We start from the raw sequence: 57,671 nt of genomic DNA on the forward strand, positions 1-57,671 counted from the left end.
GGAAGAACATGAGTCAACTCTACTTGCAGTAAATGAACCAATTGTATCTCTTGATGGACGAGCAGAGGTTTCTATTATTGGTGACTATGTTTACATGAAAGTCAGAATAGACAGTTCCCATAAAAGATTAAATGATGTAGAGTTTGCCTTAGTTGATGAAGAGGGCAATGTTATTTATCAAGAAACTCAGATGTTTGTTAAAGCTTATGAAGAGTACTTGGAGTTTGAACTGGTTAATGCAAAAAGATTAAAAAAAGTTAGGTATTTGTATCTTAGACCGCTCGTAAAAGGTAGTGTTTATCAGCCTGATGAGCAGTTTGCTAAGATTGATACAATATATGAACCTATCATGTTGTCTTATGACGGCAGTTTATTTAGGCGTACAGCCAATGAATATGCCGACAAGACACTATTCAGATGTTATGGCTATAACATTGCTGGCAAAACTTATACGGTTGATTTAGAGTACAACTTTAAACCTATAAGACAACTTACCAGTACGGCTGTTAAATCTGATGATGGTTTATTGGATTATGTAGAGTTTGAAGTGGATTTTGATAGTTTAGAAAAAGGAAACTATCATATACGCTTCGAAGAATTTGGTGGTTTTGGTACATTTAGAGTTGAATAGAAGGAGAGACTTATGAAAAGAGTTATAGCACTATTAGTAGCATTTATGTTAATTTTGCCTTCGATGGCCTTTGGACAAGATGTGACAGTAACAATTCCAGAGTTTGATGTAGAAATAGCAGGACAAAAGATTGATAACGAAAGAAATGTATATCCTTTGATTGTTTATAATGACATCACTTATTTTCCAATGACATGGAACTTCTCAAGAGCCTTGGGACTTGAGACAGATTGGCAATCTGAATCTGGACTTTCAATTGGTAAATCAACAGAAAGTGAAGAACTTGTTCAGGATTTGACTGCTAATAATGATTTGAGTAAGTCCTATACAGCTCAAATTGCCAAGTTTGATATTGGCTTAAATGGTCAAGCTTTAGACAACAGCAAAGAAGAATATCCGATACTTATTTTTAGAGATATTACCTACTTCCCGCTTACTTGGAAGTTTACAGTAGATGAATTTGGTTGGGAATCTGATTGGAATCAAGAAAAAGGTTTATCAATCAATAATACCAATGTGACTAACAACGTGAACATCAATAATAGTGATAACAATACAACAGATGTAAGCGATATTAACAACAGTACTGTTTCTATTACCAACAACAACATTGACAATTCTGTTAACAACAGTAACAACATTGTTAATGATTATTCTACAAATATTAATACTACGATTGATAATAGTATGAATGTGACTTCATCAGGTCAATCTACGGCTGAAATATTAGCAGAGATTGCAAAACTTAAGGAAATGGGTGTGACTCAAGGCAACTTAACAGTAACTTTTGTGGTTAAGGATGAAGAAACTGAAGAGGGGATTGCTAATGCGGTTGTTTATGTCAATGCTATGCCTGTTGGTGTAACAGATGAAGAAGGATCTGTAGAGATCTCAGTTTATCAACATGCGCAAAGTCAAATTGAAATCAAACATGAAAATTATGAGCCACTTTCATGGTTAGAAGGCTATACAGAAGCTCTAACGATTACAAAATCTCTTAAGAAGCTTGAAGAAGATCTTGTTGAAGAAACTGATATGAATAAACTTATCAGCAATGAAGGTATTAGTGAAATGGCATTTGATGATGTAGAGTTTACTGAACTTAAGGCTGAGCAAAATACACCAGGTATTATTAATGACCTTACAGCAACATACTATGAAGATGCATACTACATTAGAATTGATTTTACAGCAGAAGCAGAAGCTGATACTGTTGGTGTCTTAGATAAAGAGGGAGACAACATCGACTTTAACCAAGAAGAGGAAGCCTTGATTCAAGTAGGTGAGAATGTCCTAGTCTTCAGAATTGATGGCTTAACTGAGGAAATGGAAGAAATCTCATTCTTACTTGGTGAAGATGCAATTGTTGTACTAGTAAGTGACTTGTTATCACTTAATTAGGAGTAGCTTATGAAAAAGACACTTTTATATTTTCTAGTTTTCACACTCATCATGAGTGTAAACGTTTATGCAGAAGAAACCGTGGATGTAACCATCCCTGGTTTTCCTGTAGAGTTACAAGGTGAGACAATTAATAATGTTTATAATGATTATCCTATGATTGTCTATAATGGTATAACTTATTTACCGATGACATGGGATTTTTCTTCTACGCTTGGCTTAAAGACAAACTTTTATTCAGGCAAAGGACTATTCATTGAAAAGTCAGATCAGACAATGCCTTTAAAGCAGAGTACTAACTCACTAAATGATACTACAAAAACCTACAAAGCCGCACTTCCAAGCTTTAATGTCCACGTCAATGGCAAAATGCTTAACAATAGTGCAGAAGAGTATCCTATTTTAGTATTTAGAGATATTACTTATTTTCCACTGACATGGAGATGGACCGTTGAGGAATTTGGACTGCAGTCAGATTTTAATGCTGCTACAGGTCTTACAATAAAAAACAATGTTTCCATTGATAACAGCAGCAACAATACAACGATGGTATCTGATGTTAACAACAGTACAGTAGCAGTAACTAATAATAACATTGATAATAGTGTTAGTGACAGTAACAATACCTATATTGATAACTCTGTTACCATTATCAACCACATCGATAATAGCATCACTGTTACTGATCAAGATAACCTAAATGTTACAGGTGTTATTGTAGCTGATACAAGCAATGATGAAACAAAAGAGAATAGTAGTGCAAGTGTTAACGCGACTGATGATTCAAAAGAAAAGTATTCTGTAGATACGCTTGTTGGTGGTGTAGAAAGTGGCTATGTCAATGGACATGTCTCTGAGGCTAGGATCTCTTATGCTAGAAATCTAATGGTTGATGAGAATAATGATATTTATTTTACTAATCAGGATTCCGAAGTTGCGGGAACAAAATCATATGGACATTCACATGTAAGGAAATTGAATACGACCAAAAACGAAGTTTCTACAGTATTTACACAGGATTATGAAGACAAGCTAGGTAGAGAATTATTAGAGTCAGTATTAAGGAATGAGAACGATTTTCATATTGCCTACAATAATTATAATGATAAGTTTTATGTAGTATACAAGGAGAATAATAAGGATTTTCTAAAGTTATTTGAGATAGATGATCAAGTGAGGGAAATTGCTCATATTGACACACCTGTTTATAGTTATTATGATGTAGCATTATTTTTGAACTTTAATAATGAAGTAGTTTATTTTGGAGTTTCAGACAGAAGTCAATACTATGATAGTTGTATTTATAAATACAAGCTAGGTAATGAAAGTCCAACAGCCGTTTCGAAACGAACTACTGTGCATAAAAGCATAGTTGACATACTTTACTCTGATGAGATGGTCTATACATACTCATTTGGCTATTCGAGCTATGTTCATACAGCGGATGGCCTATATCAGATAAAGGAGTTTCCAAAAACAGAGGTTAAAGTTGAAGTTGATGATAGTTTTCTGGATAGGTCGGGCTCAATTACAACATATAATAACGCTTTCTATAGAACCTCAGGTGCAAACATATATAAGTTGGATTTGGATGGTGAATGGGAGTTGTATGTAGATGCTGATGATTTGATTTACAATGATGGGGAGGCAATTAAGTTTATTGGATCTATAGCGTTTGATACAAATGGAGATATCATTATATATGATAGAGATCATTTTTCTATTAGAAGAATCAACATGAATTAAATTTAATCGTCATCTTTGATGGCGATTTTTTAGAGTTGCTCAATACTAGAACAAGTGTTGAAACTCAGCTAATTAGTGAGTACAATATAAGTAAGAGGAGTTTCTTTTATGCTTCTAGATTGTTTAGTCAAAACATTTCTAATGGTACGAAGTATAGAGAAATTCCTATGGTGATTGCTATTAACATTCTTGACTTTAACCTCTTTTCTCATGATGAATGTCATCAGGTATTTAGATTGTCAAATGATAGAAACGATGATCTGTTTTATGATGTAATTGAGATTCATTTCTTAGAATTAAAGAAAGTTAATAGAGATATGAGTTTAAATAAGAATCTTATGGATTGGTTGAGCTTTCTAAGCAGTAATAATCCAGAAGAAATTCATACATTAGCTGAAGGGAATGATGAGATTATGACTGCTGCTAAGGAACTGGATCGTTTAAATAACGAAAGAGATGTAAGAATGGAAGCTGAAGCAATAGAAAAATATGAAAGAGATAAAATCTCAAGAGAATCCAATATTTTAGAGCGTGGTTTAATGCAAGGTGCTGTTAGGGAAAGAACTCGTATTGTAAGAAAGTTGCTATCCCTGAATTATACTGTTGCAGAAATAGCTGACTTTTTAGATGAATCTACTGATTATGTGAAAACTTTTATTAAAGAGCATTTAAAAACTGAGAAGTAATCATATACTGACTACTGTTTCAAATCATAACAGAACTGTTGAGAGGTCCCGAAGGACCTCTTTTAAAATTCTACATTTTCATCTATTGGATACATTGGTCTAACTATGGTGTCGTAACTAAACAAGTTAAGGTTTCTTGTAGAAAGTCCCATAGGATTTGCAGGAATGATCTTTTCTGAAAGCGCTTTATAAAATGCTTTAAAATGTTGAGATGATTTAAGTCCGATAACTTTCTTTTGAGAGATATCTATACCACCGACAACAAATGCCCTGTCATCATAAGTTTGGTTTTGCACTGATGCGACTACGAAGTCAACATTCTTGTATCTTAAACCAGCAGTAGGGCCAAATGAACCTGGAATATTCTTCATAAGAGGCGTCGTTGCAATAAAATTACCATCACTTAGAGTTCTAATCTGTACACCTGAAAGCTTAAGTGGCTTACCGTGTATTTCTTCTTCTTCAATCTTGCCACCCAGTTCAATGTCTATCAACTCACCAACACCTGCTTCATGTGCACGTCTTACGGTTTCAGGGTCGTAAAGATAGGCAAACGCAGAATCCTCAAGGTTGGCCTTGATCATAGATTCTATTAGGAAGGTACCGTCCCCAGGTGTACCTGCACCAGGATTGTCAGCCTCTTCATTAATGACACAAAGCCCACCATTTTCTTTAGTAAATTCAGATGCTTTTTCAACAGCTTCATTGGCGTCAAGGGCATCAATGTTTACAATCAATTCCCTATTATCCCAAACATAGCTTGCAACCTTTTTTACATGTGCTATTTGGTCGCCATCGCCTGTAACAAATACAGAAGCTTGTGTAATCGGTGTATCTGAGTATGGAAAACCAGGGAAGAAGGCAAGGTCTAAAAGATTGTTGTCTTTTTTGTACTTTTTAATAAACTCATTCACTTCATGGTAGTCCTTTGTTACCGTAATTGGTACAAGCATTGGCAGAGGCACCACATCTGTTTTAACAGTAATTTCGCCATTAATATGTCTTCTAAGGGCGTCCATGGCTTCATATCCAGTCGTCTCGTAGTCAACATGCGGATTTTCTTTGATACCGAATAAACCATTGGCATGTTTGCACATTCCTTTAGAAATATTACCATGTAAATCAAGTGTTACAGTGATAGGCATTTCCCAACCTACAATATCTCTTACTCTTTTTAAGACGTATGTCTCTAAGTCGTCATGACTTTCAGAAACACCTGCACCATGTAAACCTAAACATATACCATCGTATTCTCCTAAATGATCTTTAACATAAGATAAAAGAATATTCAGAGTTTTTTCGACGCAGGCATCTGATAGCTGAGGACCAGCATTTTCTACACCAAAGGTAGGGATGAGTTCAATATTGTTTTCATTGGCACATTTAATCATGCCACCTAAATAAGAAGGTGTTCCTGTAAAGACATCTATGATTTCTTTTTCATACCAACAACCTTGTGAAATCAACAAGTCAAAGTCTGTTTTTCTTCTTGAAAAGGTATTGGTCTCATGACCAAACCAGCCTATTAATACTTTCATTTTTTAACTCCTTTCAAATCCTTTAATTTCTGAAAATTAAAAAAAGTGCTTGTATCTTGCTTGAAATTATTATAATATAAAATCACAAAAGTTACAAGCTTGAGCAAATGTTATAACAAATAAATTTACTTTTGGGGAAAACGTTAACAAAAGCATAAGAAAGGGGGGAGTATATGTCTACACTAGATATTGGAGGTTTGATATTAGTTTTTGTCGCAATACTCTATATCGGTGTCAAGTCTACAAGTAAAGTAAAGAATTCGGATGATTATTTATTAGCAGGTAAAAGCCTTAATAAAGTCCAAGCAGGCTTTTCATTAGCTGCAACTGATTTAGGTGGTTCTGGTTTGATAGGAGCCTCTGCGTATTGTTATACAGTTGGTATTTCAGGTTCTTGGTGGAATCTGTGTGCTGTACCTGCATTTATTTTACTTGGTATATTTCTTATTAGAAGACTTAGACCACTGGCTATCGCAACAGGTCCTGAGTTTTTAGAAAAAAGATACGACAAGAAATCAAGAATAATTGCATCAGTCATGCAGATTTGTGCAATAGTAGCTGGCTTATCAGCACAATTTTTAGTTGGGGCGGTTGCATTAAATGTATTAATGGACGTGCCTATGCAAGTCGGACTTATTATCAGTGTTGCTGTTGTCATCCTATACACCATGGGTGGTGGATTAATAGCAGTTGTAAACACAGACATTTTTCAATTTATTATTTTGGTAGGTTCAGTCATTGTTGCAGTACCACTAGCACTTGTGAAAGCAGGAGGTTTAGACACCGTTGTAGCCTCATTACCAGCAGAGTACTTTTCAATGGGAGAATTGGGATTTTGGACACCTGTTTCATGGATCTGTTTATGCCTATTCTTATATACCACTCAGCAAACATACTTACAAAGAGTATTTGCAGCAAAAGATACATCTACAGCAGTATTCGCCTATGTATTTACAGGTGTTATCTATATTTTCTACGGTTTAGCAGTTGGCTTTATCGGTGTGATTATGGCTTCTATGATGCCTGGTATTGTTGATGCCAACACAGTCTATGCAGTCATGATAGAAAGTGTTATGCCACCAGGCCTTGCAGGTGTTGTACTTGGCGGTGTTTTTGCGGCCTCTATGTCTACTGCAGATTCCTATCTTATGGCAGGGACATCACTTTTTATAAACGATATCTATACACCACTATTTGGCAAAGACAAAGAAGACAAGCAGATGCTTTTACATTCTAGAATCCTAACAGTGGTTATATGCTTAGGGTCTTTGATACTTGCAAACTTTGTACAGAACCTTATAGATATGGTTTATTTAGCAGGCTTATTCTATTCAACGTCAGTTTTCTTCCCGATCATACTAGGTGTATTTTGGAAGAGAACCAATGCAACAGGTGCATTTTCAGGTATTATAGCAAGTTTAATTGTTGGCTTTTCAGTTGAGTATATCTTTGCTGATGTAACAACAGGTATTTTAAGCTTACCTTCAAACATCTTGTCAGCGCTTTCTGGTCTTATCGTTATGGTGCTTGTATCTTTAATGACCAAAAAACCTGCAGAGGAAAAGGTTAAGTTTTTAGAAGCAAGTTAGGAGAGAGTATGATAGTAAAAAATTGTAAGGTTTTAAAAGAGCTACTTGAAGCAGACTATCATGAACTGGTGGATATACACATTGAAGGTGATGAAATCATCAATGTGTATCCAGCAGGTTCTGATGTGAAAGATGAACACATTGTAGATGCAGGGGGCAAATATGTTTTACCAGGCTTTATTGATTTACACGTACACTTAACGCTTTCAGCGGGTGATACACTTGTAGATTCATTTAAGAGTCCAGTACAGATGACCATTGATGCTTATAGCTTTGCACTAGATTCATTAAAAAGAGGGTTTACCACCCTCCGAGATGTAGGAGCTTCAAGTGGTACTGTTATTGCAGTTAGAGACAGCATCAATGCCGGTAAACTTGTAGGACCAAATCTTATATGTTCTGGCAGAATCATTACTCCAACAGAGAATGGCAATGACTTCTTTAAGGGCATGTATTTAGAGGTGGACTCACCTGATGATATGGCACGAGGTGTTAGAACAGTTATGAAAGATGGTGCAGACTTCATTAAGTTAATGGGGACTGGAGCCATGATGAATCCTGGTGGTGAACCAGGTATGAGCATTTGCTTTAAAGAGGAGTTTGAAGCCATCGTCAAAGCAGCCGAACTTAAAGGGACTTATGTAGCCGTTCATTGTCATGGTACAAATGCCATTAAGACAGCTATTAAAGCAGGATGTAGATCAATCGAACATTCCTCTTTGATGGATGATGAAATCATTGAACTTTATAAGGCAGAAACAGCGTTTCCAGTGCCAACGCTTTCTGTTTGGATTGCACTCTTAAGAGATCTTCCTGAGTCATCTAAGTTTATGACAAAGAAAGTGGAAGCAGTACTGTCAGACAATATCAAGGGTGTTAAGAAGGCTTATAAAGCAGGTATCAAGTTTGGTTTCGGTACAGATCAAGGTGTTACAGGTCTATTCCATGGTGACAATGGTATGGAGTTTGAAGTTAGAAAAGAACACTATGAAATGGACAACATAGACTTAATTTTACAAGCAACAAAACACAGTGCTGAGATTATGAAAATGGACCATAAAATAGGCACAATCAAAGTTGGTAAACTAGCGGATTTAGTTATCGTAGATGGTGATCCGTTAGATGATATATCAGTGTTAAGAAACAACATTGAAACAGTTATTAAATCAGGGCAAGTGGTTTAAAAGGGGGAGAAAAATGGGAAAATTTCTTAAGAAAAACAATGATCCTAATAGTTTGTGGAACAACTTAGGTAAGCTGTTAATTCTAACAATGGCAGGATCATTTATCTACACGTTACCGTATTTTAGATTCTATTACTACGATACATTTATCGAGGCATTTGGTCTTAACAATACGCAAATGGGTATGATTGGTACAGTTTATGGTTTCTTCGGTGTTTTATCGTATTTAGTAGGTGGTATCTTAGCCAACAAATTTAAGACAAGAACACTCCTGACCTTCTCGTTTATTTCGACAGGTTTAACAGGTTTGATTCTATTAACTTATCCATCGTATCAAATCGTTGTAGCAATTCAGGCTTTCTGGGGCTTCTCAACATTGATGACATTCTGGCCTGCACTTGTTAAAGCCATTAACATGTTAGGTAATGAAAATGAAAAAGGTAAATCGTTTGGTTTCATGGAAGGTGGTAGAGGTGTTACCAACATGATCCATATGTCTCTTACTGTAGCTTTATTTGGTTTTATTGCAACTCAAATGGGTGATAAGATGGGTCTTTCATCTGTTATCTTATTCTACTCAGTAGCTGACTTACTAATAGGTGTAGGTATCTTCTATGCACTTAGAAATGAAGCAAGTCCAGCATCTGAAGAGGGGGCAAGTAAGTTAGATGTAACTATGATTGGTAGAGTACTTAAGAACAAGTACACATGGATGATTGTAACAATGATGTTCTGTTCTTACTCAATGAACATTGCCTATACTTACTTTACACCATATGCAACGTCACAGTTTGGTTCAAGTGTTGTATTCGCAGCTGCCTTAGCTGTAATGGCTCAATACGTTAGACCGCTTGCAGCAAGTGGTTCAGGCGCCTTAGGTGATAAGATTGGTTCATCAAAGACTTTCTCATTAGGTTTTGTATTATTAGCACTTGGTTTAGTTGGAGCCTTAGTTATACCTGGTTCAGCTTCTACAATTGGTTTTCTGATTGCAGCAGTTGCAGCTTGTTACATAGCTATGTACTCAATGCAAGCACTTCACTTTACACTATTAGAAGAGTGTGAGTACCCTAAAGAGTTATTAGGTGTTGGTATTGGTATCATCTGTACATTCGGTTACTTACCAGAGATGGTTATTCCAATGGTTGCAGGTAAACTATTAGATACGTATCCAGGCGCAGCTGGTTACAGATACTTGTTTATGATCTTATTAGGTCTTGCAGCTGTCGGTTTCACAACTGGTCTTGTATGGATGAGATTGACTAAAGACAGAAGAGCAGAACTTCTTAACAAGAATAAAGAAAAGAAAGTAGCTGCATAATTTCTATATATTGAGGGCAAATCGACAATGAGGGCTTAGGCCCTCATTTATTTTGTTTGAAAAATCTGAAAAATTACGCTAAAATAGATATGAGACAATGTTATGTGATTGAGATATTGTTTCGAGTGATGTAAAAACGATGTGATTATGATGGGGTAAGAAAATGAGTTTTGTGGATATTCTAACAACAGTAGGCTTTTTATTGGCAATTTTGATGATCGGTCTGATTGCAGCTAAACGTGTAAATACAAACAGTGATTATCTGATTGCTGGAAATAAAGTGGGCAAATGGCCGCTAGCTTTAAGTTTGGCTGCAACTGATATGGGAGGTGCCGGTATAATTGGTACCATGGCGCTGGCTTACTCAGTGGGGATTTCCGGTTCCTTTTGGGATATCTGTGCTGTACCTGGCCTTTTAATTTTGGCTTTTATTCTACCAAAGATATTTGCTGGTAGAAGAGAAATTACAGTTCCTGAATTGATGGGGAACCAATATGATGAAAAGACGCGTACAATCGTTGCCTTTTTACAACTCATAAGTGCTGCTATAGTTATAGCTGTTCAGAATATCGTAACCTCAATTGTTATTCAAACGCTGACAGGTGTCCCTTTTGAATATGCACTTCTAATATCAGCAGTGGTCTTTATCATCTATACAACTGCGGGTGGAATGATCTCAGTAATATGGACAGATATATTTGCTTTTTTAGTACTTTTTATTTCTATGATTGCAGCAGTTGTTATTATTACTTTAAATATGGGCGGCCTAGAAGCGGTTACCAACTCAGTACCAGCTCATTACTGGAACTTTGATGGCGTATCAGGCATGACGGTTGGTGGCTGGGTCATGATGAACATGTTCATCTATGCGACCAGTCAACCCTATATTCAAAGAGTCTTGGCAGCTAAGGAAAAGTCTTCTGTTAAGTTTGCTTATATATTTACAGGCTTAGCTTATATTGTGTTTGGTCTTTTAGTAGCTCTTTTAGGTATATTTGCCTTTAACATTGATCCATCTTTAAAAGATGCGGGGTATGGTTCTATTAGACTCATATTTATGAATTTGCCTCATGGTATCAGAAGCATGTTGATGGTTACATTTATGGCGGCAACCATGTCTACAGGTTCTTCATACTTAAATGGTTGTGCTTCTATATGCACCATCGATATATACAAACGTTTGATCAATAAAAATGCCTCAGATTTAGATTATTTAAGAGTTGCAAAATTATCAACTATTTTAATAGCTGTCATATCACTTGTGATATCTTACTTTATCAAAGATATCATTGAGTTTGTTGTTTATGCGAATATGATCTATGCAGCAACAATCTTCTTCCCATTGATGCTTTGTTACAAGATAAAGTGGTTAAGTGCCAATGGTGCTTTTTATGGTATATTAGGTGGTTTTCTATCCGGTGTTATCTATTCGACTTTCCTTCACGGAACAGAAGTAGGGATGATTCATCCAATATTTATTGCAGCTTTTTTCTCATTATTTATTCTGATGACAGTGTCTTATGTTGAGAGAAAAAGTCTTTTAAGTTAATCGTGATTAATTTGATATACAAAATTTCTAATTTTTAGTACAATAGATATTAGGTATAAGATATGGTGGGAATTATGGACAAAGATGAATTAAAACTAATAACAAAGATATGCTATCTTTACTATTATGAAGAAGAAGTACAGTCAAAAATTGCAAAGAGATTTAATCTGACAAGACAAATGGTGTCTAGGTTAATCCAAAAGGCTAAAGATGAAGGGATTCTTAAGATCATTATAGCGAGTCCTGTTCAGGAAGTCATAGGTTTAGAAGCTGATTTGGAATCTAAGTACGGCCTAAAAGAAGCCATTGTTGTTCAGAGCGATACACTGGATGATATAGAGCTTGTAAAGAAGGTTGGTAAAGCCTCAGGTGAGTACTTATCTAAGGTCTTGATGAACAAACTCAATGTAGGCATAGGTTTTGGCCTAGCCATTCAGTCTATGGCTGAATATATTCATGGTCAAAGCATTGACTATGATTTTAAAGATGTCAATTATGTACAGTTAACAGGTGGTATCAACTCATCGAGCAGTTTCGATAACAGTCAGTACATTATGAACTTACTCGCACAAAAGACCATGAGTCATGTGTCGTGTATGAACATACCTTCTATTATTGATGATGAGAAGATGAGAGATACAATATCAGAAAGCATGCATTATCAAAAGTTTATGGATGCTTATAACAACTTACATTACGCTTTTGTACAGATCAATCCAGCTGATAGGATTTACTATTCAGCAGATAAGTCTATCAATGAATCTGGTAAAACTTATTTGAATAGACTTGGGATATCTTATTTGAACGGCATTGATGCGGTTGGTGAAGTTTGCCTGAACTATTTTAACGATCGAGGCCATTTTGTAGAAACGCCGATTAACGATCAAATTATGGGTATTACTTCAAAAAAATTAAAATCAGTAAAGAACTTAGTAGGCATAGCTGCTGGAAAAGCATCTCATGATGCAGCACTTGGTGCTATAAGGGCAAAAGCCTTTGATATCCTCATTATTGATGAAGATACTGCTAGATATTTATTGGACAACTAATGACTTCGCAAGAGGTCATTTTTTAGTGATGAAATTATATTAGGTGTTAATATCATATACAAGTTAGGTATATTGTTGACGTATTAGCTAAAATGTAGTATGGTTATTTTAGGGAGGTGATGTTATGAGAGTACCAACAACTAAATTACAAAACTCATTTGGTAAGTACTTAAAATATGTATTAGACGGTAAAGAAGTGATCATCACTAAAAACAGCAAAGGTGTTGCAAAATTAGTAAGATACACAGATCCTAACTACGGTATGGTAAAAGAAGGTGCAGTGGATTATTCAAAATCTTATATTACTTATGACGAGTTTATAAAGATAACAGAAAACTCGGATAACAGGTATGAGTTGATTGATGGACAAATTTATCTAATGGCTTCACCAAGTCATGTCCACCAGAACATCATTAGAGAAATAAGTGGTCAAATGTACATATACTTTTCTGATAAACCATGTGATAACTTCACTTCGCCATATGACGTCAAGTTATTTAATGACTCAGAGTGTTTTAAAGATGATCCTAATGTTGTACAACCAGATATTCTTGTTATTTGTGACTTTGAAAATGTTGATGAAAATGATCGGTATCAGGGTATTCCAAGTCTTGTAGTAGAAGTACTTTCCAAATCAACTCGTTCAAAGGATATGGTTCTTAAATTACAGCTTTATATGAAAAGTGGTGTATCGGAGTATTGGATTGTAGATCCCTTCGAGAATTCAGTGAGAATCTATTACTTTAAAAATCGTTTAGTAGAGGAGACTGTTTTGTATAGAATGGGTGAAGATCTTAAATCATTTGTATTTAAAGACTTAGTAGTAAAAACAGATAAACTTATATGATAACGAAGACTTCTTAGGAGGTCTTTTTCTTTTGTATAATTAATCTTTCATTCACACATAGAAAGACTTAATGCCTCTGTGTGAACATTAGAAGATGAAGTCGAGTGAAATACAATATGTTTACTGTCAATTTTTATAATCAATCATGATTCTTTTTCCTGCATTACCCTGCTTTATTTCAAAAGTCAAGCTACATGGTGATTCTGTTGATGTTGAAACATACAAAAACAGAAAAACTCATCCCTCTAGCTGGAAAGATGAGTAACACCTGAGGGAGGTCGTTTATATAAACGGCTTCTCTTGCTTTTATTATATCTTACTTTTATCAATATTTCGAAACGAGTTCCTATTTTTACCAATACTATGAAAGTGATTCGTGTTAAAAACTCAAGTTGCAAATACTATTTTTTTATCAGAAAATCTATATATGACAAGTAGCTTATTTTTTATAGAATGGATTGCCAATAGAGTAGATGGTGTCGTCCGCATTATAAGTTTGACTAATAAAATTTGAAAAATTATTCCTTCTTGTATGTAGTTTATTCATAAAACTATTAAGTTGAGTTTGTGTTTTTAATCAACACAAACATGGTATAATATCCACATTAGGGGGAAATTATGAAGATAAACTTAGACAATGAAAAAAGACTCTCACGAATCAATAGAATCATGGTGATTGTCATGTGGGTCGTAACAATTCTACAGATTCTATTTACAATCTTTATCATCAATGATAAGGCAACAGTATTTAGAACTGTTATACCAACACTAGTAGTATCAACATTCCTAGTTACATTTCTACATGTAAAGAAGATCTGGTTATATAATATCAAATATATTATGGTTGTTATGCTGTCCATTATCAATCTTATATTTGTTGTTATATTTAAGGATACGAATGGATTGATAACTGTTTATGTTGCCATATCAGTTATTGCACTTTATCAGGATTACAAAGTGATTTTGGCTACATCACTATTGTGCTTAGGATCAGTATCATATGGTTACTTTTCTGGTAATGGCGCAGATATGTTTGGTGCCTTTACAGATATGACAGGATTTATCAACGTTATATTTACCTTAGGTATCATCACTTACATTACTATAATTAATGCCAATGCTTCATTTAAAATGCAACAATCTGCATTAGAAGGGAAGATTGAGAAGGAAGAAGTAGCAAACAATACTAAAAAAATATTAGATGTAATAAAAGAATCAGTTTCTTCTTTAACTGACATTGAAAAAAATCTATACACCAATATAAAAGAAACAGAATCAATCACAGACATGGTAAGTAACAACTTTGGTAGAATAGATGAGTTTACAAGAGTACAAGAAAATACTTTAATTAAAATCACTTCAGATGTACATAGTCAATTAGGAGAAATTCAAAAGGTTGTTGAGGAAAATGCTTTTGTCTCTGAGTTCACTCAAAGCACGGAACAAGTCACTAGTGAGGCTACACAGAAAGTAGGACAGCTGTCTGCTGATATGACAACTGTAACAGCTAAAACAAGTGAAGCAGTTACATCTATAGCTGAGTTTGTTGACTATGCTAATCATGTAAGCCAAGTATTAGAATCTGTCAATCAGATCAGTGAGCAAATCAATCTTCTAGCATTAAATGCTGCAATTGAAGCAGCAAGAGCTGGAGAACATGGTAAGGGTTTTGCTGTAGTGGCACAAGAAGTCGGAAAACTGGCTGAAGAGTCCAAGTCTTCTACAGTGCAGATTTCTGAAATCCTTGGACAAATTACCGGTAAGGCAGATGAACTATCTGGTCAAATTCATGTGATTAGTAAAAACATTGAACAAAGTTCAGAAATAACAGATGAAGTAGTTGATATCTTTACTTCATTAAAGGTAGGTGCTTCTAAAGCAGCTGAAAGTTCAAAACAAGCATCGCTCCAAGCTAAGGATGCTGAACTTCTTTCGATTGCATTTGTTGGGCAAGTAGAACATGCAATGACATCATCGAAGCAAACATCACAAACAGTTAACGAATCTTTGATACAAGTCAATGATCAAACAAGGGTCGTAGCTGAGATTGTAAGTAAAGGTGAAGCCTTAAATACTATTATTAGTGATTTAGAGCAGTATATATAACTCTAATCTATTAGGTTATGGCTCAAAGGTTATTGTAAAGATAGAATTGTGTTTAGAATAAAACGATGCCATTGAATTACTTCAAGTTGGTACGCACTAAGATGAACGTTAATTGATCTAGTATTAAGCATACGCTTTTAACTGTTTAAATATCAACAACTACCCCAGTATTCGATTTTGAATAACTGGGGTTTCTTGAAGTTAGCTGTAGAAATCAATCACAGTTGTTCTACGTAAATGTTCATATTATTCAAGGGTTTAGGGTTTTAGTATTTATCATATGAAAGCATTGTTGACATCAGATATTAGATTTATACTCAATATGACACTCATCGCATTCTTCTTAACCCTTTCGTTATACTATACCTATGGAAACTTAATTTTAGAGCCTAAAACGTGATATAATTTTGCACTAATTTGAAGTTATTTTTAACCATTTACTCATATATAAGCTTATGTGTAACTTGTATAAAAATGGTATATGTTGTATTTTTACTGTTTTATAAGATTACTTTTATGGTATGATATTACTAAGGCTGTAAAAAATATTTGGATAATATACATGATGATATGACAGTAATGAACTCTAACTTACTTTCCAGCAACTGCTTTCATATCATGTAAAGCCCGTAGTTATTAGTAATAAAGTGGTTCATAGAAAGGAGCATATATCGAGATTTTTTCGATATATAATAAGCAATGATAGCAGTTATAGGATCTAAATCAACTAACGAAATTGTAAAAAACATGCTGGGCTATTCTAAAAAGAATTATGATATTGAGTATTTAGATTATGTAGATACAAGTGAAATCAGAGGACTTGTAGATAATGAGAATATTGAAGGTATCTTATTCTGTGGATTGATTGGACTTAAAGTATACGAAGAGTTTGATGAAAGACTCAGTGTACCTTATGATATGATTGATTCTGATTTCTTTAATTTCATCATGAGTATTTTTACTATTATCCTTAAACACAAATCAATTGGTTTAAATGAGATGTACTTTGATCATTTACACTTCTTAAAAACCTATTCTCCTGAATTGTACGAGCTCTTTCCTAAAGACTTTATTGATTCTGTTCAGACATATGAGTTTGATTCTTTGGACAGATACAAAAGCGAATTTATTTATCAAGACATAAAGAAAAAATATGAAGCAGGTGAGATAAAGCTTGCTGTAATAACTGCTGCTAAGATATCAGAAAAATTAGACGATTTAGGCATCGTTCATTTTTCTAACACCTTGGTTTCTGAAGATGTTGTCTTATCAAGTTATAATAGATTGATTAGCGATGTTAATCAACATAACGAGCACATGAGTGACTTCTGTACAGTCGCAGTTGAAGCTAGTGATGAGGTACTAGACCAAATTGTTTCGAGTAAACTTCTTGAAAAAGAGTTTGTGAGAAAACATAAGAACAAATTAATCTTTAGACTCATGCCTAATGAAGTTGTTATTCACAACGACTTGGTCCATGTGAGTAAGCTCAATGGTATTTTAAAACTTGATGGTGTAAAAGTTGGCATTGGTATAGGGTCTACGGAACAAGGCAGTGAATACAATGCAAAAAATTCAATCAAATACAGCAGAACTTACAATGCTAACACAGCATTCTTACTAACTGAAGATAGACATATATACGGTCCTGTTAATGATGACAAGTGCTTGAAGATTAATGAATATGATATAGAGTCATCTTATGACTATGCAAGAAGCATAGGGGTAAAGACCTTTAACTATTTAAGAATCTTATCTCTTTATGAAAAACGAAAACTCCTTTCAACGGAAGAGGTATGCGACTATTTGAACATAGCCAGAAGAAGTGGCAATAGAATACTGATCATCCTTGAAGAACAAGGGGTATTAGAGCTCAGTGTGGAAGTTGGCAAGAATAAAGTCGGCAGACCTTCTAAAAAGTATAGGTTGGCTGAGTAATTGGTTTATATACTAAGGTTACAAAATGAATATCAATAAGTAGAAGTCATCCAAGTTCAAGTTATAGGATGACTTTTGTTTTAGGGCTGAAAGCTAGCATGAATCTGCAAGGATGATATTATGATTTCCAGTATAAAAAATGGAGTAATGACCATGGTATCAGGATTTCAAAAGAACTGATGAAGGCCTTGGGCATCGACGATTTGGATCAAAAGTTGAAGCTTGAAGTTGTTGGATGCAAGCTTATTGTCGAAAAAGCAGAGGATGTGATGACAATAGAAACTTTATTTGAAGGTTATAATGGAAACTACAAACCTTCACAAATAGATTGGGGTGAACCGGTAGGACGTGAGGAGTGGTAATCCTATAAGCTTAAGACCATCTACAAAAGAGTACAAATAGGACAGAAAGAAAGATGATGAACACATGTACTTTGTCTGAAAATGTATCTTTATAATAAACTAATTGGACCATCGCTTGCTGTGATGGTCTTTTTTAGTGCAAATGATATTTTGAGTTAAGCTTTCATTTATGAAACACCTCCATTTCACATGGATTTCACTTGAGAGAGATAGACTTGCTTTGAAAGAAGGAGGTCACATGAGAATTATAATACATAGTTTCTTAAGTTTGCTTAGGAAACCAACAAAGGCTCTAATGATACTGGTGATATTATTCGTTGTTTTTTCAATGGTCTTTACTGGAGTCATCATTCAAAATTCCATCAGTAAGTCTAAAGAATTTGTCAGACTGGAGATGGGGGCGGTCGTAGAATACAAATCAGACTTTATGAAAGCTTATGGCGATAATTTGCCACAAGATGAGTTTAGTCAGTTGCAACTTTCAAAATCTACAGCTGAGACTATGGGGAGTGACAGTAGAGTTGAAGCGACTTATATCAACTACACTGATTTTATGGAAAGCAGCAAATATGAAAGTGTTGAAGGAGAGTCTGGTGGTGGCATGTTCACTTTAAGTGCCGCAAGTGGCGGTGCAGCTACTTTTAACTTTAAGGCAACAGAGGGTGGTGTACCCATTGAGTTTGATACAAACAAGCTTGAGATCATAGAGGGGCGTAACATTGATGCATCAGATGAAAGTGCAAAAGATAACTCGATTGTTATTTCAGAGGAGTTTGCTAAGAAAAACCAACTGGCTATCAATGATGAAATGACCTTTAGGTCTTATACCAAGAACAAAGAACTGGATTTTGTTGTTGTAGGCATTTATAAGGTCAAGGACTCTAAGATGACAGGTAATGACATGTATGTCTCTTCGAATGCTTTAAGTATGGATGGATACAAATCCATTTCTAGTATTTACTTCAGGTTAAAAGATCCTTTACAAGTGGATGGTTTTATGGCCGACCAAAGTGTTCACTTACCATCTAAGTATACTGTCTTAGATGCAGGCAACTTGGAATATGAAACTTTAACAAGACCACTTGATTTGATGTCAATGATTGCATCTATTCTAATATGGGTCATCTTTATAGCAGGTGCTGCAATTATCGTTTCTTTGATTACCATATTTGTTCGAGATAGAAAGTTTGAAGTTGGTCTCTTACTTGCAAGTGGTGAAGCCAGACTTAAGATCATCGGCCAGTTCGTATTGGAAATCATAATGGTAGCACTTATAGCATTTGCCTGTTCAGTACTGCTATCTTTTCAAAGCTCGCAGATGGTCAGTGAATGGATTGTAGAAAATCACTTGGTAGAAGGTGAGAGGGCTTCCGGCAACACCATCGTATTTGGTGACAGCATCAATGATGTAAATGGAAAAGTAAGTATGGAAAATGTAGCAGATGATTTTAGTGTTGCCATCACTTTTGATGTCATGAGAAATCTCTTTATCATAAGTATTGGTATTGTTATTATTGCATCCTTAATACCTCTAGTGGTCATACTGAGTTATAACCCGAGACAGGCTTTGCAGGATTAGGAGGGGACATGAAAGATATCATATTTGAACTAAAAGACATCTCATATGGTTATGTTGATGGTGGTAAAAAGAGAAACATTTTAAATAAGCTGAGCTATAGCTTTGAAAGAGGTAAGTTTTACACCATACTGGGTCCATCGGGATCTGGTAAAACCACCTTATTAGCCTTAGCAAGCGCCCTTGATCATCCAGAACAAGGTCAGGTCTTGTTTGAAGGTGAAGACATTAGAAAAATAGGTCATACCAAGTTCAGAAGAAACAAGATGGCCATTATTTTTCAGAAGTACAACTTAACGGATTATTTAACAGGTGTTGAAAACGTTGAGTCCAATATGATGATTGTCGATAAAAAGATACCTGGTAACAAGAAGGAACTGGCTTATAAGATTTTAAATACCATGGGTATTGTCAAATCAAAGGCAGATAGAAATGTCAACAAATTATCTGGTGGAGAGCAGCAAAGAGTTGCTGTCGCCAGAGCTTTATCTAAAGATGTTCCTTTAATTTTAGGTGATGAACCGACAGGTGCTTTGGATACTGCAACTTCTAAAGAGGTCATCGCCTTGTTTAGAAAGCTTGTAAAAGACTATAATAAGACCATTATCTTGGTGACGCATTCAGATGATGTTGCCTACAACAGTGATGTTTCATTAAGACTTAAGAATGGTCTGTTAGAAGAGGTCAGGTGGGAATAAGATGGTAAAAGAAAAAAGTTTTTTTGAAGAGTTAAATCATGGGAAGCCAGAGTCTTTTGAAGAGGAAGTATTTGTAGCTACTAAGAGTAAAAAGCCTATTTACATAGGTCTTACTCTTTTCTTATGCTTAGTCCTTCTATTAGCATTTACGATCTTTAACAGGGTTGAGGTGCCAGACATGACAAGCTGGCAACTTTCTGAAGTTGGGTCGTGGGCTAAAAAGAATAAGATAACCTTAATAGGTAAACAATTGTATGATAAGGATATCGACCTAGATGGCGTTATAGAACAAAGTAAAGAAGCCGGGACTAAAGTAAGAAAGAACTCATCTGTGGAAGTGACTTTCTCCAAAGGTCCTAATCCAGATGAGCCCCTTGACTTTCCAAATGTGAAATCTATGAACCTAGAAGAAATCCAAAGATGGATCAAAGACAATAAGCTGTCAGGTATAAATATTTCTTATGAACATAGTGCAAGCATGGACAAGGGGACTGTCATCAGTCTTGAATTTATTGATGGTGACAAATCGTCATTTGTTAGAAAGAACAGGGTAAAAGTTGTTGTCTCAAAGGGGGTAGAAGCACTTACAGATACCCTAACTATGCCAGACCTTTATGGTAAGACCAAACGTGAGGTCCTTAAGTGGGCGCTTGATAATAAGATTGAACTAGATATAAAAGAAGATTACAGTGACTATGTAGAAAAGGACAGTGTCATCTCTCAAGACATACCAAAGGACAATAAGATCAACAGGACAGATAAAGTAACACTTGTCATCTCAAAGGGGCAGGCCATACCAGTACCTGATTTTATGAACTTAACAAGTAGTGAGGCAAGTGAGCTTGCCAAGCTCTATGACTTAAGATTATTTATCAAGTCTGTTCCTTCTAGCGGTCAAGAAGATCGAATCTTGTATCAAGATGTAAATCCGAATGACTTAGCTGGAAAAGATGATATCATCACCTTACATGTATCCAAGAGATCTTTAACCAACCCTATACCTGATTTAGTAGGTATGACAAAATCACAGGCATCTGAAATCATGTCTGTACATAAGATAAAGGTGGTCTTTAAGCTTGCCTATTCTACTGAAAAAGAAGATTTGGTCATTTCACAAAGCCATGCACCAGGTTCAGTGGTCCATGAAAATGATGTGGTAACTGTCTTGGTTTCAAGTGGTCAGATACAAATACCAGACTTTAAAGGCATGTCAAAACTTAAGGCTGAAGCTTTGGCTGAGGATCTTGGTTTAAGAGTCCTCTTTAATCCTGTTGTCAATGTTCACCAGAACAAGGACATCATTTTAAAACAAGATTATAAGTCTGGTGACATTGTTGATAAGGATACAAGAATCACATTAGATGTATCTGTTAACAAGGGAACAAAAGTCATTGATTTAACAAATATGACCAAGGAAGAAGCTGAGTTTTGGGCTGAGTCTAAAGGTTATAAACTAAGGGTCATCGATGTCTACAGCTCAAGTGTTGAAAGAAACAAACTATTTAATCAAAACTATAAAAACATCTACTTACCAGAAAACGAAGCAATTGTTGTTTATCACTCTTTAGGCAAAGTTCAGGTAGGCAATCATATTGGTGATACAAAAGAAAGTGTAGAAGACTGGGTAAAGTCCGTCAATGAAAAGGGTGCCAATATCACAGTAGACTTTAAGGCTTCTAAGTCCACCACTTATGCAAAAGGACAGATTACCAACCATACACCTAAGAATCAGGAGATTGATTTGGATGGAAAACTTATTTTCTATGTTTGTACATCAAAAATAGATAAAACTAGTGAAACATCAACTTTTGAAAGTATGAGTGAGTCAGATTTTGTTAAATGGTGTCACGATAATGACATCACCTATAAGATAATCGAAGTCTACATGAGTTCAGTTAAAGAGGGGTATATCTTTGGAGAAGGTCTAAAAAAGACTGTGACGGATGGAGAAATCCTAATCGTCAAAAAATCCTTAGGTCCTGTACCTGTTGAAAACTTCATTGGTAAGTCAAAAGCTGACTTTGAAAGATGGCTGTCAGAAGTCAATGACAAAGAAGCTGGCATCAAGGTAAGTTATGTAGCACAGGCTGGAGGTGTCAAAGATACCATTGCCATGCAATCTGTGACAAGTGGTCATATAGATACCGGTTCTTCAATTACAATTACCGTTTATACAGGCCTATAATAAAAAAGTACTTCCGAGCTTGGAAGTACTTTTTATGATTATAAGATTTAATTTAAAGGCATGTCGATGGTAAATGATATTGAAGTATCATCTACGATGCTTTTAATCTTGTAGTCATGTCCTTCAATGATTGACTTGACGATAGAAAGGCCTAAGCCATTACCTTCAATATCTCTTTGGTGGGATTCGTCTACTTTATAGAACCTAAGCCAAATGCTTTCGTTCTGGTCTTTTGTAAGAGGTTGACACTTGTTTTTAAAAGTAAGCATGAACGTCTCCTTTACTTGACCTTGTATCACAATTTTTGTATTTTCTATACCGTATTTAATAGCATTGCTGATCAGGTTGTTATAGACTTGATACATTTTCTCGGGATCAGCATCGATGGTTATGAAATCACCTATGACTTCTATGGTCATATGTTTATCTACAAGCATGTAATCGTAATGTTTAATAAGTGACTCTAGTGTAGCTTTTACATCAAATGGTCTAATATTATATACAGCATAACCAGAATCCAGCTTGGAAAGTTCTAGAAGTTCATTGAGCATTTGGTTCATGCGTTCAATTTCATCTACCATGACGTCGATATAGTAATCCTGTTTTTCTTTTTTTACAACATCTTTAACACCTTCGGCATAGGACTTGATGATGCCAAGAGGTGTTTTGATTTCATGAGACACATTAGCCACAAAATCACGTCTGATCTTCTCTTGTTTGATCTCATTCTCATAATCTTCTTTTAGCTTTTCATGCGCTTCAGTCAAGTCTTGCAAAGACTGGTTTAAAGAATTAGACAAGGTGTTGATTGATTTGGATAAGATGCCAAGCTCGTCTTGTCTGTCTTCAGGTAATGATTGATCAAAGTTTAAGTGAGACATGTTGTTGGCAACATGGGTGATTTCTACAATAGGTTTAGAGACCTGTTTAGAGTAAATAAAGGAAATCAATGCTGCTAAAACAATTGTTGTCACAAACAAAAGGGGAAGAAACTTCTGATAAATGGCCATGGACTCTTCAACAGACTGTAATGAAATGGTTGCCAGAAACATATGTGTTTCATCTTTGATTGTCTTTGGATAGAAGAAGTTTACTTGTCTTACAGACGTGTTTGGCATGTTTGTAATCGTGTAAGTGATTTCACCAATTTTTCCTTGTTTGAACTCAGGACTTGTCCCAAGATAATAGGGTTGGCCATTCAAGGCTATTGTCTGGCTTGCTGGCTTGTATATCTCGACAAGTTCTAATGTGTCTGCGTAGCTATCAGAATCTTCTGGTGGTGAACTTGAATTGATTTCTATGGCATTGATGGAAGTCGGATAAATGGTCATGGAGCTGTCGACATTACCTGAAATATAGATGCCTTGCTTTTCTGTCTTGTCTGGATCATTCATAATCTGTTCTAGTATTTCTTCTTCTAGCATAAAATCAAAGTAGGTATTTTCTGAGTTTATAGCAGATACAACCACTTTTCCTTGAAACAACGGTTCTAACTCTTCTATACTCGCTTCCGAAATAAGTTGAGATTCAGACAGCTTCATAACATCTAGATAAGCAGAGTTATGAAGATTGAACTTCTTTAGTTGAATCACTTGTTCTTCAAGACTCCAGTCCTCTTTGATATAATCAGAAACATACTTTTCTAAGTTATTGGCTGTTTCTTCTATCTTGCTTGATTCATAGAAGCTCTGATAGTAGACGTATTGAAAGATGCCGATACAAGAGAAGAGCAGAACAATGGATACAAAGATGAGTACGAACATTTTTATAGTTAAAGAAGCTTTCATTTTTTCACCTCGAATTTATAACCCACATTGATGACTGTTTGGATATAACTTGCATAGGGACTTATTTTCTTTCTTAGTGTCTTGATGTTGGTATCGATGATACGACCATCACCAAAGTAATCATAACCCCAGATGGTGCTGATTAAGGCTTCTCTTGAAAAGACCTTGCTTTCATTTGCTATCAGTTTTACAAAGAGGTCGAACTCCTTTGCTCGAAGGGCGATTTCTTTTCCGTCCACAGTGACCTTATAAGCATCCAGATCAACGGTGATGGGTCCCTTTTTAATGACCTGTGTTTGTGTATTGGTCATACGTTTAAAAATAGCATTGACCCTTGCCACTAAAACCTTAGGGCTAAAGGGTTTTGTAATGTACTCGTCTGCACCCAACTCATAACCCATGAGTTTGTCATCTTCATCAGATCTGGCACTGAGTATCAAGATGAAGGCATCTGAGGTCTGTCTGATTTTTCTACAAACAGACCAGCCGTCAAGCTTTGGCATCATAATATCTAAGATCACCAGGTCAATGGATTCTTTAGAAAAGAGTTCAAGACCTTCATGGCCATCAAAGGCGGTGAAGACCTTGTAACCTTGGGTATCAAAATAATCTGTGATGATTTCGTTCATACGTTTATCATCTTCTATAATCAATATGTTTTTCATGTTATTTATCCTTTCATAAGTATTATATCCCAATCATGTGTAAAACATGTGAAATAAGTGATATTTGTGTGTAGAGTTAATGACTTTAGATTTAGATAATGGTCACATAAGGATTTCTTTATATAAAATCTACAAGGGTGTATAAATGACTTAATTCTGAAAAAAGTCAATTATTCATTGAAAAGGATGAACTTATGATATAAAATAACTTTAAGTCAGAAAATTCTGCCTATTACATACATAGAAAGTATGTCTTATTTGTTTTAAACAAGTGTATCTATAAATGTTTGCTGTTAGGAGTTAAGATGAGTAACAAAGAAATAATGGATGGAATAATCAAAAGCAATCAAGAACATATCATAGCAATCAGAGAATTGATTCATGAACATCCTGAATTGTCTTTTAAAGAGTATAAGACCAGTGAACTGGTGAGAAAAGAGCTGACCAGGCTGGGTATCAAGTATGAAAACTCTACAGTTGAAAATGGCATTGTAGCAGAAATTGATTCTGGAAGGCCAGGTAAACTGTTACTCCTTCGTGCAGATATGGACGCGCTTCCTATACAAGAAGAAACATCATGTAAGTACAAATCAAAGGTTGACAATGTCATGCACGCCTGTGGTCATGACATACACACTGCCAATCTCTTAGGCGTCGGTCATGTCTTAAATGAAATGAAAGACCAGTGGCGGGGAAGAATAAAGCTTGTTTTTCAACCCGCTGAAGAAGCCGGTGGCGGTGGTGGTAAAATGATCAAGGCAGGTCTCATGGACCAAGTACCTGATGCCTGTTTTGCCCTTCATGTATCTGATGAAAAGCTTGGACATATCACAGCTGGTTCTAAGTATCTTACTTCTTATTCAGATAGGTTTCTAGTAAGCTTTAATGGTCAAGCAGCACATTCTTCCACACCTGAAAAAGGGATTGATGCCATTGAAATGGCCATATCAGCCATCTCATCACTCAAGAATGTGGTAACGAGTAATCTAAATCCTTTAGATGTATCTGCACTGAACATCGGTAAGATAAATGGTGGCACAGCACCTAATATTATCCCTAGTCAGGTAAGCATAGATATGATGATGAGAAATAAGACCCAGTCTTCTAGGGACAGACTGGCTGAAAGAATAGAAAAGATCTGCAAGTCTACAGCTGAAATGTATGAAGGGACCTGTGACTTTAAGAGGATTTATGGCTACGACGCTGTATACAATGATGAGGACTTAACGGACTTCATTGTTGATAAGATAAAATTAAATAAAGACTTATTATATGATAACCTATCTTCAGATCAAGTGGATGCTATGATTCAAACAGGTGACCAGTTTGATCTAAGAAGTGAAGACTTTGGTTATTATTCGCAAGTCGCTCCGTCTACTTTATTATGGGTGGGTTTAGGTGAAGGTGCAGAACTTCATAAGCCAAACTTTTATGTAGACAGCAAAAACATTGTTTTTGCTACCAAACTGATGTCTCTAGTTGCATTTGATTATCTAAGCCAATAGGTAATCAAGAACAGCTATAGCCTAAAGAAGGTTCTTCATTTATGTCATTTACCTGACATATCTTCCGTCCATCCTTAATCAGTGGACGGAGCCTTCTTTCCCCAAGTTGTATAAAAATAAAGTATACTGCATGGGTGTAGATAGATTGCAATCACTCGCTTTGAGAAGATATATCAAATTTTTTAATAGGTGCTACAATATTTATGAAAATGTTCCAGTAATCTTGTAATCGAAAAGTTTGTGATGTAAAATATATTTAAGTCTAAAATTAATAGTCTTGAATCAAGTAGTTTCTTAGCTGATGAATCGGTTGATACCATCAAGGGAGGTGAACTCGGGGGTAGGTATAAGAAATAACTACTATTAATCTGAATATTTAGAATTTTCACATATCGAAAAATTATATATTGAGTATGATTCTAGATAACAATATTAAGTAGGCTTGTAATATTGCATAAAATAAAAAAAAGAGTCTTAAATGTGTTTATTTACTAAGATTCAACTTAATTATATTTACTTATTTACTAATTAGTCTAAAGATTCAAAACTATAGGTTCATATAATTAAAGGGGCACGCAAAAAAAATTAAAATGAGGTGGATTATGAAAAAGAAAGTATTATTACTAGTGGTATTAATCTTGTCTCTATCATTAGCATTCATGGGATGTTCAGGTTCTGATGATAGCGGTAATACAGGTGGAGATACTGCAGCTGCAACAGACAATGTTAAAGCTGGTCCTGCAATCGATAAAGATACAGTTGTAATCGCAACAGCTGACGAAACACCATCTTTATCTGCAGCTGGTCACAACGCAGTTGCTGGTGACTATGTAAATCAATTAACTTACAATGGTTTATTCCGTTTAGATAATGATTTAAACCCTATTCCAGATTTAGTAGAAAGCTATGTAGTTGAAAAAGACGAAAATGGCGAAGACTCAATTTGGGTAATGACTTTACATGAAGGTATCAAGTTCCATGATGGTACTGATATGACATCTGATGACGTAGTTGCTACATTATTTGATGTTAAAGAGAAGCCAGAAGTTCGTACTTACACTAATTCAGTAGTTAACGTTGAGAAGGTTGATGATTTAACTTTCAAGATCTTTACTGATGGCGCTTCTTCAGCTTTACTATATGACTTATGTCACCATGGTAACTACATCAGACCTTCTGAATTAATCGAATCAGGTAATGATTTCAACGCTAACCCAATCGGTTCTGGTCCTTACAAATTTGTAGAGTGGACTAGAGGTGAGCAAATCACTTTTGAAGCATTCGCTGATTACTTTGACAAAGATAGAGCACCATCTATCAAGAACATCGTATGGAAGATCATCCCTGAGGGCGCTTCTAGAACAATCGCATTAGAGTCTGGCGAAATCGATTATATCATCGAATTAGATTCAACTTCTTTAGCAAGTCTTAAAGCTAACGAGAACGTAGCAGTAATGGAAATCCCATCTGTTTCTCACTCTTGGTTAACAGTTAACAACGAAGTGGTACCATTTGATAATGTAAATGTAAGAAAAGCTATTTCATCTGCTATCAACAGAGCTGACGTTATCACAGTTGCACTTAACGATGCTGGTATCGCTGCTACTGGTCAAACACCAGAAGGTTTATTAGGTTTCTCAGCTGAAGGTTTTGATAACTACGATTTAGAAGCTGCTAAAGCTTATATGGCTGAGTGGGGTGGAGATCCTTCTACAATCACACTTGAGATCATCTGTTCAAATGATACTAAGAGAAGAGCTGCAGAAGTTATTCAAGCTAACTTAAAAGAAATCGGTATTGAAACGACTTTAGCTACAATGGACTTAGCAACTTACTTATCTGAAACAGCAGCTGGTAACTTCACAGGCTTCATCGGTGGTTACACAACTAATGATATGGTTTCATTCTTAAAGGGTGTATATCACTCAGAGAACATCAATGCTTCTAACAAGACTAGAACTGCTAACGATGAGCTTGACGCTTTAATCGAAGAAGCTTCTAAGACTGTAGATCAAGAAGCTCGTAGAGCTATCTTAGAAAAAGCATCTAAAATCTTAAATGCTGAAGCTTACCAAATGCCTTTATACCAAAGTTACAGAGTATCTGCTCATAAAGCAAACTTAGAAAATACTTTTATAACTGCAGGTGGTTCATTCAGAGTTACAGAGTGGAGTTGGAAAGAGTAATAGAATTACAGTAAATGCTATTTCATCAATTCTTATTGGTGAAATAGCTTTTTTGAGATAGTTGAGTGACATCATGTGTTATAAGTTTCTTATAGACATTAGAGTGAGTTCTCGATCATGAGATATAAATGTTTATCATCTATATTTTATACTAAGAGAAGTTGTTATTTAACTGTAAAAACAACAGCAATGTTGGAAAATTAGGAGGATTTATGTGGAAATACATAATTAGACGTTTTATATCGCTTATTCCCGTTATTATCGGGGTTACTTTTATAGTTTTCATGATAATGAATATGGCACCTGGTGATCCTGCTAAGTCAATTCTCGGAGAACAAGCAAGTCCTGAAGCTATTGAAGAATTAAGAGAAGAACTAGGATTAAATGATCATGTTTTGATTCAGTATAAAAATTACTTCTTTAACTTGTTAAAAGGAGATATGGGGACTTCTTACAAGACTAAGGTAGGTGTTGGTGAAGAGATTGCATCTAGACTGCCAACGACAGTAAGATTGGCAATCATAGCAATTACAATTGCAGTAGTCTTCTCAATTCCATTAGGAATTTTAGCTGCTGTTAAGCAAAATACATTAATCGATAGTTTAACCATGTTTGTAGCCTTATTAGGTGTATCTATACCGGTATTCTGGCTAGGACTTATGTTCTTATTATTCTTCTCATTAAGATTAGGTTGGTTCCCGGTATCGGGTGCTGCAAGTTTAAAGTCATTCGTACTACCTGGTTTTACATTGGGATTCTTATCTATGGCGGCTATCGCAAGAGTTACACGTTCATCTATGCTTGAGGTAATCCGTCAAGATTACATAAGAACAGCTAGATCTAAGGGTGTGCCTTATAATACAATTATTAGAAAACATGCACTTAGAAATGCTTTGATACCGACAATCACAGTTGCTGGTCTTCAAATCGGTTCATTATTAGGTGGTTCTGTACTGACAGAGACAGTTTTTGGTCTTCCAGGCATTGGTAGATTAATGATTCAGTCTATTCAAGGTAGAGATATCCCTATGGTATTAGGATGTATTATCGTATTTACGATCATGTTCTCAATTGTAAACTTAATCGTAGATATTATTTATGCATTCGTTGACCCTAGAATTAGAAACCAGTATTCATAAGGAGGCTATCAATGAGTGATAATAAAAACACTGTAAAAGGTGTAGATCTTAAAAAGAAATATAAGAAGCAGGGACCCTCAAAAGAAATATGGGGTAGGCTTAGAAAAAATAAAGGTGCAGTAGTAGGTTTTGTCATTATTTCAGCCATCATTTTGATGTCGATATTATCTGGTTTTATTTATGATTATGAAACAGAAATCATCAATCAAAATATTCAAGAGAGACTTCAATCGCCATCTGCTGAGCACTGGTTTGGTACAGATGAGTTAGGTAGAGATATCTTCGCTAGAATCGTTTACGGTTCAAGAACATCTTTATCAATTGGTTTTGTTACAGTAGCCTTTGCCTTAGTGGTAGGTGGTACATTTGGTGCAATCGCAGGTTACTTTGGTGGTCGTATAGACAATATCATCATGAGACTGATGGATATTTTCTTAGCCATTCCAGGTACCTTATTTGCCATTACAATTGTAGCGGCTCTTGGTACATCAACCATTAACCTTGTTATTGCCTTATCTATATCTTCAGTACCTAGATTTGCAAGAATCCTTCGTTCTTCTGTAATGGTAGTTAGAGACGTAGAGTTTATTGAAGCGGCTAAGGCCATTGGTGCCAACAACTGGAGAATCATAACTCAACATGTTATCCCTAATTCTTTAGCACCAGTCATCGTTCAGACGACTTTAACTGTTGCAACGATTATCTTAACAATTGCAGGTCTTTCATTCTTAGGTCTTGGTGTATCAGCACCACAACCAGAGTGGGGCGCTATGTTATCATCTGCTAGAACCTATATGAGAGAGTATGCTTATATGACGCTATTCCCAGGTCTTGCAATCATGATAACAATCTTGTCATTGAATCTACTAGGTGATGGTCTAAGAGACGCACTAGATCCAAGACTGAAGTAAGGGAGGACACATGGAAAAGGATTTAATTTTAAGTATAGAAGATTTAAAAGTTGAATACCGAACTGATGACGGTGTGGTAAACGCTGTAAACGGTTTGGATTTAGTTATAGAAAAAGGTCAGACACATGGTCTTGTTGGAGAGACGGGTGCTGGTAAAACAACAACGGCACTTTCAGTTTTAGACCTTATTCAATCACCACCTGGGGTTATTGTTGGTGGTGAGATCAAGTTAGATGGTCAATCTATCAGGGGTCTTAAAGACAGAGACATGGAAAAAATCAGAGGTGGCGAAGTATCGATGATCTTCCAGGATCCGATGACTTCTTTAAACCCGGTAATGACCATTGAAGACCAGATAGCAGAGGTTATCAGATATCACCAACCAGGTGATTACAAAGATGCCATCGCAAAAACACATGAGATGTTAACAATGGTTGGTCTACCACCAAGAAGGGGTAAGGAATATCCTCACCAGTTCTCAGGTGGTATGAAGCAGAGAGTTGTTATCGCCATGGCGCTTGCATGTAGACCTAAGCTTTTATTAGCAGATGAGCCGACTACTGCTCTTGATGTAACCATTCAAGCCCAAGTACTTGAGCTTATGAAGGAACTTAAAGAAAAGTACGGTACATCTATGATGATGATCACACATGACTTAGGCGTTGTAGCTGAAGTATGTGACAAGGTATCGGTTATTTATTCTGGTCGTGTTATAGAGCATGGTAACTTAGAAGATGTCTTTGACTTTACAAGACATCCATACACTGAAGGATTATTTAACTCACTGCCTAATCTACAAAACAGAACAGCTGAGTTAAAGCCGATCAAAGGTTTGATGCCTGATCCTACAGACCTACCATCTGGATGTCCATTCCATCCTAGATGTGATTATGCAATGGATATATGTTCAAAGGAACATCCTCCAAAAGTATTTAGAAATGACGAGCACTTTGTTGAATGTCATCTTTATACGAATAACGACATTAAAAAAGGAGGGGTTATAAATCGTGGATAAGCCAATCATTGAAGTAAAAGGTTTAAAAAAATATTTTAAAACACCTCACGGTATGTTACATGCCGTTGACAATATTGATTTTGAGATTCAAAGAGGTAAAACATTAGGTCTTGTTGGTGAGTCTGGATGTGGTAAATCGACAACTGGTCGTACCATTTTAAGATTATTAGAACCAACAGATGGACAAGTTCTTTTTGAAGGTGAAGATATAGCAGATCTTTCTAAAAAGGAGATGGAAAAGAAAAGAGAAAACTTACAGATCATCTTCCAGGATCCATTCTCTTCACTTAATCCTAGAAAGACCGTCAGTCAGACTATTATGGAGCCTATGATCATTCACAAGCTTTACAAGACGAAAGCTGAAATGATGGAAAAGGTTCTTGAAATTATGGAAATCGTAGGCTTGGCTGAGCGTCTTGTTAATACATATCCTCATGAACTTGATGGTGGTAGAAGACAGCGTATCGGTGTTGCTAGAGCACTAGCACTTAATCCAAAGTTTATTGTATGTGACGAGCCAGTATCAGCACTGGATGTATCTATTCAGGCACAGATTCTTAACTTGATGAAAAAGCTTCAAAAAGAGTTAGGTTTAACATACTTGTTTATCACACATGATTTATCTGTAGTCAACCACTTCTCAGATGAGATTGCAGTTATGTACTTAGGTAAGATTGTTGAAAGAGCGCCATCAGAAGAGCTATTTGCTAATCCGATGCATCCATATACAACAGCTTTACTTTCTGCTATTCCTGTACCAGATATACACTATAAATCAGAACGTGTTATCTTAAAAGGTGAAATCACATCGCCAATCGAACCTAAAAAGGTTTGTAGATTTGCAAACAGATGTGAATATGCATCAGAAAAATGTCATACAACTGAACCTGAGCTAGTAGAAATCACTGAAGGACACTATGTATCATGTTTCCTAGAAGTGGTAGAAGCTGCTAAGGCAAAAAAAGCACAAGAAGCATAAACAAACGGCGTAGAAGTTATTTAACTTCTGCGCTGTTTTATTTTACATGCAGGATAGAGAAATGATAATTGACATATAATGTAAAATTATGTATTATATATACATGCTATAGCAAATGGTGTTATTTAATTGCTAAGTGGTCTTTTTATTGCCATGTTAGGTCAACTGGGACCTTAAATAGTTAAGTTCTCTAAGGCCTAAACATGGTGAACTGAAAGGAAGGATCATGAATGGGAAAAAACATGCTAGAATCAGTCTTGAAATGATAATAATGCTATGTATTTTTGCTTTGTTGTTAATCGTTTTATCAATGCTTAAAGCTAATATACTAGCAGCATTACTTATCGTTTCAGTTATGATTGTTATTTTAGCAAGACTTGGCTTTGAATCTAAAGTTAAGTTTGATGGTGATTCTGTTGAAGTAGAAACCTACAAAAACAGAAAAAACTCATCCGACCCTAACAAGCAAGATGAGTAACACCACAAGGAAAGTCGTTTAATACGGCTTTTCTTGCTTTTATTATATACCAGATTTATCCTGTTTTCAACATTTAGATAGAAACTGTCATTTAGGAATCGTTCACACTGCTATGTATTATAAAATGAGCACCAGTGTCTAGGTTAAAAACATGTTGCTAAACAGTGAAATGTTATATTAAGATCATATGTTTCAAGATGACGAGTGATATTGGAGAGATTCAAAATGCAATATATACAATTAGACTGAAGCTTATACTTAATTTTTATGGTAGTATATCTCTGAGTTAGATTCTAGATGTTAATTATTTTATTTACATATGTTTAAAAGAATAATATTCTTTGATTTTGACTATTCAATGATGAAATGGAAATCATCATGAGAAGTGATAAAGAGCTAAATTCTAGAGGATGGAGCAAACACATAAGGGAAAAAGATGATTTTATTTTAAGATATTTAATTTATGTAGTCAGTTATCGATTCTTTAGTAATTTTTTTTGATTATGCAACGTGCAAAGACATAATTGAAACCTTATTTTCCTAGTGTAAGAAACTAGATATATAGTATAATGTAAGGGTATGAGAAGGAGAAAAGAATGAAGTTTGATTTTGAATTGCCTTGTGATGAAAAACTTGAATTTACTGACAGAGAAGATGCAAGAGAATTGTTTTGGACTACGTATGAGCATATGCTTACAGAAATTAAAAATGGAAACAGTTCTTATCAGGTATTAGATTATTATGGTATAGGAGGTGTTGGCAAGTCTAGATTGCAACAGCATTTTATGGGTGAACTAGATAAAAGAAAAGAAAGTGTTTATGTCCATCATGACCTTCAAGAAAGTAGTGATAGATTAACAGTAATGAGACTTTTGAGTAATCAGTTGAGAAAGCATGGTGTTAAGTTCTTATTTTATGACTATGCCCGTTATAGAAGAGCAGAGCTTATTGGCGATGGTGCTGAGTTAACAGAAAAACAAACTATTATTGAGAGTAATCCATTTTTATCTGAAGTATTTGATATTTGTAGTTGTATCCCAGTTATCTCGGATATTACTGATCCTACTAAATACATCGTTGATGGTATAGGAAAAATAAGACATCGATTTAATGAAAACAAAACTACTCTACAAAGAATTGATCATATGACTGTAGGTGAGTTATATGAGAGTTTACCTTTGTTTTTTGCCTTTGATATTTCAAAATCTATGGTCGAAATGAACAGGTTACTGCTTGTTTTTCTTGATACATATGAAGCTTTTGTCAATTATACTAGTTTGTTAGATGATGCTCTCAGTAAAGATAAATGGCTTAGAGATGTTCGTTTTGGTTTGATTCCCAAAACTCAAAACATACTATGGGTTATTGGTGGGAGAAATGAACTTAGATGGCGTGATATGCATAGATACTGGGACGAGGAAGCACGTCTTAAAACTATGAATATAGGTGATCTCTCTGAGGAAGATACTTTTAAGTTGTTGGAAAGTAAAAAGATCACTAATGAAAAAATGAAGAAATTCATTTATGATTTGTCTAATGGAACACCTTTATACCTTGAATTATGTATAGATAACTATAAAGATTCTCTAACTATCAATAATAGAGAACCGAGTTTAGAAGAAGTTGGTGAAAACAAGGCTTCCCTAGTTGAACGTTATGTTATGTACAGAAATAATAACGAGAGAGAGCTCTTGCATATTTTAGCCAGTTTTGGTAGTTGGTCAATTGAGGAGTTAGAGACCTTTAAAAACAAGTTCTATCCTAATATTTCTGATATATCTTTAGAAAATATAATTTATCATTCTTATGTTACTAAGACTGAAGATGGTTTGTTTAAACTTCATGATACAGTCTTAGACGGTATCTTAGCAGATTATGAAGGTAACATAGAAAAAGTTAAAGAAAGAGTCTCTGAGTTTAGAATCGATAGGATGTCAGCTGTTTCTTCTGCCATTCCTGAAGAGCTTTCAGTTGATAGATTAATAAAATTAACCAGAAACAAAATGGTTGTTATTCAAGAGTTAGAGGATTTAGAGGAATACTATAATGAACTTAAAGATCATTTATTAGATTTAAGAAAAAAAATGCAGTTTGCAGATAGTCTTTCTGTCCTTAAATTAATAATGAATAAGCTAGAAGTCGTTCATCCTAGATCTGTATTGGATGCAAAAATAAAGATTGCCTATGCTAAGGATTTGCTAGACCTTGGGCAATATGATCAAATGATTTCATATGCACAAGAGGCTTATGAGATTATAAATGACTATGAGGATTCCTTAGAAGATAAGGCTTCTATTTATAATAGCTATGCTTGGATAATCAGCAAAAATGGTTTAAAAGAAAGAGCTTTAGAGATAGCAAAAAAAGCCTTAAAAATAAGGCTAGAACTTCATGGTGAAGAAGATGAAAAAACTATCATATCTAAACATACTGTGGCTAGCCTTTTATCTGATAATAAGTATAATAAAGAAGCTATTAAGCTAAATGAAGAAGTCTATGATTATAGATTAAATAATTATGGTCTTGAAGATGAAAAAACTTTGGCTACTATGAATAATTTGGCTATTTACTACAGTATTGATAATAAAAAAGATATGGCCTTCGACTTAACAGAAGAAGTGTACGCGATTAGAAAAAAGTTATATGGTGAAGACCATTTAAGTACACTATCTGCATTACACAACCTATCTATTAGATATTCTGAAAATGGTCAAGAAGATAAAGCTTTAGAGTGTTCAAAGTATGTTATGGTCAAGCGATTAGAATTACTGGGTAAAAAACATCCTGAAACAATTAGAGCTATGTATACTTATGCGGCACGCTTGTTAAGTGATAAAAAGGTAGATGAGGCATTTAAGTTGTATTACGAGGTGATTGATTTAAGAATAGAAGTGTTAGGTTCATCACATCCTCTGACACAAACCACATATTTTTTTATTAAGAGACAGCTGAAAAAATATTACGGTAGGGATCTTTCATTAGCCTTCGAGAATAAATATGATTATATAAACCAAGGAAATGATTATAGAGTTGAGTTATACAAAAAAGTTTTTGGATTAGAACATCAAGAAACCTTGAAAGCATTGAGGACACATGCATCTAAATTAATGAAAATAGGCAATATAGAAAAAGCCCGTCAAATATATGAAGATATCATAGATATCAATAAGAAATTAAATGATTCAAATCATGAAGATGTTTTTGTAACACAAGAGGAGTATCTTTATAATATTTGGGAGTATACAAAACTAGAGGATGACTCCAAAGCTTACATAAACTTATTTAAAAAGATGGTTAAAGCTTTAGGTTCTCAAAGTAAAATTGTTTCTGACAATATTGAAAAGTATTCTAGGGTAAGTATGCAAAACAGCTATAAAGACTATCATGAAGATAGGTATTTGATTTTTCAAGATATTTTAGGTGATACTCATGAAAAAACTATTGATGCATTTATCGAGTATTGTGGATCTCGATATGATGAAGAGTTGCTTATAAAAGTGAATCAGTTCGTTGAAAGACTCATGAAAAATAAACTCGAGATTAATCATAAGTTGATTAGTGCACAATACAATCTTTTAGATAGATTCAGAAGTAATAATGAAGCTTTTGCAGCAATTGATAAATACATGACATACTATAAAGTAATCGTTGGCGAAAATTCCAAGCAGTTCGTTAATGTCTTACTTGAGTGTGCTACTAAATTAAAGAACAGTGGTTATATAGAAAATGCCAATACCCTTGCCCAGAAATATACTGCTTTATGTAGTAAAAATCAATTCTTTATTGAAGTTATTGCTATAGATATTCAATCAAGATACCTTATTCAAAGTGAAAAGATAAATCAAGCTCTTACTTTATTTGACCATTATTTAAACCATGTTTCAGATCTTCATGGTATAGCGAGCTACAAGTACAAGAAGTGTTTTGAAATATATATAAAACTGTTAACAAGTAATAAGCTGTTTGATATTGCTGTACAGAAAATAGACAATTTATTAGAACATTATGACCATCAGCTTGGTAAAGACAATGATGAAACCATAGAGCTTTTTTTCAATAAAGCAGAAATATTTATGAGAATGAATGAACTTAATGATGCTTACTTAGTTTATGTGGATATTGAAAAAAGAACGCATCATATGGAAAAATATAGACGTTATTTAGCTGACTATACAGGAAAATGTCTTATGAAGCTTAAGAGATATGAAGAGGCATATAATTACTTCATAAATTACTATAATGATTACAAGAAGGCTACTGTAGAACTTGCTCCACGATATGTTGAAGAACTGCTTGAATGCTTTTTGCATTTAGATAAAAAAGAAGAAGAGTACCGAATTCTGAAGGATTATGTAGAAGGTGTCGGAAGAGAACGTGGATTCTTAGGATTAAGAGATAACCTAGTTCGTTTAGCTTTGATTTCGATAGAACAAAATGATTTTGATACTGCCAATAAGTATACTGAGGAACTTAGTAAGAATCGATTGATGTGGATAAATGACTTTACATTTATTAAGCAGATGATTAATCTATACCAAGTTTTTTTGCCTGAATATCTTAGCAAATTTGGTAAAAGCAATGTCAGATACTTTGAAATGCAAGAGTTACTCATAGATTACCAAAGCTTTGAAGGTAAAGAGGAATTGAAAGCATTAGAGGCGGCTGTAAAAGATACAGCGGAATTTTATGGTCAAGATGATATAAAAACAGTTCAGTATTTAATCAAGTTGTCAAGTAAATATGTAGAGTTAAATAAAAGGAGAAAGGTATACAAATTGTTTGAAAAAATAATCAGCATGCCTATCAGTAAAAGTAAACTCACTGCTTCGATAGAAGGTGTTTACCATATGCAGGCGTATTTACTGACAACAAGGAGTGCTGAGAAATCATCAAAACTGATGAAGAACTATCTAGAACAAATAGAGAATAGTGAATGGATAAAAGATAAGTATGTCTGTAAATGGGTGGTTTTGATACTAGCTGAAATATTTGAAGAACAACAAGCTTTATCTAGAGTTCTAAACTTGGTTCAACCTAAAACCTTGAGAGTTTATGATGAAGTTGCTAATAACCTGATATCTTATAAAAATATTAGTAGTCGGAAAGTTGGAATAGATTCTAATTTGAAAAAGAATAAACGACTTGGAAAACAGATATTGTTAAAAGGTCTGTCTGAATGTTCTTGTAACATTGATACTTCTTCAGCAGAAAGATTGGTTAATTTGATTCATAAGTTTAAGGGGGATATTGAGTTATGTGAAGCGATTCTTCCTTATATTAATCAAGTTGAGTTAGATAAAGAAATTTTAATTGACTTTAAAGGTCAGATGGCTAATCACTATATTGGCAAGGATATAGATAAGGTTTTTGAACTAAGTAATGAAATTCTGGAATTAGATGAGAATAATAGTGCTGCAAAAGTATTTATTTCCAAGTATTATAGTAGAGTTGGTCAACATGGAAAAGCTCTAAGAGTCGCGAACGATCTTCTAGAATATGAAAAGTCTCAGAAAACACCAGAAAATGAAGGGATGTTGATAGCTATGTATAATCTGTCTGACATAGTCTTAGCTTCTGGTGACAATGAAAAAGCTGAAAGTTTAAAATCTCAGGCTTTTGATTTGGATCAAATTAAGCCATTAATAGAGGCGTCAAAATCTAACACTAAAACTTATAAAGGTCAGTGGGCTTATTTGAATCTAAAGTTCATTTCTTCAAAAAGGAAACTCGTAGAGCGCCCAAATATCAAAAAATTAATTAAAACTAAATAAATCTGTTTAGTTTGTCATGTAATCTATTTAAGATGAACCATATGTTGGTTTATCTTTTTTTTGATTAAAGTGTAGTATTGCCACATATAAATGGAATAAGGATAATATTTTCTCTGAAGGCCTTGTAATTTATACTGTATGTATAGGTGAGATAATGTTTATTTTGCAATAAAGTATAGAGGAGTATAAAATGAAGAGAAGTTTTATTATTAAAAATGAACTAGGTCTGCATGCAAGACCTATTAGTAAATGGTTGGCTGTATTTAAAGAAAGTGATGCCCTTGTTAATGTTTTTAAAGGTGATAAGAAGTTCAATGGCAAGAGCATGATTTCTCTTATGCAGACAGCTGCCAAAAAAGATGACGAAATAACTGTTGAGATAATAGGTGATTCTGAAGATATTCTTATAGAAGAGCTGTCATTACTTATTGAAGATGGGTTTGGTGAGTAAGATGAACATACAAGGAATTGGTGCTTCATCTGGTATTGGGCTTGGCCAGGCATTTGTTTATGAGTCATCAGATATTGAGATTATAGAAGATTCTTTATTATCTTTAGAAGAAGAAATGTGCTTATTTACAAAAGCGATTGAATCAGCTTCAGATGATATAAAGAACTTATATGAAAGAGCCAAAATAAGACTAGGTGAAAAAGATGCCGGCGTTTTTCAGGCACATCTTATGTTTCTAGAAGATCCTGAGTTTACATCGGGGATTGAGGCTTTAATTGAATCTGGCAAAACGTCTACTTTTGCCGTAAAAAATGTAAGTGATATGCTTATAGCCATGTTTTCGTCTATGGACGATGATTATATGAAAGAGCGTGCAAGTGATATCAAAGATGTATCAGATAGATTGATAAATATCTTATTAGGTGTAAATGCTTCTTTGGATTCATTTGAATCACCAGTGATCATAGTTGCAGAGGATTTGACACCATCCATGACAGTTACATTAGACCCTAAAATGGTATTGGCCTTTATAACAAGAGTAGGTGGTAAAACATCACACTCTGCTATCATGGCAAGAAACATGGGCATTCCAGCGGTCGTTGGCCTAGGTGATATCAGTGACATTGAATCAGGTTCTGTTCTAATTGTTAACGGTGACACAGGTCAAGTGACATTATCACCAACGTCATCAGAACTTGATGATGCAGAGACTTTAAGAAAAGACTACTTAATAAAGCAGAACATGCTACAAGCTTTTGTCGGAAAAGAGACAATGACACAAGACAAGAAACGCATTGAACTGGTATGTAATATTGGTAGTGATAAAGATATACCATTGGTTCAATCCAATGACGGAGAAGGTGTCGGTTTATTTAGATCAGAGTTTCTATATATGGATCAAGAATCTATGCCATCAGAGGAAACTCAGTTTAAAGCCTATAAGGCGGTGGTAGAAAGTATTTCTGGTCCTGTAATTATTCGTACATTGGATGTTGGTGGCGATAAGGACATTCCTTACATTAAGTTAGATGAAGAGATGAATCCTTTTCTAGGTGTAAGAGCGGTCAGACTTTGTTTAAAAGATAGCCAGCTTTTTCAGCCACAACTATGTGCGCTATTAAGAGCCAGTGTTTATGGTCATCTAAAAATTATGTTTCCAATGGTTTCTAGTCTTGAAGAAGTTCATCTTATTAAGGCTGAACTTGAAAAAGCTAAAGAGACCCTTAGAAAACGTGGTGATTCTTATGATTCAAATGTAGAAATCGGAATTATGATAGAGATTCCATCAGCAGCTTTGATGGCAGATATGTTTGCAAAAGAAGTAGACTTCTTTTCTATTGGTACCAATGACTTGGTTCAATATACAACTGCTACTGACCGTATCAATCAAAATGTTTCCCATTTATATAGCCACTACCATCCCGCAGTCTTAAGATTGATTAAGTTTGTGGCTGAAGCAGGAGGGCGTGAAAATATCATGGTTGGCATGTGTGGCGAAGCTGCAAGTGATCCGCTATTGATACCTTTTCTAATAGGTGCTGGCTTAAATGAACTCAGTGTATCACCCTATAAAGTTTTAGCAACTAGAAGTCATATTTCTACATTGACTTATGAAAAATGTAAAGAATATTCAAAAGAAATAATGAATTTATCTACTGCTTCTCAAGTACGTGACTACCTAGAAACAGTAGCTTTAAACCAATAAAGTATGATATTGCAAGGTAGGTTCGGCAAGTAAATGATATTTTATTTGTAAACATGATGGCCTATGATGATATCAAGAAGGGAAAGCCATATGAATTTATCCAAAAGACAGGAAATGATTCTTAAGAAACTTTTGGAAGAAAAGAATGCCATAAAGGTAAAAGAACTTTCAAGTGCCTTGGGTGTAAGCGACAGAACCATTCGGTATGATTTAGATCACATCGATTATGAGTTAAAACATCTAAATACTTCTTTAAAACGGACGCCAAAGGTTGGCATAGCGCTTGAAGATAAGGGAGCCTTAAAAGATCTGATGAGTCTTTGGGACACATCTAGCTATGTTCCTAACCTTGACAAAGAAGAAAGACTTATCTACTTAGGACTTTTTTTAGCCCTAGAGGGAAAACCTTTGTCTAGTGAGTATCTTGCTGAAAAAGTGTGTACCAGTCGCTCTACTATCATCAGTGATTTAAAGGAGCTAGGACCCATATTAGAAAAAGAGTTTGCATTAAACCTATCAGCTAAAAAGCACTATGGATACCTTGTAAAAGGCACTGAAGAAAAGGTCAGAATCTATTTAACTGAGCTAGTGAAGACTTTTCTAGTCTATAGACGTCAAGGTCACAAAATTCACTATTTGACTTCAGAACTTGAATCCCTTATGGACAGTGACTTGATTTCTAATATCAGAAAGGCTATTAAACTTTGTAAGAAGATTCACCCATTTTGGCTTCCCAACGAATCTTATTTGACTATTGTAGCCAAGTTGAGGGTTTTACTTTTAAGAATCGAAATGGGACATGTGAGTGAAAAATCTTCTTTGGCTTCTATCAATCATAACAGGGAATATGAAATTGCCAAGGAGCTTTCTAACCAGTTAGAAGGATTGATTGGTTTAAAGATTCCCCAAGTTGAAGTGAACAACATAGCCCATGATTTACTCTATTCTAATGTGAAAACAACCACAGATCGTCATGGCAGTGTAGATCCTAAACTGATTGATACTGTATATCAGATGATCAAGGTTTTGCAAAACTATATAAGCCTTAATCCTGATAACATTCACGCACTAAAAAACGAGTTGATTTCACACTTGGAGCTGTCTTTAGAAAAGATTCAGTTTGGTATTCCAAACATCAACTATTTGATAGATGATATTAAGAAAAACTACTTTGAGGAGTTTCATATCGCTAAGATCATCTTAAAGGTCTTTGAAGAGGCCTATGATGTAAAAATTGATGATGATGAAGTTGGTTTTGTGACCATGTACATACTTAAGAATATGGAGTTAAGTGAACGAAAGAAGGAAAAGAACATCTTGGTTGTATGTTGTTCCGGTAAGGGGGCATCTAAGTTCTTGGCAACAAGAATCAGAAACAACATCCCTAACATCCACATCAATGACATTGTTTCAGTCTTTGAAGTGGAAGAACAAGATTATGATGCTGATAATCTAGATTTGATTATCTCTACAGTTGAGATAAAGAATGCTTTAAAGCCTGTCATTGTTGTCAGTCCTTTGATTACAAATCAGGAGTTAGGAAAGATTTCGAAGGCCCTCTTTAATACGGATCATTCACTTTTACAGGCTCAACTGCACCATTCTAAGAACCTGACCAAACAGTTGGAATATAGAATCATGTCCATGGTTTCTCCAGAACTTGGAGAACAACTCATGATAAAGTTATCTTCAGTTATTCATGATTTTGAAGAATCCAATAGACAGAGTCTGGTTTATAAAGATGATATAGAAAAGCCTGCAAGGACCATCGGTATGGTTTTAATGGAAATCGGCAGTATGATACAGAACCTTCAGAGTCGAGGTTATGACTATGAGTTTCTAACCTTTTGGGGTTTGATACTCCATATAGTTTTAGCTGTACCAAGGTGGCAATCAGGTAGCTTTAATGTGGAACCTTCAATAGAAAAATATAAGAAGAAATATCCTGATGTGTATCAAGAGGTTAAGGAGACACTTGAAAGGATAGAAGTGAACTTCGAATTTAGAATAATGGAAAGTGAGATAATTGCAATTATGCGTTATCTCTGCAAGGAAAGTGTATGAAGAGATTATTGATAAAAAACGCCAATATTATAGACGTGTCTTCTAAGTATCACAAACAGTGTGTAGACATCTATATAGAAGATGGTGTGATTAAAAAGATAGATAAGGATTTAAATGAAATGGGCCAGGTATTTGATATTTCATCCTACCTGATCAGTCCTGGATTCATTGATGCTCATGTCCACTGTTACCATGGAAAAACAGTCATCGGCATTGATCCTGAAAAGATAGGTGTAAAAACAGGTGTAACGAGCCTTATAGATGCCGGTACAGCAGGGGCAAACACCATAGATGATTTCTATAATAGAATCATCAAAAAAAGTGAAGAAAGGGTCTTTGTGCTTTTAAATACAGCATCAGATGGCTTGAAGACTTTATCTGAACTGTCTACAGATGGTGTCATTGATAAAAAGGCTATTAAAAAAGCCATAGAAAGGTATCAAGATACAATCGTTGGTATAAAGGCAAGAGCATCTTCTTCAGTATTACTAGATAAAGGTATCGGACCAATAGCTGAGTCTAAAAATATTGCTACAGAACTTGGTTTACCCCTTGTAATACATATAGGTAATGCACCACCAAAGGTTGAAGAGGTGTTAGACTTAACATCAGCAGGAGATGTAATAACCCATTGTTATCACAATAAGGTAAATGGTCTTTTCTTAGAATCAGGCATTAAAAAGGGCCAAGTTGCAAATGCACTTCATAGACAAGTTAAGTTTGATATTGGTCATGGTTCATCGTCATTTTCATTTGATGTATTTGAGAAGGCTGTAAAAAATGGTTTTAGACATGACTTTATTGGATCAGATATCTATGACAAGAACATAGGTGGACCGGTTGTAAGTTTAATTAATGTGATGAACAAGGTGCTGGCTTGTGATTTTTCTTTAGATGATGTTGTTTCAAGTGTAACCTCTAAGGTTTCTGAGCATTTTAAGCTAAGTAGACTAGGTACGATAAAAGTAGGTAATTTTGCAGACTTTACAGTTTATAAGCTTCATGACAGCAGAAAGACTTTTGTAGATTCTGTAGGCCAAAGTAGGACTGGCAAGTCGTGGATAGAAGCCAAATATACCTTGGTTGAAGGTGAGATATTTAGAGTAGAAAATGGAGGAGAGATGATATCTTTTGATTTCCTAAAAGATAGCATGAGTTTGACACAAGAACAAATGACTGCATACGATGATGACTTAAGGTACATAGATGATTATGTATCAGGTCATGGCATAAAGTTTCAGGATCATTTTAAGTTAGGTTTTTATTCACACATGGTTGGTTTTATAGATCGACTTAAGAATAAGGAGAAACTGGATCCTGTAGATGAAAGTATAAAAGACAACATTGAAGAGAAAGCCTTTAAGTTAACTTATGACTTAATTGATTCGATGTCAAAAAAATATGAAGTTGAAACCTTTGAAAGTGAAGTGATCTTGGCATCTATTCACATTCAAACAGCACTTGCAATGGAGGAAGACTAATGGAAAAGGAAATTGTAATCGTAATAGGTGACAGACTAGGAAAAGGCCAAAAAGTGGCTAAGGGTATAGAAAAAGCTGGTGGCAAGGCCATTGTAATAGAAGGTATGGCAGCTGATATGAAATTAGGTGATGAAATGCATAAGCAAAACGCTGATCTAGGCATCTCTTTCTGCGGATCGGGTGGTGCAGGTGCTTTGATGGCTGCTACAAAATATGGCTATAAGGCAAAACATCATTTACGTTCTATAGAAGCAGGTGAGTCTGCAATTAAGGAAGGTAACAAAGTACTAGGTTTTGGTTTCATGGACTTAGAAGAACTTGGAGAAAGACTGACAAAGGCATTTATCAAATATCAAAGATAGGAAGGTAAAATGGAAAAGAAGGAATTGCTTCAAACAGTAGAAAAAACACTTGTCATTACTGCATCTGGTAAGACAAAGGATGAAACGCTTACAAAGGCTATAGGCATTTTAAGAAAAAAAGTCTATGGGGAAGTTAAGGGTCAAATCTTAAAAATGGATCCCCTTTCTATTGTTATAGATTCAGAAGAAACACAAAAGTTTACAGAAAAATTCTTATTCCTATTTGCACCAAGAGACAAAGAAACATATAAAGTAACGTACTCTATAAAAGTCAAAATTAATTATGTAGCACCCTTATAAAAAAGTAAGAAACTAACCGTGATCACGTTAGAAAAATATAAAGGCAATTTTTAGTATTAAAGGAGGACTATTTTGATTGAAGTTATCATTAAATCATTAATCATTGGTGCTTTAGGCGGTGGGGCAGTAGCAGCAGGTGCAGCTAGAATGTTCCATACACCTAAAAGCCAATCAATGGGGGCATTCAGAACTTTAGGTGAGTTAAATGCATGTCAGGGCGATCCACTTGCCCACTATTCTTTCGGTTTAGGTTTCTTGTTCAATGCAGCAGCTGCAGTTGTAGCTTCTGGTGCATTAACTCAGGACGTCTTACACCGTATTGTTCCAAACTTATCGGCAGGTACCTTGTTGTTTAAAAACAAGAATCCAGAAGAAACATTACATGATCCAAAGAAGATGATGTTGGTGGGTTCAGTAGTTGGTGCACTTGTTGTTACATTTTTAAATACACTGGCTTCTTCTATTCCGGAGTCATTATCAGTTATTGCCAAAGAAATCTTATCTCCTGCTTCATCAATGATGATGAAAACAGTGATGCCTATTATCTTCTGGTTGGCTGCCCTAGATGCAGGTAAAAGAACAGGTATCTGGGGTACAATTTTAGGTGGTTGCGCGCAAATGATTATGGGTAATGCCGTACCAGGTATTGTACTAGGTATTTTAATCGGTGAAACAATTGAAGAAAATGGTTTTAACAGACCTGCGCAAGTGATGCTCGGTATTGTTATTGCAATGTTTGTTACAATTGCATACTTTAGAGGCTTCTTTGCTAAGTTAGGATTATAGGAGGGAAGTGACTATGGAAAAGAATTTAACACAAAAAGGATTATCTTTATTATCAGATAACATATTTCCGCTATTGGTAGCCATTGCCTGTGCTGCAATCTTTGCAGGGACACACATGTATGTTGTTCATGGCACAGGTGCCTTCAATGAGATCTTTGTTGTACAAATGTTAGACCAAGGTCTTAACGGCGGTGACTATGCGGCAGCTGCTGGTTTTGCAACAGGTTTTCTGATTGCAAGAGTATTAGAAGGTCCACTAGTTGGTCTTTTAGATATTGGTGGTTCACTAATGACAGGTGTAGGTATTGGTATCCCTGCTATGATGTTGGCTGCTGGTATGACAGCACCAATTGAGAGTTTCCCACTAGCATTGTTAACAGGTGGTATCATCGGTTTGTTAATCGGTGCGCTGATTATCATCATCAGAAAGATTATGCCGCAAGGTATTTCAACATCAGGTACTGGTATCATGATGGGGGCAGGTAATGCAACAGGACGCTTCTTAGGTCCACTTATTATCCTTTCTGCTATCCAGTACAGTGTACCAGCAGGTATCGGAGCTTTTGTAGGGGCAGCAATCTTCTACAAGCTAGATAGACACATCGCTGGTGGTGCCATTATTGGTGCTATGTTGCTAGCAGGTATTTTCCAAATGTTTGTTTAAAGATGTGACTGCTTTGCAGTCACTCTTTCTTAAGAAAAGAGGTACATATGTCCATATATCAAGACATAGATTTAGATCAAGTAATCAATTGCAGTGGGAAGATGACAGCCCTAGGTGTATCAAAGATTTCTGATGATGTATCAGAAGCTATGAAACATGCTGGTCAGTCTTTTGTAGTAATAGATGAGTTGATTGATAGAGTAGGAGAACGTATTTCTCTATATACAGGTGGAGAAGATACCTGTGTGACTTGTTCTGCATCGGCAGGTATTGCGATATCTGTTGCAGCGGCTATTGCTGGTAAGAATAGAAGTTTGATAGAAGCCCTACCAAATGTAAATGAAAAAAAAGAGATCATCATACAGAAGGGGCACATGATAAATTTTGGTGCACCTATTCAAACTATGATTCAATTAGGTGGCGGTAAAATTGTTGATGTGGGTGCTGCTAATAAAGTACTAGTAGATCATTTAGAAGAGGCTATTAATGAAAATACTGCAGCCCTTCTATATGTAAAGTCACATCACTGCGTTCAAAAGGGCATGGTTTCTTTAGAAGATATGATTCAGATTTCAAGAAAACACAGTTTGCCTTTAATCGTAGATGCAGCAGCTGAAGGGGATCTTAAGAAGTATACAGCTATGGGAGCAGACCTTGTCATTTACTCAGGTGCTAAAGCATTAGAAGGCCCAAGTTCTGGTTTTATCACTGGTAAGAAAGCTTTGATCGAAGCATGTAAAAAACAGTATCTTGGCATTGCAAGAGCCATGAAGATAGGTAAAGAAAACATGATGGGTCTTTTAAGGGCTGTAGAAGCCTATGCGGACAGGGACCTAGAGAAGAACATAGAAGTTCAGAAGTCCTTGGTGTCAGAGCTTATTAATGGCTTGAAAGACATCAAAGGTATGACTGTTAAAAGTATTCAAGATGAAGCGGGCAGACCTATTTTTAGAGTAGAAGTTACGATTACAGATAGGGATTGTTTAGAAGTTGTAAAAAAGCTTAAATCAGGTAAAGTAAGAGTTTATGTTAGAGAACACTTTTCAAATGTTGGTCGAATCAGTATTGATGTTAGATCAATTGATCAGACTGACCTACCTGTTATTATAGATAAGTTTAAAGAGGTGATGGAGGCATAATGAAAACAAACATCAAGTTTTATAAGGATAAGGTGGCAGTCAACTTCTTGGCAAAAGATGCTGAGAATGGTAAGGCTGTTTACAAGGCGATAGAGGGACATACTGCAATAGGTGTTTTATCAAAACAATTTGAATCAGCACAAGAAGGTATTGACTATGTTAATGAGTTTAAGAAGTCGGTACCATGTGTGTCTGTTGGACTAGGCGCGGGTGATCCGTCGCAAGCTATTAAGGCAGCAACCATTGCTTCAGTTACTGATCCAGGTCATGTGAATCAAGTCTTTACATCAGCTGGATATGCAGCTGGAGCACTTGCTGCAAAAAAGGCAGAGCAGACTGCGATCAATGTCTTGATTAGCCCAACTGGTACAGTAGGAAAAGTTAAGATCAGTACTGGTGAACGTTCTATTAATGAAAATGATGCGATCGTTGATGTAAAGACGGCTCTTGCCATGTTGAAGGATATGGAAGCAGATGCTGTTAAGTTCTTCCCGATGGGTGGCTTAAAGAGTATTGAAGAACTTAAGTATGTTGCTAAGGCTTGTGCGGATATGGATATCAGTATGTTAGAACCAACAGGTGGCATTAACCTAGATAACTTTGAAGAAATCTTACAAGTCTGCATAGACGCAGGTGTTAAAAAAGTTATGCCTCATGTTTACGGTGCTGTAATAGACAAAAATACAGGTCTTACAGATATAGAAAAAGTTAAAACCATCTATGAGATTGTTAAAAGGATAGTTTAATCCCCATAAAATATCTTATCTACTTAGTAGATAAATAGAAATATCTTTATAAGATCATTAAATAATACCTAAGATTCCCCTTGAAGGACTAAATTAGTCATATTTCAAGGGGAATCATTTGTTTAAGGCAAAGTCAATGATAAGCGAAGTATGAATTAGTTAAAGAAAAAGAAAAGGAGTATGAGGCAAAAATGGGATAGAAACATGGTGAGATTGATGTTAATTGTAAAATTATGTATTATATATACATGCTATAGCAAATGGTGTTGCTTAATTGCTAAGTGGTCTTATTCTATTACCATGTTAGGTCGACTGGGATCTTAAATAGTTAAGTTCTCTAAGGCCTAAACATGGTGAATTGAAAGGATGGATCATGAATGGGAACAGACATGCTAGAATCAGTCATGAAATGATTATAATGCTCTGTATCTTAGCTTTATTGTTGATAGTTTTATCAATGCTTGAAGCTTATTTACTATCAGCATTACTTATTGTTGCAGCTATGATTGTTATTTTAGCCGAGCTTGGCTTTGAGTCTAAAGTTAAGCTTGATGGTGATTCTGTTGAAGTAGAAACCTACAAAAACGGAAAAAACTCATCCAACCCTAGAAAGCAAGATGAGTAAGCACCAAACAAGAGAAGTCGTTTAATACGGCTTTTCTTGCTTTTATTATATACCAGTTTTGCTTTTTTATCAATGATTGACAATCTAATCAGCTTTACAGAGCAAAATCTTACACGTTCGTATATCTAACTTCGATTAATTAATAAAGGTTTAAATCTACAATTAATCGCCTGTATTTCTTAAAGGTCAAATCAACAAAGGCCTTATTAGTTTCACTTGACTTATAGTCTAGATATTTAAGTACACTATTGATGTTTGAATTATGTCTATAAGTAGAAAAACCACATCTAAAGCGACAATTTCTTTTGAATGAATAGCCTTATCTGTAATAGCAATCATATCTTCGTAGTCATTGCTATGTTCTACACAGGCACAATAAGGACTACTGTTAAACGGATCAATATACTTAAATTCTCTTGATTACTTAGCCTCAAACAGATTCTTCTCTGACAGTTTAAGCATGATGAACTTCATATGCATAAAACTAAATAATTCTATACTGCACTTTAAGTTCATTATAAGTTCATCTCTTATGATGAATACATAAAAGGACAAGAAAGAAGGTTATTATATGAAAAAGATATTATTAGTTTTGGTTGCAATCATTTTACTGACAGGCTGTCAGTCTCAAGCACTTGAAGAAAATATCGAAAGTCAACCTGTGATCACAGTATTATCAAAAGAAAACAATGAATCTACTCCTGTAGAAATTGAAGATGATATGTTTACCCAAAGGGACTTACTACAGACATATGATGCGTCAGAGGCTGTCTACATAGAGCTTACAGATTCAAATGAAATAATCATTGACCAAGAAGGGACATATGTTTTTACAGGACAAAGTGAAAATACAAGTATAGTGGTTGATGTAGAAGATGAAAAAGTACAAGTGGTATTGGATGGTGTTCAAATTATCAATGACAATCAATCTATTATAAATGTTATCTCAGCTGACAAGGTGTTTATAACAAGTGTTAATGAGAACGTAATGATTGTAGAGGAAGCCATGGATGAAGCGGCAGATGCAGTTATATTTTCTAAAGGTGATTTAGTATTTAATGGGACTGGGTCTCTAGATATTCAAGCGCCTGAAGGAAATGGAGTTGATTCTAAGGATGACTTAAAGATCACTGGTAGTAACCTGAATATCATCTCTGAAGGCAGTGGCATTGAAGCCAATGATTCCATTCGTATAGCAGATGGTAACATCAGCATCACAAGTAACAAGGATGGTCTGCATTCTGAAAACAATAGTGATGATACACTTGGCAACATCTATATTTCAGGTGGAACTTTTATGATCTCGGCTTCAGATGATGCGATTAGAGCAAAATCATATCTTCAAATTGATGGTGGAGACATTCAAGTTGAGACAAGTAGTGAAGGGCTAGAAGCTACTCAAGTCATTATTAATGATGGTAATATTAAAATCTACTCAACAGACGATGGCATCAATGCGACACAGAAGAGTTCTCTAGATGTTATGTTCCAAGTAAATGGTGGCCAAATTGATATTGAAATGGCACTAGGTGATACGGATGGCTTTGATTCAAACGGCGATTTATATATCAACGGTGGCGTGATCTCTGTTAATGCTGTGTCAGCTTTTGATGCAGATGGTACAGCAGAACTAAATGGTGGTGAAGTTACTGTTAACAATGAACTTGTAACTGAGTTAAGTATGCAGCAAGGACGTAAGAAAAGGTAACTAAGATCAAGTGGATCTACTTAATAGTTAGGAGTTGGCTTATAATATGAGAATCTCTATCAAAGGCTAAAAAAAATGTACAAAGCTTAAAATAGGATGTAGAAAGCATTAAGAATTACCATTTTAAAACAATTTAATAGCATATGCTGGAAATTTGATATATAATAAAACTGGTTGAGATAATGAAAAGCGAGTGATATATATGATAACCAGTTTAAAACACTACATGTATAGAATATAGAGCAGATGACCATTGCAGTGGCAATGGGTATCTGTTCTTTTTGTTTATAGAGAGGAGGCATTATGAGCATTACTATGAAGTTAAAAGATCAGTTAAAAGTTGGACAAGTGCTTAACAATCCTTTAAGAGGCACTTCAGAAATCATGAGCGTGGATGATACAAAAGTGGTTTATAAAAGAGGTAATTCTAATATCACTTTAAAGTTTGAAGACATTGAGGATGTCGTGATTAAGTTTTCTGGAGGTGTCTGTTCAACGTCTCAGATGAAGCTGTATAAGCCGCAGGCCTTTTCGTCTAAACATAATGGTCATTCATGTAACTGTACTTTCTGCTTTATGGTTTTAAAAGAGATTGGTCATATAGATCAGATTCATGGTGGTGGCAGAAGAAGCAATCCTTATTATGTAATTTTATAGGTGGATTTATGAGTATTTGTGCATTTTGTAGTAAAGATGTTCCCATGACAAAAGACCATTGTCTTTTTTGTGGCAGCATGAAAAAGAGTAAGAAAAGTGAAAGAAGTCATCCGCATATTGATGACTATATAGACCAAGTAAAAGCTGAAGGCCTTTTGAATGTGAATCCTTCTGATTACAAATTAGATATTGATGACTGGGTGATGCCTTCGTATCTAGAAGTAGGTAATAAGGTTGAAGTCAAAACATCTTTGTATGCAGTGATTGGAAATATGATACCTCTTTTGATTGGTTATCTACTTCTAAGTATAGGCTTTCTGTATGTAGACATGAAGGGGATGACAGGGACAGTAACACTTGCTGTCATCATCATCTTTATCAAACATTTAAATCATAACACAGTGGCTTTGAAATTTGATAATCCGCTGCATAAGCCTGGCCATGAAATTAGATATAATCTTGACAACACAAACGGTGGCAGAGGGCGCGAGGCCTTCATCCTAGATAAAGAGGATGTAAGGACAATTATCTTAAAGTATGACAAAAGTGGATTAATTGGCATCAACTTCGGTTCATCAGATCTTGATGTAGACGTAAGTGACTTCAAGAAAAAAGAACTGCTTGAACAGTTTATGATTTTTTATGCATCAAAGTATGATAAAGAGCTTATTGTTCAAGGTTGTTAATCATAAAGATATCTTTGTTTAAATTATAGAGTAGGAGGTTTCAAATGAAAATGAAAAAAAGATTACTCATGTTAGTTGTGGGCGCTATGATGATGCTTTATTCACTTTTCTTTATTATAAACACTTCTGTTGTATGGGAAGAAGGATGGACTCATCTAACCTATGAAACGACTGAGTCTGTAGACCAAAATGACTTGATGGACTACTTGAGTGTCAAGTCAGGCTTTGCTCCATCTGAGATAGAGATTATATTTGACAAATACGGTATTGTTATAAGAATGCCATACATGAGCCAAGAAAAAGCTGTCTCTTTAAGTGATGGATGTCTAGAAAGATTTCCTATCTTGAAAGAAGGTACTTCATCTACTACGACCAGTGAAGGTGTAAAAAAGGAAGGCTCTTCTTATATGATTTACACTATAGGTCAATACATCATCTTTATTACTGGTTTCATTCTTCTTATAGCCTATATGTATTTAAATCATAAGGATGGGAAGAAATACAATATACGATAACATTTTATGACAAGTTAAGTTCTAAGGCTTTTTCAGTTTACGTAATGGTATGATAGCGTAAGTGAATGATGAGGTTTAAATAAAGGAGAAATACAAGTGACTAATATCTATAAAAAGCTTTTTATTGGCTATTTATTTGTTGTACTAGATTTTCCATTGGTTAGAAAAGATATTATACCAGATCCTATTGGTTTCATTTTGATACTAATAGCCCTTGTTGCTCTATATAAGAAAGAAAAATCCACACAGGAAAAGATTGGTTTGATATTATGTGTTTGGATGATAATTTCAACAACCTTACTTTACTTTGTAGATATGACAATAATGCTAAATGATATCTCTGTATTCAGGTACATGTTTATGAATCTTAACATGACTTTCAGTGTGAGTTTATGTGTCATTGTTTACAATGTGACTATAAGAGAATATAAGCACAGGGCCAATCAAGTTCTTACAGATAAGCTGATAAAAGAACGCAATCAATATGCTGTCATAAATACAGTGAACATCTTAGCCATGATAGCTGTAATGATCGTACCATATAGTTGGCGTATAAATATAATTGCAGTGACTTCCTTATTATTTTTCATTTTAAATGTACGTTTTCTTTTCATGCTGTATAGTGTGAAAAAGCAATACCTTGTATGGAAAGAATCAAGGTCACGTATAGATTACGAGCTATAAATAGAACTTTAGAAGTAGGAGTGAATGAATGACTAAAAACACAAAGAAAATACTAGGTTTTATACTGGTCTTGATTCTAATATCGGTAGGCCTTAACCTGGTATACGCTATGAATATGAGAATTGATGAACCGATTTATATAAGAAGATATGAAAAGATAAGTGTTCATGAAAACTCATATCCGGAATTTCAGGTTCAATACGTCAAAGACAAGTATGATGAAAGAAAACTAATAGCTATTAAGTTTGATGGACTAGATCAAACCTATGATGTTAAACCTCGAGATGATATGTGGTCTTTCTTTCAAAACAACAACACTGTTGTAAGAGGACAAGGACGTTTTTATACATATTGTGACATGTATATAAGATTTGAGTTTGATAAAACTTTTGCAGATAAGCTTCATGAAGAGGGGGACATCATACTGACAAATGCAACCTTGTACTTTGATGATGAATCCACATTAGATGTCGCCATTGGTGAAGTGACACTAGGTAAATATGAAGAAAAAACAATGAGTTATGATGGTGCAAGTAGTGGCGACTATAGCTTTTCAGGTGATTTAGAAACAAAAGGTACTGTTTATATAACAGGTTTTGATCTAACCACATATGAACCACATAAGGACCATGTCAGGCTTTCTATTAAAGTAGATGGTAATAGAGTTTATAGCTACGAAGATATAGTAAATATGAAAGAACCCATTCAAGTAGGTAGAGGTCTAGAAGTTAACTATGATGCTATTAGAGACGATATCAACCAGCAATGGCGTTTTAGCGACATGTGTCCAGTGATTTATTATGAACAAGACCAAGAAGAAGCTTTTAAAGTATATTATCATTTTACGACTGGTGTATTACCAGACGAATCTGTAGAAGCTTTTGTAAAGATGTGGAGGGAAGCGAATGACTAGTATTTATAAAAAGATCTTTACAGGTTTTTTATTAGTTTTATTTGATATTAACCTAGGTGTCATAGACATACTGCCAGATCCTCTAGGTTTCTTTTTCATTCTAACAGGCTTGATGATGTTTAATAAAAAAGAAAAGTCTCTGGACCTTCAATTAGGTTCAGTAATCAGTGGATTGATGATGGTCTATACTACTTATCTATACTTTTCAAATAATCCAATTAACTCTGCTAGTTTAAGCATGTTTGGATATGTTTCTATGATAGTAACCATGATCTTAAGTGCTGGTCTAAGTCTTATTATCTACAACGCATCTATAAGAGCTTATAGACATAGGGCTGATAAGGTCATCATAGAAAAGCTTGTACAAGAAACCAATCAATATGCCATTATTAATGCTTTATCTATACTTGCACTTTCGACTGTTATGATAGTACCTGTTAGTATGGTATCAGGCATAACGGTTATAGTAGCCATTGTTGTCTTTGTGCTACAGATCCGTTTTATGTTTACCCTAAACAGAATCAAGAACCAGTGGATCCTATGGGAAGAATCTACTAGGACAATAGATATAGAGGTATAGAAGGACCATATGGATGTCAAAATGAAATCACATAAACTCTTATTATTAACAATCGGGGCTGTATTTGTTTTCTACTCTTTATATATGCTTGGCTTTGCTATACCGGAAGATCAAAGCGGATCTCTTATAGAGTATAAGATGATATCAATAGTCGATAAAGAAGAGATCATGAATCATATACTTTCTATAACAGACTTTAAAGAGAAAGATATTCAGATAAGCTATGACACTAGTAACTATCACATGACCATTGAGATGCCACATATGGAAATAGAAAAACTTGATTATATCACAAACCACTTAAACCAAACATTTGATGAAAGTCTATTAGAACGCGGTAATCTCACCATTGGCGCAACGACTCAGAATAAGTCATACAAGAACTTTGTATTTGGACACTACCTCATTTTCATAATAGGAGCAGTATTAATAGCTAGTTTTATTGTTCTTAGAGTTAGAGAAAAGAAGATTTCTAGAGGAAACTTGGAATAGAATAATAGATAAAAAAGATCATTTGTCTTGAACATATATAATGATGGGAGATTAAATGATCGAGCAAAGGCATTAATGGCAATATTAAAAGCGTATTTTGATTGATATTATTTTGAGAAGTTGGATAGAGATGAATTTTTCATGATGAAGTAGGGTTCAAACATTGGAAAAACAGATGATTTCTGAAGACATACTAATAGACTAGAGGTTATGGATTGAGTAGGAGATTTCAAGCGCATCGACTTACAAGTTGGTTCAGAAAGATAATACAGTTCAGTTATGAAGTATATCTGTGTTGTGTTTACAAAATGGAATAATTTGACAATTTGTGGTAGATGACGTATTATGTAGATGTGCTATAGCAAATGGTGTTCATCTTGCTGGTGTTCTTAATGGATATAAGTCATGTTAGGTCGACTGGGAGCTTAAATAGTTAAGTTCTCTAAGACCTAAACATGGTGAATTGAAAGGAAGGCACATGAATGGGAGAAAACATGCTAGAATCAGTCTTGAAATGATAGTAATGCTCTGTATTTTTGCTTTGTTGTTGATTGTTTTATCAATGCTAAAAGCGTACTTAATAGCAGTATTACTTATTATTGGAGCTATGATTGTTATTTTAGCAAAACTTGGCTTTGAATCTAAAGTTAAGTTTGATGGTGATTCTGTTGAAGTAGAGACCTACAAAAACGGAAAAAACTCATCCAACCCTGACAAGAAAGATGAGTAAGCACCAAACAAGAGAAGTCGTTTATAACGGCTTTTCTTGTTTTCATTATATAATAGATTGCTTGAAATTTCAATGATGATTTAGATTCTGTAGTTCACCTTATTTATAGATTATTATCAGATTAAGAGCTGCCTGATGTTAGTAGAATTTTAAGAACCAGTACCATTATCATCCAATTTTATAGCATATTATGGAATAATAAGATATAATATAGTTGGTTGATATATTAATAAGTGAGAGAATATGGATATGATATTAAACGCAGATTATGTTAAATAATTGAGCAGAGAACCGTTGCCAGTGCAATGGGTATCTGTTCTTTTTGCTTAGAGTGGAAGCTAACAATCAAAAGGGGAGGTTTTGGTATGAGGTTTAAATATTCATTTAGGATTTATCTTAAAGAAAAAGCTGGTTTTGTTGAAAACTATATTCTACTTGTGGGTCATATAATATATGCAATATATATAATCTCTCTTTTTAATGATAAAGTTTTCTATTATAAGACACCGACTCCCTTGCTCGTGTTGATTATAGCCATAGGCATATTATATATTAGGCTTGATTACCTTATTCTTAAAAGATTTTACAAACAGAGAAAAGAGAAGAAGTTAAAAGCTGAAGAAGAAGAGACAGTTATTGGGCGTAAGTAATAATGTTCAAATGGAATGGATTACTAATAGGTGATATATGAAAAACGGATTATACGAAATACCTTTACTAGATGTAAAGGAAACAGATAAAGTTATAAAAAAAGAAAATATTGAAGTATCTGAGATGCCTAAGGTGCTTTCTAAGGAGTATGAAGTACTTCTTAGAAAGAAGTTAGAGGGTTTGAACAAAGATCAAGTCTTTACCTTTTATAGAGATCTTTATAGACTACTAGATAAAGAAGCTGTTAATCCAGAGTTGCTTTTAGGTGTTCATGAAAGTGAAGACCTCATTAAAGAACTTACTGATAATAGACCTTTAACATCTATTGCCTTTTCTTCTTTGTTTACTGGTAAAAAGGGTGAACCTACATTAGTATCTGAACTAAAAAGAGAGATTAGAACTTCTGAGAGAATAGACCTTCTAATATCTTTTGTTAAGTACAGTGGTATAAGGCTTATATTAGATGACTTAGAAGCTTTTACTAAGAACAATAAGCTAAGAATCATTACAACTTCTTATATGGGGGCTAGTGATTATAAAGCTATAGAAAGACTGTCTAAACTACCTAATACTCAAGTAAAGGTAACTTTTGATACTGAAAGAACTAGGTTGCATGCTAAAGCCTATTACTTTGAAAGATCAACTGGCTTTTCTACTGCTTACGTAGGATCATCTAATCTTTCAAAGGCAGCCATATCTTCAGGCCTTGAATGGAATGTAAAGATATCAGAGTATACCTCTCCAGATGTTATGAATAAGTTTCAAGGAATCTTCGACTCCTATTGGAATGATGATGAGTTTGTTACTTTTGATCCTAATAACGATGTCTTAAAAGATCAATTAATAGAGGCGCTTAAACCTAAAGAAACTTCTTTTCATTTAGGCTACTT

General features: G+C 34.9%; 49 protein-coding genes (2 of these 49 cut by a window edge). 46 read left to right on the forward strand and 3 right to left on the reverse strand.

Annotated features, from left to right (window positions below; translation table 11 throughout):
• The 4 genes in view from EZV73_RS09955 to EZV73_RS09970 are tightly spaced (at most 12 nt apart) and all read left to right on the forward strand, a layout consistent with a single transcriptional unit that may run on beyond the window.
• On the forward strand, positions 1-631 hold the final stretch of the coding sequence (locus EZV73_RS09955; protein WP_240840149.1) for a hypothetical protein. It extends 1,274 nt beyond the left edge of the window; the window shows 631 of its 1,905 coding nt (coding positions 1,275-1,905); the start codon falls outside the window, past its left edge; the stop codon is at positions 629-631.
• A gap of 12 nt (positions 632-643) precedes the next feature.
• Positions 644-2,032: a hypothetical protein gene (locus EZV73_RS09960; RefSeq protein ID WP_240840151.1), complete on the forward strand. Its 1,389-nt coding sequence runs from the start codon at positions 644-646 to the stop codon at positions 2,030-2,032.
• A 9-nt stretch (positions 2,033-2,041) separates the two neighbouring features.
• A complete protein-coding gene (locus EZV73_RS09965) occupies positions 2,042-3,778 on the forward strand; it encodes a hypothetical protein (RefSeq protein ID WP_240840152.1) in 1,737 nt (578 codons plus the stop codon).
• 11 nt (positions 3,779-3,789) lie between these two features.
• Complete coding sequence (locus tag EZV73_RS09970) at positions 3,790-4,464, forward strand: Rpn family recombination-promoting nuclease/putative transposase (protein ID WP_330637033.1); 675 nt, start codon at positions 3,790-3,792, stop codon at positions 4,462-4,464.
• A 62-nt stretch (positions 4,465-4,526) separates the two neighbouring features.
• Here EZV73_RS09970 and EZV73_RS09975 read toward each other — a convergent pair whose 3' ends face one another.
• Positions 4,527-6,002, reverse strand: a complete 1,476-nt coding sequence (locus tag EZV73_RS09975) for a M81 family metallopeptidase (protein ID WP_240840154.1) — start codon at positions 6,000-6,002, stop codon at positions 4,527-4,529.
• A gap of 173 nt (positions 6,003-6,175) precedes the next feature.
• On the opposite strand from EZV73_RS09975, the gene EZV73_RS09980 reads away from it, so the two are divergent.
• The 12 genes from EZV73_RS09980 to EZV73_RS10035 all read left to right on the forward strand — a co-directional run bounded on the left by EZV73_RS09980 (position 6,176) and on the right by EZV73_RS10035 (position 22,406).
• Positions 6,176-7,591 carry a sodium:solute symporter gene (locus EZV73_RS09980; RefSeq protein ID WP_240840155.1) on the forward strand — a complete coding sequence of 472 codons (1,416 nt, stop codon included), beginning with the start codon at positions 6,176-6,178 and terminating at the stop codon, positions 7,589-7,591.
• An 8-nt stretch (positions 7,592-7,599) separates the two neighbouring features.
• A complete protein-coding gene (locus EZV73_RS09985; RefSeq protein ID WP_240840156.1) occupies positions 7,600-8,775 on the forward strand; it encodes an amidohydrolase family protein in 1,176 nt (391 codons plus the stop codon).
• A 13-nt stretch (positions 8,776-8,788) separates the two neighbouring features.
• Positions 8,789-10,096 (forward strand): nitrate/nitrite transporter, encoded by a 1,308-nt coding sequence (locus EZV73_RS09990; protein WP_240840157.1) that lies wholly within the window; start codon positions 8,789-8,791, stop codon positions 10,094-10,096.
• Positions 10,097-10,259: 163 nt separating this feature from the next.
• Positions 10,260-11,645: a sodium:solute symporter gene (locus tag EZV73_RS09995; RefSeq protein ID WP_240840158.1), complete on the forward strand. Its 1,386-nt coding sequence runs from the start codon at positions 10,260-10,262 to the stop codon at positions 11,643-11,645.
• A gap of 74 nt (positions 11,646-11,719) precedes the next feature.
• On the forward strand, positions 11,720-12,694 hold the full coding sequence (locus EZV73_RS10000; RefSeq protein ID WP_240840159.1) for a sugar-binding transcriptional regulator: 975 nt from the start codon (positions 11,720-11,722) through the stop codon (positions 12,692-12,694).
• A gap of 124 nt (positions 12,695-12,818) precedes the next feature.
• Complete coding sequence (locus tag EZV73_RS10005; protein WP_240840160.1) at positions 12,819-13,541, forward strand: type II toxin-antitoxin system prevent-host-death family antitoxin; 723 nt, start codon at positions 12,819-12,821, stop codon at positions 13,539-13,541.
• Between the two features lie 618 nt (positions 13,542-14,159).
• The gene (locus tag EZV73_RS10010; RefSeq protein WP_240840161.1) at positions 14,160-15,647 is read left to right on the forward strand and encodes a methyl-accepting chemotaxis protein; all 1,488 of its coding nucleotides are present in this window, start codon (positions 14,160-14,162) and stop codon (positions 15,645-15,647) included.
• 699 nt (positions 15,648-16,346) lie between these two features.
• The gene (locus EZV73_RS10015) at positions 16,347-17,585 is read left to right on the forward strand and encodes a hypothetical protein (protein ID WP_240840162.1); all 1,239 of its coding nucleotides are present in this window, start codon (positions 16,347-16,349) and stop codon (positions 17,583-17,585) included.
• Positions 17,586-17,764: 179 nt separating this feature from the next.
• Positions 17,765-17,947, forward strand: a complete 183-nt coding sequence (locus EZV73_RS10020) for a hypothetical protein (protein ID WP_240840163.1) — start codon at positions 17,765-17,767, stop codon at positions 17,945-17,947.
• Between the two features lie 238 nt (positions 17,948-18,185).
• Positions 18,186-19,526 carry an ABC transporter permease gene (locus EZV73_RS10025; RefSeq protein WP_240840164.1) on the forward strand — a complete coding sequence of 447 codons (1,341 nt, stop codon included), beginning with the start codon at positions 18,186-18,188 and terminating at the stop codon, positions 19,524-19,526.
• 8 nt (positions 19,527-19,534) lie between these two features.
• Positions 19,535-20,221 (forward strand): ABC transporter ATP-binding protein, encoded by a 687-nt coding sequence (locus EZV73_RS10030; protein WP_240840165.1) that lies wholly within the window; start codon positions 19,535-19,537, stop codon positions 20,219-20,221.
• 1 nt (position 20,222) lies between these two features.
• Positions 20,223-22,406, forward strand: coding sequence for a PASTA domain-containing protein (locus EZV73_RS10035; protein WP_240840166.1), 2,184 nt, complete (start codon positions 20,223-20,225; stop codon positions 22,404-22,406).
• A gap of 47 nt (positions 22,407-22,453) precedes the next feature.
• Here EZV73_RS10035 and EZV73_RS10040 read toward each other — a convergent pair whose 3' ends face one another.
• On the reverse strand, positions 22,454-24,193 hold the full coding sequence (locus tag EZV73_RS10040; protein WP_240840167.1) for a HAMP domain-containing sensor histidine kinase: 1,740 nt from the start codon (positions 24,191-24,193) through the stop codon (positions 22,454-22,456).
• Positions 24,190-24,858: a response regulator transcription factor gene (locus tag EZV73_RS10045; RefSeq protein WP_240840168.1), complete on the reverse strand. Its 669-nt coding sequence runs from the start codon at positions 24,856-24,858 to the stop codon at positions 24,190-24,192. The genes EZV73_RS10040 and EZV73_RS10045 overlap by 4 nt, the downstream gene beginning before the upstream one ends.
• Positions 24,859-25,163: 305 nt before the next feature.
• Here EZV73_RS10045 and EZV73_RS10050 point away from each other — a divergent pair, with 305 nt between their 5' ends.
• The 30 genes from EZV73_RS10050 to EZV73_RS10195 all read left to right on the forward strand — a co-directional run.
• Positions 25,164-26,363, forward strand: coding sequence for a M20 family metallopeptidase (locus EZV73_RS10050; protein WP_240840169.1), 1,200 nt, complete (start codon positions 25,164-25,166; stop codon positions 26,361-26,363).
• A 602-nt stretch (positions 26,364-26,965) separates the two neighbouring features.
• Positions 26,966-28,549: an ABC transporter substrate-binding protein gene (locus EZV73_RS10055; RefSeq protein WP_240840170.1), complete on the forward strand. Its 1,584-nt coding sequence runs from the start codon at positions 26,966-26,968 to the stop codon at positions 28,547-28,549.
• A 212-nt stretch (positions 28,550-28,761) separates the two neighbouring features.
• Positions 28,762-29,688: an ABC transporter permease gene (locus EZV73_RS10060; RefSeq protein ID WP_240840172.1), complete on the forward strand. Its 927-nt coding sequence runs from the start codon at positions 28,762-28,764 to the stop codon at positions 29,686-29,688.
• 11 nt (positions 29,689-29,699) lie between these two features.
• The gene (locus EZV73_RS10065) at positions 29,700-30,599 is read left to right on the forward strand and encodes an ABC transporter permease (protein WP_240840173.1); all 900 of its coding nucleotides are present in this window, start codon (positions 29,700-29,702) and stop codon (positions 30,597-30,599) included.
• Between the two features lie 10 nt (positions 30,600-30,609).
• Positions 30,610-31,614: an ABC transporter ATP-binding protein gene (locus EZV73_RS10070; RefSeq protein WP_240840174.1), complete on the forward strand. Its 1,005-nt coding sequence runs from the start codon at positions 30,610-30,612 to the stop codon at positions 31,612-31,614.
• Entirely contained in the window at positions 31,607-32,593 is a 987-nt protein-coding gene (locus tag EZV73_RS10075) for an oligopeptide/dipeptide ABC transporter ATP-binding protein (protein ID WP_240840175.1), read from the forward strand. Before EZV73_RS10070 ends, EZV73_RS10075 begins: the two co-directional genes overlap by 8 nt.
• Before the next feature lie 226 nt (positions 32,594-32,819).
• Positions 32,820-33,071, forward strand: coding sequence for a hypothetical protein (locus EZV73_RS10080; protein WP_240840176.1), 252 nt, complete (start codon positions 32,820-32,822; stop codon positions 33,069-33,071).
• 596 nt (positions 33,072-33,667) lie between these two features.
• On the forward strand, positions 33,668-38,842 hold the full coding sequence (locus EZV73_RS10085) for a tetratricopeptide repeat protein (RefSeq protein ID WP_240840177.1): 5,175 nt from the start codon (positions 33,668-33,670) through the stop codon (positions 38,840-38,842).
• 190 nt (positions 38,843-39,032) lie between these two features.
• Positions 39,033-39,293: an HPr family phosphocarrier protein gene (locus EZV73_RS10090; protein ID WP_240840178.1), complete on the forward strand. Its 261-nt coding sequence runs from the start codon at positions 39,033-39,035 to the stop codon at positions 39,291-39,293.
• A gap of 1 nt (position 39,294) precedes the next feature.
• Positions 39,295-40,998, forward strand: coding sequence for a phosphoenolpyruvate--protein phosphotransferase (ptsP, locus tag EZV73_RS10095; RefSeq protein WP_240840179.1), 1,704 nt, complete (start codon positions 39,295-39,297; stop codon positions 40,996-40,998).
• A 90-nt stretch (positions 40,999-41,088) separates the two neighbouring features.
• Positions 41,089-43,062: a PRD domain-containing protein gene (locus EZV73_RS10100; RefSeq protein WP_240840180.1), complete on the forward strand. Its 1,974-nt coding sequence runs from the start codon at positions 41,089-41,091 to the stop codon at positions 43,060-43,062.
• Entirely contained in the window at positions 43,059-44,543 is a 1,485-nt protein-coding gene (locus EZV73_RS10105) for an amidohydrolase/deacetylase family metallohydrolase (protein ID WP_240840181.1), read from the forward strand. The genes EZV73_RS10100 and EZV73_RS10105 overlap by 4 nt, the downstream gene beginning before the upstream one ends.
• The gene (locus tag EZV73_RS10110; protein WP_240840182.1) at positions 44,543-44,905 is read left to right on the forward strand and encodes a glycine-rich SFCGS family protein; all 363 of its coding nucleotides are present in this window, start codon (positions 44,543-44,545) and stop codon (positions 44,903-44,905) included. Before EZV73_RS10105 ends, EZV73_RS10110 begins: the two co-directional genes overlap by 1 nt.
• A gap of 9 nt (positions 44,906-44,914) precedes the next feature.
• A complete protein-coding gene (locus tag EZV73_RS10115) occupies positions 44,915-45,205 on the forward strand; it encodes a DUF4312 family protein (protein WP_240840183.1) in 291 nt (96 codons plus the stop codon).
• A gap of 72 nt (positions 45,206-45,277) precedes the next feature.
• Positions 45,278-45,991, forward strand: coding sequence for a DUF4311 domain-containing protein (locus tag EZV73_RS10120; RefSeq protein ID WP_240840184.1), 714 nt, complete (start codon positions 45,278-45,280; stop codon positions 45,989-45,991).
• A gap of 13 nt (positions 45,992-46,004) precedes the next feature.
• Complete coding sequence (locus EZV73_RS10125; protein ID WP_240840185.1) at positions 46,005-46,655, forward strand: DUF4310 family protein; 651 nt, start codon at positions 46,005-46,007, stop codon at positions 46,653-46,655.
• A gap of 47 nt (positions 46,656-46,702) precedes the next feature.
• Positions 46,703-47,794 (forward strand): DgaE family pyridoxal phosphate-dependent ammonia lyase, encoded by a 1,092-nt coding sequence (locus tag EZV73_RS10130; protein WP_240840187.1) that lies wholly within the window; start codon positions 46,703-46,705, stop codon positions 47,792-47,794.
• On the forward strand, positions 47,794-48,540 hold the full coding sequence (locus tag EZV73_RS10135; protein ID WP_240840188.1) for a KDGP aldolase: 747 nt from the start codon (positions 47,794-47,796) through the stop codon (positions 48,538-48,540). The genes EZV73_RS10130 and EZV73_RS10135 overlap by 1 nt, the downstream gene beginning before the upstream one ends.
• A 373-nt stretch (positions 48,541-48,913) precedes the next feature.
• A complete protein-coding gene (locus EZV73_RS10140) occupies positions 48,914-49,165 on the forward strand; it encodes a hypothetical protein (protein WP_240840189.1) in 252 nt (83 codons plus the stop codon).
• Between the two features lie 571 nt (positions 49,166-49,736).
• Entirely contained in the window at positions 49,737-50,873 is a 1,137-nt protein-coding gene (locus EZV73_RS10145; RefSeq protein WP_240840190.1) for a carbohydrate-binding domain-containing protein, read from the forward strand.
• Positions 50,874-51,176: 303 nt separating this feature from the next.
• Entirely contained in the window at positions 51,177-51,530 is a 354-nt protein-coding gene (locus EZV73_RS10150; protein ID WP_240840191.1) for a hypothetical protein, read from the forward strand.
• A gap of 77 nt (positions 51,531-51,607) precedes the next feature.
• Entirely contained in the window at positions 51,608-52,216 is a 609-nt protein-coding gene (locus EZV73_RS10155; RefSeq protein WP_240840192.1) for a hypothetical protein, read from the forward strand.
• 44 nt (positions 52,217-52,260) lie between these two features.
• Entirely contained in the window at positions 52,261-52,731 is a 471-nt protein-coding gene (locus tag EZV73_RS10160) for a hypothetical protein (protein ID WP_240840193.1), read from the forward strand.
• Between the two features lie 96 nt (positions 52,732-52,827).
• Entirely contained in the window at positions 52,828-53,415 is a 588-nt protein-coding gene (locus EZV73_RS10165) for a hypothetical protein (RefSeq protein ID WP_240840194.1), read from the forward strand.
• Positions 53,416-53,443: 28 nt separating this feature from the next.
• On the forward strand, positions 53,444-54,328 hold the full coding sequence (locus EZV73_RS10170; RefSeq protein ID WP_240840195.1) for a hypothetical protein: 885 nt from the start codon (positions 53,444-53,446) through the stop codon (positions 54,326-54,328).
• Positions 54,321-54,908, forward strand: coding sequence for a hypothetical protein (locus EZV73_RS10175; RefSeq protein ID WP_240840196.1), 588 nt, complete (start codon positions 54,321-54,323; stop codon positions 54,906-54,908). The genes EZV73_RS10170 and EZV73_RS10175 overlap by 8 nt, the downstream gene beginning before the upstream one ends.
• A gap of 9 nt (positions 54,909-54,917) precedes the next feature.
• A complete protein-coding gene (locus EZV73_RS10180) occupies positions 54,918-55,400 on the forward strand; it encodes a hypothetical protein (RefSeq protein WP_240840197.1) in 483 nt (160 codons plus the stop codon).
• 478 nt (positions 55,401-55,878) lie between these two features.
• The gene (locus EZV73_RS10185) at positions 55,879-56,130 is read left to right on the forward strand and encodes a hypothetical protein (RefSeq protein WP_240840198.1); all 252 of its coding nucleotides are present in this window, start codon (positions 55,879-55,881) and stop codon (positions 56,128-56,130) included.
• Between the two features lie 365 nt (positions 56,131-56,495).
• Positions 56,496-56,780, forward strand: coding sequence for a hypothetical protein (locus tag EZV73_RS10190; RefSeq protein WP_240840199.1), 285 nt, complete (start codon positions 56,496-56,498; stop codon positions 56,778-56,780).
• 37 nt (positions 56,781-56,817) lie between these two features.
• Positions 56,818-57,671 carry the 5' end (the start) of a DUF3427 domain-containing protein gene (locus EZV73_RS10195; RefSeq protein WP_240840200.1) on the forward strand. It continues 2,155 nt past the right edge of the window, so 854 of the gene's 3,009 nt are visible here — the first part of the coding sequence; its start codon is at positions 56,818-56,820; its stop codon lies beyond the right edge, outside the window.

The organism is Acidaminobacter sp. JC074 (assembly GCF_022496765.1).
Lineage (GTDB): Bacteria > Bacillota > Clostridia > Peptostreptococcales > Acidaminobacteraceae > JABXKX01.

Coding starts and splice junctions, on each gene's coding strand:
- EZV73_RS10100 (WP_240840180.1), top strand. CDS start 41,089: ATGAATTTATCCAAAAGACAGGAAATGATTCTTAAGAAACTTTTGGAA.
- EZV73_RS10085 (WP_240840177.1), top strand. CDS start 33,668: ATGAAGTTTGATTTTGAATTGCCTTGTGATGAAAAACTTGAATTTACT.
- EZV73_RS10060 (WP_240840172.1), top strand. CDS start 28,762: ATGTGGAAATACATAATTAGACGTTTTATATCGCTTATTCCCGTTATT.
- EZV73_RS09985 (WP_240840156.1), top strand. CDS start 7,600: ATGATAGTAAAAAATTGTAAGGTTTTAAAAGAGCTACTTGAAGCAGAC.
- EZV73_RS10080 (WP_240840176.1), top strand. CDS start 32,820: ATGAATGGGAAAAAACATGCTAGAATCAGTCTTGAAATGATAATAATG.
- EZV73_RS10005 (WP_240840160.1), top strand. CDS start 12,819: ATGAGAGTACCAACAACTAAATTACAAAACTCATTTGGTAAGTACTTA.
- EZV73_RS10180 (WP_240840197.1), top strand. CDS start 54,918: ATGGATGTCAAAATGAAATCACATAAACTCTTATTATTAACAATCGGG.
- EZV73_RS10145 (WP_240840190.1), top strand. CDS start 49,737: ATGAAAAAGATATTATTAGTTTTGGTTGCAATCATTTTACTGACAGGC.
- EZV73_RS09975 (WP_240840154.1), bottom strand. CDS start 6,002: ATGAAAGTATTAATAGGCTGGTTTGGTCATGAGACCAATACCTTTTCA.
- EZV73_RS10105 (WP_240840181.1), top strand. CDS start 43,059: ATGAAGAGATTATTGATAAAAAACGCCAATATTATAGACGTGTCTTCT.
- ptsP (WP_240840179.1), top strand. CDS start 39,295: ATGAACATACAAGGAATTGGTGCTTCATCTGGTATTGGGCTTGGCCAG.
- EZV73_RS10015 (WP_240840162.1), top strand. CDS start 16,347: ATGATAGCAGTTATAGGATCTAAATCAACTAACGAAATTGTAAAAAAC.
- EZV73_RS10175 (WP_240840196.1), top strand. CDS start 54,321: ATGACTAGTATTTATAAAAAGATCTTTACAGGTTTTTTATTAGTTTTA.
- EZV73_RS10140 (WP_240840189.1), top strand. CDS start 48,914: ATGAATGGGAACAGACATGCTAGAATCAGTCATGAAATGATTATAATG.
- EZV73_RS10010 (WP_240840161.1), top strand. CDS start 14,160: ATGAAGATAAACTTAGACAATGAAAAAAGACTCTCACGAATCAATAGA.
- EZV73_RS09965 (WP_240840152.1), top strand. CDS start 2,042: ATGAAAAAGACACTTTTATATTTTCTAGTTTTCACACTCATCATGAGT.
- EZV73_RS10045 (WP_240840168.1), bottom strand. CDS start 24,858: ATGAAAAACATATTGATTATAGAAGATGATAAACGTATGAACGAAATC.
- EZV73_RS10185 (WP_240840198.1), top strand. CDS start 55,879: ATGAATGGGAGAAAACATGCTAGAATCAGTCTTGAAATGATAGTAATG.
- EZV73_RS10070 (WP_240840174.1), top strand. CDS start 30,610: ATGGAAAAGGATTTAATTTTAAGTATAGAAGATTTAAAAGTTGAATAC.
- EZV73_RS10135 (WP_240840188.1), top strand. CDS start 47,794: ATGAAAACAAACATCAAGTTTTATAAGGATAAGGTGGCAGTCAACTTC.
- EZV73_RS10020 (WP_240840163.1), top strand. CDS start 17,765: ATGAAGGCCTTGGGCATCGACGATTTGGATCAAAAGTTGAAGCTTGAA.
- EZV73_RS10040 (WP_240840167.1), bottom strand. CDS start 24,193: ATGAAAGCTTCTTTAACTATAAAAATGTTCGTACTCATCTTTGTATCC.
- EZV73_RS10150 (WP_240840191.1), top strand. CDS start 51,177: ATGAGCATTACTATGAAGTTAAAAGATCAGTTAAAAGTTGGACAAGTG.
- EZV73_RS09960 (WP_240840151.1), top strand. CDS start 644: ATGAAAAGAGTTATAGCACTATTAGTAGCATTTATGTTAATTTTGCCT.
- EZV73_RS09980 (WP_240840155.1), top strand. CDS start 6,176: ATGTCTACACTAGATATTGGAGGTTTGATATTAGTTTTTGTCGCAATA.
- EZV73_RS10050 (WP_240840169.1), top strand. CDS start 25,164: ATGAGTAACAAAGAAATAATGGATGGAATAATCAAAAGCAATCAAGAA.
- EZV73_RS09990 (WP_240840157.1), top strand. CDS start 8,789: ATGGGAAAATTTCTTAAGAAAAACAATGATCCTAATAGTTTGTGGAAC.
- EZV73_RS09995 (WP_240840158.1), top strand. CDS start 10,260: ATGAGTTTTGTGGATATTCTAACAACAGTAGGCTTTTTATTGGCAATT.
- EZV73_RS10055 (WP_240840170.1), top strand. CDS start 26,966: ATGAAAAAGAAAGTATTATTACTAGTGGTATTAATCTTGTCTCTATCA.
- EZV73_RS10130 (WP_240840187.1), top strand. CDS start 46,703: ATGTCCATATATCAAGACATAGATTTAGATCAAGTAATCAATTGCAGT.
- EZV73_RS10090 (WP_240840178.1), top strand. CDS start 39,033: ATGAAGAGAAGTTTTATTATTAAAAATGAACTAGGTCTGCATGCAAGA.
- EZV73_RS10065 (WP_240840173.1), top strand. CDS start 29,700: ATGAGTGATAATAAAAACACTGTAAAAGGTGTAGATCTTAAAAAGAAA.
- EZV73_RS10025 (WP_240840164.1), top strand. CDS start 18,186: ATGAGAATTATAATACATAGTTTCTTAAGTTTGCTTAGGAAACCAACA.
- EZV73_RS10160 (WP_240840193.1), top strand. CDS start 52,261: ATGAAAATGAAAAAAAGATTACTCATGTTAGTTGTGGGCGCTATGATG.
- EZV73_RS10030 (WP_240840165.1), top strand. CDS start 19,535: ATGAAAGATATCATATTTGAACTAAAAGACATCTCATATGGTTATGTT.
- EZV73_RS10170 (WP_240840195.1), top strand. CDS start 53,444: ATGACTAAAAACACAAAGAAAATACTAGGTTTTATACTGGTCTTGATT.
- EZV73_RS10190 (WP_240840199.1), top strand. CDS start 56,496: ATGAGGTTTAAATATTCATTTAGGATTTATCTTAAAGAAAAAGCTGGT.
- EZV73_RS10125 (WP_240840185.1), top strand. CDS start 46,005: ATGGAAAAGAATTTAACACAAAAAGGATTATCTTTATTATCAGATAAC.
- EZV73_RS10000 (WP_240840159.1), top strand. CDS start 11,720: ATGGACAAAGATGAATTAAAACTAATAACAAAGATATGCTATCTTTAC.
- EZV73_RS10115 (WP_240840183.1), top strand. CDS start 44,915: ATGGAAAAGAAGGAATTGCTTCAAACAGTAGAAAAAACACTTGTCATT.
- EZV73_RS10155 (WP_240840192.1), top strand. CDS start 51,608: ATGAAAAAGAGTAAGAAAAGTGAAAGAAGTCATCCGCATATTGATGAC.
- EZV73_RS10110 (WP_240840182.1), top strand. CDS start 44,543: ATGGAAAAGGAAATTGTAATCGTAATAGGTGACAGACTAGGAAAAGGC.
- EZV73_RS10035 (WP_240840166.1), top strand. CDS start 20,223: ATGGTAAAAGAAAAAAGTTTTTTTGAAGAGTTAAATCATGGGAAGCCA.